Source organism: Endozoicomonas elysicola, from assembly GCF_000710775.1.
Lineage (GTDB): Bacteria > Pseudomonadota > Gammaproteobacteria > Pseudomonadales > Endozoicomonadaceae > Endozoicomonas > Endozoicomonas elysicola.
The window spans coordinates 72,501-130,171 of the sequence record NZ_JOJP01000001.1; the positions used below are offsets into that span (position 1 = coordinate 72,501).

Here is a 57,671-nt window from a genome sequence, read left to right on the forward strand (position 1 = left end):
TGGACTGTCATCCTCATCCATCGAATGCTGCAGCATTTCTCTTACTTTACTTACAACAGGCGCCTCCTCCGATAGACAAATCTCCTTGTAGCGCTCTTTATTGCCACGATTTACAGTCAAAAGCGCTTTCTCTAACACTGACAACCAAACTCTGCCTTCCGAGTTTGATGAGAAAATTTCAACATCCTTACTATCAGGATCCTTACTATATACTCTGGATTTACTGACAACTGCCTTGACCACGTGCCCATACGGGCTTCCTAATGTGACAGCTACATATCCTCCTTCTTTTTCCTCAAACATCTTTTCCACTACATGGCAGGTTTTCGGCGAGTTAAGAAAAGAGATCATTACACTATGTATTGGGCAAGTATGGCGCTCATCACTCTGGCTTATATCTCTTAGCATGGGTCCCTCTGGACCGAACAGTCTTTCAAGCCTCGCTGGGGATGATGAGAACTGTTTATAGCCAAGCGTTCTTACAAGTTGCGCATCCTCTCCAATGATATGAGCACAACCTTTTTCAGTAGGAAGGGATGCTTCTATATCTACTGTGCGAAATATGCTCGCGACATCTTCCCAACCGTCTTCACAGGATGAACAAGAAGCCGCCTCTGCTTTATCATTCAAGCCTTCCTGAATCCCCCGTCTTTCAGAATGCCCAATGGAAGCTTTAAGCTCTCTTAGCTTGTCGACAGGGTTTAGCAGGCTCGACCCGAGCCTTAGCATCCACCTTTTAGTAACAGGAGTTCGAACGCTTGTAGGTAACTGCTTTGTATCAATAGCAACATCACCTTCAAGGACAGTCACAGAATGTCCATGAAAGTCACTAACAATCTCACTTGCAATGACTTCAGCCTCGTCAACCCCAGAAAAAGCATGGCTACTCAGATCTTCATAGCTACTGCCAAGGGAAGATGACCCAGAACGAGATAGAGGGGATGCCATACTAAAGCTGACCTCGTTTAATTATAATTATCAAAAGGATCCGACTCTTTCAGACAAGTACGCTTCTAATAAGTTGCCACGTCTTTTTATGCCCTGCCAAAATCAAATGCCAGCACATCAGCAATATTACCCGTACCCAGCATCAACATGAGAAGGCGATCAATACCCATTGCCACCCCTGCACAGTCCGGCATTCCATGTGCCAACGCATTCACCATGTTCTTGTCATAGGGGTAGATGTCATACCCTCGCTCCTGACGCATTTGCTGCTCTTCTTCAAACCGCTTCTTTTGTTCCTCTGCGTCCAACAGCTCATGGTATCCATTCGCCAGCTCAACACCATTAACAAACAGCTCAAAGCGTGACGCGACCTGGTGACCATCACGGTTCGTGGATAACTTGGCCAGTGCCGACATTGTTGCCGGATAGTCATACACGAAGACCCCTTCCAGCACGTCAGCATTTGGCGATCCTAGGTTGGGCTCAACAAATTTGGAGAACAGCAAGTCCAGACAGTCGCTCCGCTCAAGCCCCTGAAGCTTTGCATCTACCCGATCACTGACGACCTGACTCAGCTCTTCATCATTAGCGGTATAAGGATTTAGTCCGAGATACTCTTTAAATAGTTCCCCATAGCTGCAGCGTCGGACTTCTTTAAAGTTACATACGCTGCTTAGCAGGCCAGCTATATCATCCATCAGCCTCCGGTCATCCATCCCAATGCGATACCATTCCAACATGGTAAATTCAGGGTTGTGGCGTCCACCCGCTTCACCATTCCTGAAAACTCGACCCAAAGAATAGATATCACCACTGCCTGCGGACAGTAGCCTTTTCATCGCAAACTCAGGGGATGTATGCAAGTAGCAGAGCTGAGACGTACCATGACCAATGGGGCTGAATTCAGTCGCAAAGCTATCAATGTAAACATCGACCGTAGCACTGCGGGACAGCATTGGAGTCTCTACTTCCATTATTCCCTGGACATCCAGATAAGCTCTGACCTTACGTAATAAAAGAGCTCGCTCTCTGAGAGCCATCATCGATGCGGACGGTCGCCAAGTTTCCGTAGTCACACAAGTCTCCAGTTCGAAGTAAATAAGGTAGTTCTGCCATAGTGATGGAGGAATGTACGAAATAGCAGACTATCAATTAATCCACTTTAATATAAACGAATGCTGAATGTATTTATCTGCCAATTCCTGCGAGATCAACTGTAGTCGTAGTTTCAGAATTGGAAGATTTTATTGGAAAGAAACTGCCGTGATATCAGCAAGAGGATTTCAGGCTTTAAGAAGGCAGGAAGAGAGTACTTCCTGCCTGATAAACATTTATTTCACACGACCAACATATTCGCCGGTACGGGTATCGATTTTCAAAACTTCGCCTTCTACGATAAATAAAGGCACTTTAACCGTTGCACCAGTGCTGAGCTTGGCTGGTTTGGAACCACCTTGAGCGGTATCACCTTTCAACCCAGGATCGGTTTCAACAACCTGCAACTCAACAAAGTTTGGAGCGGATACTGACAATGGAGAACCATTGTAAAGAGTTACAGAGTACACGCCTTGCTCTTTCAACCAATCGATAGTGTCACCTACCGCTTCTTTACTGGCAGCATGTTGCTCATAAGAGCCATCAGTCATCATGAAGTGCCAGAACTCTCCATCGGTATAGAGATATTCCATGTCCAGATCCATAACATCTGCGGCCTCCAGACTTTCACCAGATTTGAAAGTACGTTCCCAGACGCGACCAGACATAAGATTGCGGAATTTAACTCGGTTGAATGCCTGACCCTTTCCAGGTTTTACAAATTCGTTCTCAATGATCGAACAGGGATCACCTTCGAGCATTACTTTGAGACCTGAACGAAACTCATTGGTACTATAACTAGCCATTGGACCTTACCAGGAGATCAAAAAACCCTATGATAACCCGTTCCGAGCTCAGTGTGCAGACCATCAACGATTTCGGTTGCTGGCAGGAACAGCTCGCAGGCGCAGTCACCTCACCAGAGCTGTTGCTATCTATGCTGCAGCTGAGCACCAAGCTATTACCGCCGGCATTGAAAGCCTGTCAGGAGTTCCCCCTGAGAGTTCCCCATGCCTATATCAATAGAATGGAGCTCGGTAATCCCAATGATCCACTGCTTCGACAGGTACTGCCTATTGGCGAAGAGTGTGAACACATTGAGGGCTTTGGTCTGGATCCTCTTGCGGAGCAATCGCAGAATCCAACCGATGGCGTTATCCATAAATACCATGGCAGGCTTCTGCTTATTGTCGGGGGTTCATGCGCTGTAAACTGCCGCTTCTGCTTTCGTCGGCATTTTCCTTATCAGGACAATCGACTGGACCGGGACAGTTGGAACAGTGCCATGGAGTACATTCGCTCAGATACCAGCATAAAGGAAGTCATTCTCAGTGGTGGAGATCCATTAGCCTCAAATGACCGGCGATTGGAGAAAATAGTGACTGAACTGAACCATATCAGTCATGTTGAGACACTGCGAATCCATACTCGTTTGCCCGTTGTTATTCCGGATCGAGTCACGGATGATCTGATCAACTGGTTTGCCAAGAAGCGTCTGCAACCCGTGATGGTCATTCATGCCAATCATGCCAATGAGATTGATGAAAGTGTTCGTGAAGCCACGTTCCGGCTCAAACAGGCTGGCGTGACACTATTGAACCAGGCCGTTTTGCTTAAGGGAATCAATGATAGCCCTTCGGCTCTTATTCAGCTGGGCGATGCATTATTTAAGGCCGGAGTACTGCCTTATTATCTGCACCTGTTGGACCCAGTTCATGGTGCCGCTCATTTCGATGTACCAGAGGCGAAAGCTAAAAGCCTTATAAAAGAGGTTATGGATAGCAGCCCTGGCTATCTGGTTCCCAAACTGGTTCGTGAAATTCCCGGGCGACCAGGGAAAACATGGATTTCCTGACGCTTTTAACTAAAGTCAGGCATTAATTGCACCGTTAGATAATAGATATATAGTCTATTGAGGTGTTGCCAGCAGCGGCATCTCAAGAGATAAAGTACTACCATACTGGAATATTAGACTCAGCAAATTTATTATAAGAATTAACTGCCAGACAGCCATGAGCAAAAAGTGCCTCGGACCACCAGACCTTGAATAGAGGCTGTAAAGCCAGGAAGAAGGGCACTTTTATAGTAAATAGCATTGATAATGCGCAGTACCTGACAGGATGTCAGTGCCCTGATATTGGGATTAAAGAATGGAATCTACAGATACTCTTCAACTGGAGCTACCCAGTCGTAGCCTTGGATCTTTATCATTTTGCTCCAGTGGATCCGGGTCGAACGTTGACAAACTGGGGCTTTGGCTAAAAGAACTCTCTATTACTGACTATCAGAAAAATGGAGAACGTCTGTCCAGTGCTCTGGATGAACTGACACAACTGGATTGCCCTCCCAATGAGTTATACACGCTTGCAGAAGCGGTTCGCTCCCCCACACTCTCAACAGCAAACAACCTCTATCAACGATATCTAAAGCGATACATTACTTTTGAATCAGGCCAGCAAACCTGGTTTGATCTTTGCCATCGACTGCATTTTGGGCTCGCAACAGCCTATAAAGCAGTAGTTCAATCCTGTCTGGATAGTAGTGAGAATGGAGAAATACTCGCAACTGCACTGCATCGAGCCATTTCAGAGAGCGCAACAGCCTACTTATTTTACTGCCTCCTTTACCGCCCTGCGCCTGAACGCCTGTGGCTTGAACTTCATACTTTATACCAGATTGCCACAACACATAATCACCAGAGCTTCCAGCAAGAAGACCCTTATGAGAGCAAGCGCAAGCCCATGTCGGCAGAAAATCTCTATAAACGGGTATTACTACTCTCACACAGTGACACTAACAAGTTATCGCCCAATGAAATCCAACAGGTCTGGCAAATTTTAAGCGTCTGGATCAATCACTGTAAAATTCAGCCCCAATCTGGTCTGAAGACCTATTTTTCTGCGAATCTTAACAATGATGAAGGCCTTGAATATGCAGCACCAGAGCCAGATAAGGCCAGACCAGGCATGATCGGCTTGAACGTCAGAGTACTTACAGCACATCTGGACAAAATAAAAAAAGACCCAAAAGTTTCAAAAGTTCTTCCAACCGAGTTAATTGAACATCTGATGCTAAGCTGGGGACAAATTCAAAAGCGGTCCAGTCCCCGAAGATCCTCCTCAAACCATTGTGAAACTTGCTTTGGTTTCACTGGGCTTCATTATCACTTATCCGGTAAAAGGAATTTTGACGATATTATTGCAATACATTCCGATGCTGCCGGAAAAAGCAACTTTGCAGAACAGTCCGGTGATGTCTGGTCACAGGCCCATGATGCAGAGATCAGAGATGAGGATAAACAAAGCAGTCCTTCGGCCGGTGAGATAATTTCATTTAACACCGAAGAGTTTTTAGATAACAAACGCCTTTCAGCACTGAAAACCGAAATCATCAATACCAGTCATACCGGCTTCTGCCTCAAAATTAATGGAGTGCTGCCTCAACAGTTTCATGCTGGTGAATTGATTGGAATCAGGCAAAGCAAGGAGTTGCCATGGGCTCTTTACAGTGTACGCTGGTTAGGCGTTTCAGCACAAAATGAAGTGACCTTTGGCGTCAACCTCATAACAGATTCGGTAGATGCTACAGCCATATCACTAATACATAAGACTCAGGAATCAAGCCACTTCCAGAGATCTCTCCTGTTGTCTGGTTCAAAGGAAGCCTCCCTTATAGTGCCAAACTTCGCTGATAAGGAAGGTGTCAAATTCGATCTGATCCACCATGATGTTCTGCAAAAAGGACAGCTCATGAAATGTATTTATACAACCCCGACATGGTGCCAGTATCAATTCAAGCTTTTTGGCTAAGGGTTGTTGAGTAAGACCAATTGAGTTTTCTAACTACCATAATGAGTCTCAGAACAAGGTGGAGCGACGAGTAGATAGTGAGCTATTGCGAGGAGTTGCAACACAAGGCTGTTGTTCATACCACCAGGTTCTGTTGACATAAGGATCCTTTCTCAGCTCAAGCCAGAAGGGTCGTTAGAATGTTCAATTGGTGTTACTTGCAACCAAGTAACCAATGCCTGTCACAATTCAGTGAAGGCACTCTATACCTTTTAATTCCGCTTGTCGTATGATGGTGAAACAGGCTCATACAGTTGTAGGTTCTGCTGACATAAGAGCTCTTTTCTTCAAAAAACAGTGATCACCCTCGAATGGATTACCGCAGACAAACCATACGCTTGCTCGCCCTGGAAGACTCCCCTAATGATGTCGAACGCTGGGTAAAACTGTTTCGCAGTGCGGGCATGCCTCCTCGAGTCCAACATATCTCTTCTATCGAGACGATGGAGGATGCCCTGAAAGAGGACCAATGGGATGTCGTACTCAGCTCTGAAGAAACGCCCAAACTTAATGCACAACAAGTGCTTACCATCATAGAAAAACACCAGAGAGATATTCCAGTCATTGTGACCTTACCGGAATACAATCCTCAGCGAGCTTCTACCTGGCTATCTGCAGGAGCCAGAGATGCGATTCCCAGTTTCAATGAAGAACATATACTGCATGCTGTTCTCCGTGAAATCACAAATCTGGAAGACCGCAGGAATCTAAGCTGTACTCGCCGAGAGCTGGATGAGTCCAACAAGCGATGTCAACTTCTGCTGGCCAATGCATCTGAAGCAATCGCCTATATCCATGATGGTATGCATGTCGATGCCAATGCTGCCTACCTACAGCTTTCTGGATATGACTGTGCCGATGATCTGGCAGGCATACCATTAATAGACATGCTTGCTACACATCATCAAGCTGAGATGAAGCAGATGTTAAAGCGGTTTGACACTAACAAGAGCACCGACCCAATCGAGTGTGAATTGATTCATACCGATGGACACAGTACACCGGTGAGTCTCCGTTTATCTGAAGCGCAATACGATGATGAGCCTTGCATTCAGCTCACTTTACTGCCAGTTATGGTACCTGTCCTAAGCCAGCCAGTGGAGCAGGAAGCCAGTACAACGACAAAAGAGCAGTTTCTTGAAAAGGCCGAAATAACTGTCAAAGAAGCAACAGAAGCAACACTGGTCTGGATACAGCTGGATGACTTCCAACACATACGCAAGGAAGCCAGTATTGAAGGCATCCTTTCCATACAAAAAAACATCGCACAGATGATTCGGGAATTCTTTCCCAAGGCAGATACCTATCATTATTCAGACGACAGTTTTTTATTGATAGAGACGGAAGACACTCCAGATAGCATCAATACACGCCTCATCACTCTGCAAAACGCTATTGATGGCCATTTATTTGGCAGTGCAGATGAAACACTAACAGCAACAGTAACTATCGGCTTTGCTGTTAAAGAGAGAAACCAAGACCTGACAACACTCTTGAGTAATGCGGAAAGCGCCTGCCAGCTTGCTCTCAAAAACGATGAATCACGGCTTTGCCGTTACTCAAAAACGGAAGAGCTCAAAGACAAGGCCCAGGAGGGTGATGTGCAAGCCATGATCCGTCAGGCGCTGTCACAGGACTCATTTCACCTGCTCTTCCAACCTGTAATCAACATTACAGGTTCAGAAGAAAAGCAGTACGAAGCATTCCTTCGTCTTCACTCTCCCCAGGGAGAAGTGGTAGAAGCCGGCACATTTATGGAAGCTGCAGAGTCATCAAGCCTGATGCCCCATATTGATCGCTGGGTTCTTCGTCAGTGTGTACGTCAGCTGGCCCAAGTCCACAAGCAAGGACAAGCTGTTCGGTTGCTAATTCACTTGAGTCATCTGTCCATTCAGGGAACTGAGCTGGTGCAATACCTTTCTGGTTTGCTGAAAGCAACCGATCTGCCAGCAGACAGTATTGTTCTGCAAATGCCAGAGTCTATGGTTTTACAGCAATTGAAACGAGTAGTGGATTTTGCCGAAGCTATTCACAACATTGGCTGCCAGCTGGCTATCACCCGTTTCCAGGGTGATTCACGCTCGATGAAAATACTGAAACATCTTGATATTCAGTTTGTCCGACTGGATGGCAGTTTCACCAGTAAACTGGATGAAAATAACGATGAGGACATCATCAAAATGCTGGATATCCTCAAAGAACAGAATATTCGAAGTATTGTACCAAAAGTGGAAAGTACACAGACCTTGGCCCACCTGTGGCGATTAGGTGTCGACTATGCTCAGGGATATTATATTCAGGGGCCAATGGAAACTTTGGACTTCGATTTTGGCTAGGAGCCTGTTGGGACATAGCCAACTGTAGCGAGAAAAAGTTCGATTTGAGTCAGTTTTTATGCACGACGGCATGGATGCAGGAGCTAGTGCAACGCAAGGAGCAGTTGCCGTAGGTCAGTGGTAACCCCGGAAGGCTCCTAGTTCAACCTGATCACGCCGCCTTTATCCGGAATATCCTGCTCATCGTGGGTCACCATAAGAGCAGGTATCCTGCGACTCTGAACCTGTTGAAAAACGAAATGCCGAAAACTGTTTCTAAGCGTTGTATCCAATCTGGAAAAAGGTTCATCCAACAGTAAGGCTTTTGGCTCAGACAGCAAGGTTCTCATCAAGCTGATTCTTGCTTTTTGCCCACCAGACAGCATAGATGGATTTTGCCCGGAAAAACCTGACATCCCGCAGTCGACCAACGCCTGCTCAACCCTTTCCCTGCGCTCAGCTTTCCTGTAGCCACCGGGTAATGCAAAGGCCAGATTTTCACCAACAGTCATATGGGGGAACAGCAAGTGATCCTGAAACTGTAATCCAACCTGTCGTTTATGCGGAGGCAGGTGATTAAGAACCACATCCTCTAAAATAATCTGTCCTGAGTACTCAAAATTAGCTGGCAATGTGCCACAAATCAGATTTAATAAACTGCTTTTACCACAACCACTGGGGCCCAGAACTGATAACACTTCCCCGCCTTCAACGCGGCAACAGATGTTATTCAAAAGCCTCTGGCAATTAAGGCTGATGTCAATTTTATCAAGAACCAGACTCAACTATTCAGCCTCCTCACAATGCGTCCATTTCCAAGTGTCCAATGACTCAGGAAAAAAGCCATAGCATAAGCAATGAAAGGCATGGCCATCTGAACAAGCCCATAAACGCCAATCAAACGACGATTTCCCCCAGCAACCAACCCAACCGCTTCGGTTGTTACCGTCGTTACTCTTCCTGCACTGGCAAACAGTGTTGGCAGATATTGAGCAATACTGACAGCAAAGCCCAGGGCAAGACTGGCCATCAATGGCCGCCAAAGCACTCCCAGCTTTACTTGCAGAAATGTTCTCAACCAGGATCCGGATAACAGCAGTCCCTGGTGACTATGCCGCCGGTCATAATGCTGCCAGGGACCGGTCAAACTCAGAAAGCAGTATGGCAATACGAACAGCAAATGCAGACCGGCCACTGTCAACCAATGACCTTCGGCTCCCCACTGAAGCAACAGAATCTGAACACCAAACAAAAAAGTCATCTGTGGCACGAGCAGCGGAATATACATGGCGCCACTGGTGACGAGAGATAGCCACCTGCCAGCTGATTCATTTTTTTGTCGTTGATGATCGTTTAGTTCAAGCAATATGACCGAGATAATGTTGGCAATAATAGTGGCGGTTAAACCAATCACGAGTGAATTTGCAATAGGTTCACTCATGCCTCCCCAGGCTCTCTCCCAACTTCGTAAAGACCAGTCTGGCCAGAGGGAAGGAAACCGCCAGCGCCAGACAAATGACCATATCAGCAGAGCCCCTCCTCCACACAGAAACAGCATGAGTAATGCCTGCCAGGCTTTTGTGGCCAACGACAGCCAGAAAGAACTGAATCGACCACGATGACCATTGGTCAACCAGTTTCTCGTCAGCTTATTCAAGAGCCATTCTGCCAGATAAAATGCTCCGACAACCGCAACCACCAGCAGCAGTAGCAACACGCTCCCAGAAGCCGCCAGCAAACTATTGGCCAGATTCGGGTCCTGTATCCACTGAAGAATTTGCACTGCAAAGGTTGGTGGATTTGCTGGCCCAATAACCAGAGCGATATCGACAACCGAAATTGAAAACGCCAATACCGTATACACCGGCAAACGAATCATCGGGTAAAGCTGTGGCCATATCAGCTTTAACCAGGTCACTCCTGACTGGAACCCGAGACTGCTCCCAAGCCTGAGTGTGTCTGCCACAGGCAGCTGAACAATAGAAGCGGCCATCATAAAAACCAGAAAAGGTGCTTCTTTGATAACCAGCAATAATATAAGGCTTATGCCGTATGGATCCTGAACAGTCTGCCAGTCTGGAGGATAATCCCAGCCAACAAAAGCAGCAATAAGTCGAGCTAACAAGCCACTTGGCATAAGCACAAACGCAATACCAAAAGCCAGAGCTACATGAGGAACAGCCATCAGCGGTGACAACCAGTGCTGCACTTTATACCAAAGCGGTGTCCCCCATGAAAAGCAGATGACTCCGAAAGCAAGGAGCAGTGACAGCAGGGTCGATAAAATAGAGGTCTTTAGACTCAGCAATAACATCTCAGCCAAACCAGGAGTATCCAGAAGCCTTTGCCATGGTGTCAGGCTAAAAGTGTCAAAACCCAACACAGGCATATAGCTAAAGGCGGGCAACATGATGCTGCCTATCCCTGCTAATACCGGGAGCAAAAACAGTCCTGTCAGTCCCAGCGAGAAGAATGATGAGAAGGACGCTCGCCCCCTGAGAGTCTGCCTCAAAATAACTGCCCCGGTTTAAAAAAGGGAAGCGACAAAATTACGAAAGCACAAAGAAAAAAAGGCATTGGATGGCTCCAAAAACAACATGAGAACAACCAAACAAAACTTTGGGCCTTAGTGACTTTGTGGTTCATATCTTAATATTCAGTGTATGCAGAAGTTATTGATCGACTATACCCGTCACCTTTCAAGTTGCTACTTTGTTGGCTGCGTAGCAACTTGAAATCCTATGGGTATATTCCTGAAGGAGTGAACAAAACTCACTGGCGATATCTTGTCTTCCAGGCTTCCTCAAGTGCAGCAACCCAGGAGCTATGAGGCTCTGAAAGTGCTTTGCCTAAAGCTTCAGGAGACAGCGTTGCGGGGCCCAGTGGCAAACTCGAAAAACGTTTACGCTCCAGACTGTTTAACTGGCTCATACTGAGTACGGTAGGGTCTCCCCAGACATCCGGATTGGCCTTATGTGCCTGAGCTTCAGGAGATAGCAGAAAATTAATAGCCACTCGGGCTCCTTCCGTAGCGTTGCTATTAAAAGGAATGGCTAGAAAGTGTGTATTCCCAAGCGTTCCCTTATCGTGAACATAGGTTTTTACCGTTTTAGGTAATTCACCACTGGCAATGGCTGAGCTCGCATATGCGGGGTTAAACGTCATTGAAAGTAAAATTTCACCGTCGTCCAGCATGGGGGTCAGTGCCAGATTATTTGCCGGAAACGTTTCTCCCCCTCTCCACAACAGCGGGTGAATCTCATCAAGATAGCGCCATAAAGGTGATGTAACTGCTTCAAAATCAGCTTCAGAGACCGGCTTCAATAACGCACCAGGCTCTGTCGTCAATTCACTCAACAACTGCTTGAGAAATGTCGTTCCAATGAAATCTGGCGGTAAGGGATAGGTCACACGCCCTTTATGCTTTCTGGCAAACTCAAGGAGTTCAGAAGCATTAGCTGGCGGTTTATTTACTATTTCGGTGTCATAAATAAACACCAGTTGCGCCATACCCCATGGAGCCTCCAAGCCATCAACCGGCTCCCCAAAGTCCAGTATGGTGGTAGGATTCTGCTGCGGGTCTATCCCCTGAAATGAAGGTAACTCTCGAACAAAGGGCCCGTAAAGCAACCCGTTATGCTTCATGGACCGGAAGTTTTCACCATTAATCCAGATCAGGTCGACGGTACCCCTGTCTTTGCGTCCAGCCATTTTTTCAGCAAGAACACGGCTGACAACACTGGACGTATCACTGACTTTGACATGCTCCAGAGTGATACCGTAGCGTTCATCGATCTGCTCTGCAGCCCAGTCAATATAATCATTGATCTGCTCACTGCCCCCCCAGGCATTAAAGTAAACAGTTTGACCTTTTGCCTTATCGACTGTCTGTTGCCAAGTCGTGGTCTTTGCCTCGGCTTGACTTATAGCTGCAGTACTGTGTGTTAAAAGTGCCATTGCCATGACCGCAGTAGTCATCAGACTTTTGCTCCATGTCCGTATGCTTTTCATTTCGCTCCTCATTTCAAGCGTCAGACTCCGTCTTTAATTGACAGTAAAAGCTGCCCTGGTCATCGATAGAGAGCATTACAACAATGGGCCGACAGCATACCTGACAATCCTCAATGTATATCAATGATTCAGTACTGTCGTTAAGACCCGCATCCAAAAGCAATTCGATGCGCTCCCCGCAATATGGGCAATGGTCCTGCCAGCTTATCCACTCATCCATCGCAAACACCTTGTTATAGACTGCATCAGGAACTATCCCCCCAGAGAATCAAGGTCCTTCTCACTGAAACCAAGAAGATAAAGAATGCTGTCTAAGCCTAATGTAGAAATTGACTGACGGGCACTCTGCTTCACCATTGGCTTGGCCCGAAATGCAATCCCCAGCCCTGCCACGCTAAGCATAGGCAGATCATTAGCCCCATCACCCACGGCAATCACCTGATTAAGGGAGATCCCCTCTTCCGAGGCAATCTGCTGCAACAGTGTTGCTTTCCGTTCACCATTAACAATCTCACCTGTCACCTGCCCGGTAACCTTGCCATTAACAACTTCCAGCTCATTAGCATGGATATAATCTATACCCAGCTTTTCCTGAAGGTAGCGGGCAAAGTAGGTAAACCCTCCAGACAGAATGGCTGTGCGGTATCCCAGTGAACGAAGCGTCCGAATCAGCGTTTCTGCACCTTCCGTCAAAGGTAATTCTCTGGCAATACCCGCCAGAACAGATTCATCAAGACCTTTTAACATAGCCAGGCGTTCACGGAAGCTTTCATTAAAATCCAGCTCTCCCTGCATCGCCCGTTCAGTAATTTCAGCAACCTGATCACCTACACCAGCCGCTTCCGCCAACAGATCAATGACTTCAGCTTCGATCAGGGTGGAATCCATATCAAAGACAACCAGTCGGCGGTTTCGACGATAAATACTGTCTTCTTGAAATGCTACGTCTGCATCGAGGTCAGCGGTTAGATTAAGAAAGTCTGCCCGCAACTTATCAAGGTTCGGGGCCGTTCCCCTGACCGAGAATTCCAGGCAAGATGAACGGCGACTGTCATTCTCTCTATTTTGCAGGGCAGTTTTCAGTGAACGACGACCGGAAAGACGGGAAATATGATCAATATTCAAACCATGAGCCGCAGTAATACCTGATACTCTGGCAATTTGCTCCGCCGTCACATTGCGTGATAGCAACGTCAATATATAGCGATTCTTGCCTTGTTCCGACACCCAATGTTCATAATCATCTTCGGAAACCGGCTGATAACTGAACTGCAGGTCACTTTCATGGAAATGGAAAAGAAGATCTTTCAGCACCGCAGCAGAATGACCATTACCTGAAGCCAGGTCCGGAAGGCGAACAAGGATCCCCCAAGTCAAGGTATCGTGGATCACAGACTGACCAATATCCAGAATTTCCAGACCGTAGTCGGCCATGATGGAGGTGATGGATGAGGTGAGTCCCGGCTTGTCTCGGCCAGTAACATTTATCAGTATTATATCGCTCACTGGGTAATCCAATTCTCTGGTCGATGCAGGGCATCAGTTTACCACAGGGATTTTACTGAAAGCAGAAAGAGTTCTGATAGGATATAACTTCCACTTATTTTTCAGCCTGGCTCTTTCCAAAGTCGAGACGTTTCTACCCATGTATATACCCGTCGCCTTTAAAACTGCTACTACGCTGGCTTCGCTTACTTGCCACCTTGTAGCAACTCAACATCCTTTGGGTATAGTAAGAGCAATATTACATTACGATCATTGGCTTTGTGTTCAGGAGCTTAACTTTTGAAGAAGCGTATCTTCACGCCAGATCTGTTTACACGGTTCATATCCCGTTTTTCCATTCGTACCCAGCTTATGCTTCTTTTCGGGTTGCTGATGGTGACCCTGACCATAGGAATGTCACTGGTAATCAGCAATGAGATTGACTCGTCAAGTCAACACCAGGCTGACAGCATTGGCCAACTGCTAAGCGAACAGACCGCTAGTGCCGCAACTGACATGCTAGTCACAGGAGACAGACTCAGTCTCAATGTTCTGCTCAGCCAGCTTGTACAGAATCCCTATGTTGCTGAAGCCAGTATATACAGCATCGACAACCAGAGAATTGCCAAGGCCATTTCCAAAACGGCCGATGAAGACATCCGGCATCCGGTTTATTCATCCCCCATTCACTATCAAGATGTCATTGCCGGTTATGCCCGCTTATCACTCAATGAAGATCTGCTGAGCCAGAAGCCCAAAGAAGCCCTGTTCGTTATTATCGCCATTAGCCTTCTGCTGCTTCTGGCTGGGCTGATTGCTCTACAAATCTATGCATCCAGCATAGCCTCTCAGCTAAGCCTGATTGAAAGACAGTTGCGTTCTATTTTACCTCCTGGCAATCCAACGCCTCCGGTGACTGGTGAAATTGCCAGAGTTTCCGCCTTTGTGGAGCAGCAACTGCTCGAAAAGAAAATGGCCGAGCCGGAAGAAAAAGTGGAAGACAAACCGGAAACAGCGATGATCGCAGCAATCAAAGTCAAAAATCTGGGCAGACTTCAGCAGTTACTGGCTCCCAGGGACTTACAGGACATCCTTCGAACCCATAGCCAGATCATCAATGAAGCCGCAAACTATTACGACGGGGAGATTACTTATACGCCTGAAGGCAATGCCTATCTGCGCTTTTCCAGTAAAGAGAGCCAGACATTTACGTCAGATGCCTTATTTTGCTGTCTCATGATCGAAGCACTGACTGAAAAAGCCGGAGCGATCAATATTGCCAGGGCTCATATTGGTATTGGCCTCAGCGTTAGTGATCAGCAGACAGAATTCCCTGAAGAACAGCACCCAGCCTTGGGGGACAGCGCTGCCAGCCAGGCACTGACTCTGGGCAACCTCCCAGATATGGATGGTATTTATATGTACCGTTCAGAAGCCAGCTGGCTTCCATCAGACCTCCCTGACTTTGAGGCCCTGGATAGCGAAATCATCAAAATCAAGGGCATCAAAAATGAGCAGGCCAATGAGCTGAGAGGTCAGATTTATGAGATGGAGTCCATTCTGGAGTAGACCCTGTTAACGTTCGGCGACTCAGAAAAATGCCAACAGAGCCTAGGAGCCTGTCGGACTTACCACTGACCTACTGAGAAAAAGCCGAACCTGTCCATTTTTTATGCTGTTTTTCGTTGAATAGCCCCGCTATTCGCCTAAAATCAGCATAAAATCTGCCTCAAACCGGACTTTTTCTCGTTACGGTCGGCTAAGTCCGACAGGCTCCCAGGGGGCGTTCACACTTAGCCATGAGACCAGTTGACCAGTGAGTCCTCCTAAAGCCTCATCTCAATCCCCTGATTGGCCATATACTGTTTGGCTTCAGGAATAGAGTACTGACCGAAGTGAAAAATGCTGGCAGCCAGTACTGCATCCGCCTTGCCTTCCTTGATGCCATCAACGAGATGATCCAGGTTTCCGGCACCGCCGGATGCAATCACGGGAATACCCACCGACTCTGAGATAGCCCTGGTTACTCCCAGGTCGTATCCATTTTTGACGCCATCCTGATCCATACTGGTCAGCAGAATTTCTCCTGCGCCAAGCTTTTCCATCTTCAAGGCCCATTCCACAGCATCAAGGCCTGTAGGTTTCCGTCCACCGTGGGTGAAGATCTCCCAACGATCTCGCTCTCCGAATTTGCTCACCTTCTTGGCATCAATTGCCACGACAATACATTGTGAGCCAAATCGGTCAGCGGCTTCCTGAACAAATTCAGGATTAAAAACAGCGGCCGTGTTGATGCTGACTTTATCTGCACCCGCATTGAGCATGGTACGAATATCTTCCACTTTCCGAATACCACCACCAACGGTGAGAGGGATAAATACCTCACTAGCCATACGCTCAACAGTATGTACTGTTGTGTCACGATCTTCATGACTGGCCGTAATGTCCAGAAAGGTTATCTCATCAGCGCCCGCTTCATTATAGCGACGGGCGACTTCTACCGGGTCACCTGCATCACGGATATCAACAAACTGTACACCTTTTACAACCCGGCCATTTTCGACATCGAGACAGGGAATTATTCTTTTAGCCAGCCCCATTACTTCAACCTTTTTGAAATCTAATTGACCAAGCGTAGTGACATTGGATAACGATAGAACTCACCACTACCTGCTTTCATGGCAGCCCTGACCATGAAAACCAGTACTACAATGGCAATCACCGGAACCAGTGGCAATAACAACAGCCCTACCAGCATTAACTTGAGGATAACCCAGAGAGTAACCAGCAGAGTGATAGTGATCTGAAAATTCAGGGATTCTCTGGCATGATGCTCGATAAAGAGCGATTTATCCCGTTTCATCAGCCAGATCACCAGCGGTATGACAATATTCAACCCAGGAACCATAAAGCCGAACAGCGGCAGAAGGTGCGCCAGCACGGCCATATTTTTATCATCCCGATTAATAGAAGGCGTGTTCATGGGGGGAATACCAGAATCATTCATCGCAGTAGCTTTGAGCCTCGGACAAGCTAAGTGTCCCTTCATAAATGGCACGACCGGTGATCGCCCCTTCAATCCCTTCCCTGGCAACTGCTTTCAGGGCACGTATATCATCCATGTTAGTGATACCGCCTGAAGCAATCACGGGAATCGACATGCTGTTTGCCAATTGCCGGGTTGCTTCAACATTCACACCCTGCATCATGCCATCCCGGGCAATATCGGTATAGACGATGGCAGAGACACCATCCTGCTCGAACTGACGTGCAAGCGAAATGGCTTGAGTGTCGGTAACTTTGGCCCAACCATCCGTTGCTACCAAACCATCACGTGCATCAATACCTACGATCACATGACCAGAAAACTTCTGGCAGGCTTCTCTGACAAAGTCAGGGTCTGTAACCGCTTTAGTACCAATAATGACCCAGGAAACGCCGGAGTCCAGATAGGCTTCTATTGTGGAAAGATCGCGAATGCCCCCACCAATCTGCACTGGCAGGTCAGGGTACTCTGCAGTAATGCCACGAACTGCATCAGCATTCAGGGGCTTGCCGGCAAACGCGCCATTCAGATCAACCAGGTGAAGCCTGCGACAACCGGCATCAACCCACCGACTAGCCATGGCAACCGGATCATCACCAAAGACAGTGGCATCATCCATTTCCCCCTGACGCAGTCGGACACAGGCACCATCTTTCAAATCAATCGCAGGAATTATCAACATCGTTATGGCTTCCACTTCAGATAATTTTCGAGTAGCTGCAGTCCATTTGCGGCACTTTTTTCAGGGTGAAACTGCACAGCAAAGATATTTTCATGGCCAAGGGCAACATCGAAACCAAGGCCATACTCACTTCTCCCCACCACCATAGCTTCACTGGCAACATGAGCATAATAGCTGTGCACGAAATAGAACCGGGCATTGTCATCAACACCCAGCCAGAGAGGGTGCGATGGCTCAACCTGGCTGACCGGGCTCCAGCCCATATGAGGGACTTTCAACCGGGATCCTTCGCTATCACGAAGTTCTTTACCAAAAAACTTCACATCTCCAGGCAAGAGCCCAAGGCACTCAACACCACCATTCTCTTCACTGTGATCAAGCAGCACCTGCATGCCAACACAAATGCCAAGCAGTGGACGGGTAGCGACAACTTCACGAACAACCTCATCAACACCATGGCGCAAAATTTCAGCCATACAGTCACGAATTGCACCAACTCCAGGAAGCACAGCCTTATCTGCAGCCAGTATTTGCTCAGGATCGGATGTGACAATTACCCGGGTATTTGCATCTGCAACATGTTCCAGTGCTTTACTGACGGAGTGAAGGTTTCCCATACCATAATCAATGACAGCGACCGTCTTCATGGTTACAACGACCCTTTTGTAGAAGGCATCTGGCCCGCCATTCGCGGATCCAAAGCGACAGCCATCCGCAGGGCTCGACCAAAGGCTTTAAAGACAGTTTCTATCTGATGATGGGCGTTACGTCCCCGAAGGTTATCGATATGGAGGGTGACACCGGCGTGATTAACGAAGCCCTGGAAGAACTCGTAAAACAGGTCAACGTCAAAACGGCCTATCATGGCCCGGGTAAATTCGACATTAAACTCCAGGCCGGGTCGACCAGAGAAATCGATCACAACCCTGGAAAGGGCCTCATCCAGAGGAACGTAAGCATGCCCATAGCGATAGAGTCCTTTTTTATCGCCGATCGCCTGAGCAAACGCCTGCCCTAGCGTAATGCCGATATCCTCAACGGTATGGTGATCATCAATTTCATTATCTCCCACAGCCTTGATATCCAGATCAATAAGGCCATGACGGGCAATCTGATCCATCATGTGATCAAGAAAAGGCACCCCTGTATCAAAAGATGCCTTACCGGTACCATCCAGATTGATGGCCACACGAATCTGGGTTTCCAGGGTGTTTCTTTCAACACTGGCCTTGCGCTCAGCCATGAACTTCTCCGGTTGGATTGTCATCTATTTTGTTTGCCGGGATATATGGCGAGCATTATATAGAGACTGGTTCCAAGCTGCTAGGAGGCTACCCTTTATTGAGACCGGACCTGCTCATAGAGATTACCTTCGAGACTATCCAATAGCTTATCTACCCGTTGTCTCTGGATTTGTGCTGGCTTTGCTTTCAATGGGTGCAGCCGGTCATTCACCCAGTGCGACGACCAGTTCCAGGTAGTCGCCACACACTCCTGAGCGAAAGACTTCAGCTTAAAGTGCTCCGATTGCTCAATACAGCCGGTCAGGAACTCATCCACATCAGACATCAAAATAGGATAGCTGCCTGCCGGTTTGCCGCTGTACTTATTCTGGGTCTGATAAAGCCAGAACTGGCCATCCTTTGGGATTTTTTCAATATTCATCGAGTTTAATTGCCCAGAATTTACCAAAACGCGGCACATCAATTTTTGCTGACGATCGATTGATTTGATTTTATTAGGCGGCATCGAGATCAAAACACCATTAAACCGACCGCCAACTAAAGGTATGACACCCAGTTCCGTCACTTTCACATTATTATCCTGACGTGTACGGGTCAGCCAGCCTCTTCTGAATCCATCAACCCATACTGGTACTTCAGGCTCAAATCCGATATTGGTTAATTTTCTTGCCTGTTCGTAGAGCAGGCTTCCGTAACCGACAATATACTGAGGCTTAGTTTTATCAAATGGAGGAAAACAATCATTCGCCATACTCAGCGAGGAAGATATAAATAAAATTGCCAGCAGCCCTATTGCAAAAAAAATTTGGCAATTCGTTCTCAAAACAGGACTTTTCACTTTCCACATTATTTTTTCCTCAACAACCCCTAATTAAATCTGAGGGAATGAAAAAAACATTTAAAATATAAAGAACTGTATTTTTAGACAATTTAATCAAATTAAAATACAAGAGCCTATTTTTAAAGACCAAACCTCACCACTAAACAAAAATAGCCCTTATTCTCCGAAGAAAAACACGAACTCATTCAAAATAATAGCTCCCATTATGAAAACCGAAATCAAATATAAAAATATTTAATAAAAAATAAATCATTATAATGGTTGATTTAGTTTACCAGTCAGGTATTGTGTAATTTAACAGAGAAGGATCTGATTACCATGCCCGGTCAACTGTTGTTTAAGGAAAAACAACTCAGGCTTTGTATCGTGGCCGCCCTGTCGTCAATGGCTGCTCCTGTAGCAGAAGGGCTTTTGTTGCCGCCAAAACCACTGGCCTCAAACTTATCCTGGAGCTGTCAGTCAGGCATTAGCAATGACTGGCTCTGCAATAGCATTAGCAGGCAGAGTTACAAGTCCAAAGCCAACTTGCAATATGCTGAGAGATTAACATCTGAGCTGCCTGACTCAAAACAGCCATCTGTAAATTCTTATTCTGATACATATCAGCCATTACCTATTGAAGTTGGAGATTCAGAATCATTAGTGAGTTTCCTGGAAGCTCCCGGAAATCATTACGTGCTTCAATGGATGGCAGCAAAAGAACGCGGCCAGTTGGAAGCGCTAAAACAGCGTTACCCTGTATTACAAAATGCGACGATTGCTCAATACAAAAGATCCGGAAAGGTCTGGTATGTTCTTCTTGATGGCCCATACCCAAGCCGAATCGCGGCAATGGCTGAACTGGACACCCCGCCCAGATCACATATGGCTCGGGAACTTTATCCGTGGACAAGGTCACTGGCCAGTATTCAGAAGCTGGATATCATTAGACCGAAATATCCGGCTGAACAATTAGCTGAAACCTATCAGCCAGAATATCCTTCGGAGCTCCCGGTTCACGAAAGCAATAATACTCCTATTAACTACGATATTTCCTATAGCACTGAGGAAAACACTCAGCTCTCACGGTATCAACAGCAAGCTCACTACTCTCAGCAAACACGACCTGAAGCCAGTCCTGATAATAACTACCCATCTGTTCAACCTGAATATGGTAAAAGGCAATCTGTTGATGATGTAATGCCTTATGGAAGTGAATTTAGTAGCAGCACATACTCTGATTTCAACAGTGATCAAAGCTATCGAATTTTACCTGAACAAGCGAATCCTCAGGAGATGTACGTCAGTATTACACCGGCTTACCGGAGTAGAATTCCTCAGCAACATCTCCAAAAGGATGTTGATTACAATGTTCAGGATATTCCAGTATCAGCTCCATCCGAATACAGAGAGCAACGGGTTTATGAAGAGCCTGAATTACCCCGGCCTTCAATCAATGTTCTAACTGCCAACCCAAAGAGCTATACCATTGAATGGATGAATGCCAGCAGGAAAGCATCACTGGAAAGAGCAAGACTTCGCTACAGTGAATTGCAAAATACTCAGATCATCCATTACAAGAGGAGTAACAGGAATCGCTATGCCTTAGTCAGCATGCTTTTCGTGAACCGCTCAGATGCCCTGGACGCACTGTTAACGCCCTCATTATCCAGAGTATCTGCCCGATTTTCTCCTAAGGTGAGACAAGTGGCCTGGTTGCAGTCTTTGGTAGGTTCAATCCCACAGGCTACCCATGCATGGGCCAAGCCTAGAGTGGAGCCCTCTATTCATAAACGTCAGTGGATTGGGCAAGAGGATCCAGGGGAGAAAACCTATATTGTCAGCCGAACAGGCTTGAACCAGCGACCAATAGACACAAGGTTAGTAGACTCTTACAAAGTAGACACACCTACGGTGCACCAACAAATGGTTACCCATGAGAGCCCCAACGGAGACCAGACTCCCAGGACTGGCGGAGCTTATCAGCCAGACAACACCTATGAGCAGTCTGACAGCCACAAACAAATTAATACACTACTGAACAGTCCTGAGAACAGTTATACGATTCAGTGGTTCTCATCCAGTAACCGCCAGTCGATAGAAAAGCTGAAACAGCGCTTCCCCGAACTTGCTTCAGCTGTGACAGTTCATATACAGCGGAACCAGAAGGACTGGTATGTTCTGGTTCAGGGACAATACAGAAGCAGTCAGGACGCTATAATGGCTTTGAAGTCACCCGCTATGAAAAATATTGCCATGGTACTTCATCCATGGACACGCCCACTGCAATCACTGAAAAAGATGCAAATCGCCAGCCTGTGATTCTGACCTCCTTCCTACAATAAACCTGTTTTACCCTTGATGACATTAAGTATCAGGGTAAGATAGGTGCCTGTTACTATAACTCTTCCAAACTTCAGATCCTGAGGCTTCCCATGAACCGCATTCTCAAGTTCATTGCCGTTCTGCTGGCGGCGGTGGTTTTGCTGGGTGTTATCGCTGCGGCACTCCTGCCACGCTTTATCGATCCAAACCAGTATCGCGATGAAATCACCCAGCTTGTCTATGACCAGTCGGGACTGAAAGTCAGTATTAACGGGCCTATTGACTGGTCAATATTCCCATGGGTTGGTCTTTCTCTTGAGGATGTATCTATAGAAGGAGCGAATAGCTCCCAGCTAGCTCAACTGGGCTCTGCTGGCGTCAGCGTCAAGTTGATTCCTTTGTTAAGCAAACGCATTGAAATGCAAACCCTTGAACTGACAGGGCTTGAATTAACACTGGTAAAGAATGCCAAAGGCAAGGGAAACTGGCAGGTCAGTGCTCCAAAACCCTCTGAACAACAGACTTCCCGAGGGCAGGAGCCATCCTCTACTTCAACTCCCGAGTCAGCAACAGCCTCGTCTCCTCTTAAACTGGATATTGCCAGTGTCAATGTCAGTGGGTTACTGATCAGCTACGATGACCAAGTATCCAAACAGAAATACATTATCGATCAGGCCAGTTTAACCACCGGTGCTATCCGCAATCAGCAGCCTTTTGATTTTAAATTAAAGGCCCACATCACAATTCCAGATCTCGTCATAAATTCACTGATCAGTGGAGAGGTGACGTTTAACCTGGAAGCTGGTCGTTATGACATTCAAAACCTGAAAGTCAGTGCTACACCTGATGTAAACAAAGGTGAAAGCCTGAGCATTGTGGGTAATGTTCAATATCAGCAAACCCCAATGCTGGTTAAAGGCAACCTGGGAGTGGCAGAGTTCAATCTTGCCAACCTGTTAAACCAGATAAAGATACAGCTTCCTCCCATGGCCGACCCAAAAGCCTTAAACAAGCTATCTTTTGACAGTCACTTTAGTACCGATGGTGAAAGCCTGACCGCCGATAAGCTGCAGCTCCAGCTGGATAGCTTTACCCTTGATGGTAATTTCAGGATGAGCAGCATTGACCGCGGTGATATGCAGTTCAGCTTTACCGGCAATGATCTCAATCTGGATAACTATCTCCCCCCTGCCACTGATAATGCAGAAGCTCCTGACGAAGAGCAGTCAACTCAATCGGGCTCAGAAAAACCATCATCAGGCAAAGAGCACCCTCTGATTCCGGAAGAAATGCTTCGCGGCCTGGATCTTGATGGCTCAATGAAGCTGGCCTCTCTCACCGTTGCCAAATTCATTTTTGAACAGCCGTCTGTGGATATAAAGGCAGCCCAGGGTAAGCAGGAAGTAAAAATTGGTTCCCGCTTTTATCAGGGCACTATTGATATGACGTCTAACCTGGATGTACGTCAGTCAGGTAATCCAAAAATGGCAGCCTCCGCAGTGCTGAAGAATATAAGCCTTGAAGCTCTGTCAAAGCCCATTCCTGACCTCGCGTCACTGCAGGGCGACGTGAATGCCGGTATGAAGGTTCATACACATGGTCAATACGCCAGTGTTCTTACCAAAAATCTGAATGGCAACATCGAATTCAAAATTGATAAAGGCGTATTCACTGATGCCAATTTTGACAAAATGGTGTGTGAAGGCGTTGCCAAAATACGTAAGAAAGAGCTGAGAGCAACCGATTGGGGCTCATCAACCGAGTTTACTGACCTGAGCGGCACTTTCGTAATCAAAAATGGTATTGCTTCCAACGATAACCTGATCGCAGCTCTCGCTTATATGAACCTGAAAGGTGATGGATACGTAAATCTTGTTGATCGTCAACTGGACTATCATATGGGCCTCAACATTCGTGGAGAAGAAGCTCCTGACAGTGATCCTGCATGCCAGATCAACAAGGAGTATGTCAACGTCACCTGGCCTGTTCGTTGCCATGGTGATCTTGGTGACCTGAAATGTGGCATTGATGTTAAACGGCTTACTGAAACGATTGCGGAGATTGCAGAAAACCGCCTTAAGAAGAAGATAGAAGACAAAGTACAGGGGCCTGTTAAAGACCTACTCAAAGGCTTCTTCAAATAGCTTTTCTGCTCACAGCTACTTTACTGCGGTCAGCCAACAGGCTGATCGCAAACCTGATTTTGTAATTTAATGACTCAAAAAGACGCATATACAGACAATAGCTTCAGCCAGAGACTCTTGAAATGGTTCGATGCCCATGGTCGCAAGCATTTGCCATGGCAGCAAAATAAAACACCTTATCGCGTCTGGATCAGCGAGATCATGCTGCAACAGACTCAGGTAACGACCGTCATTCCTTACTACCAGAAGTTTATGGAGCGATTTCCAGAAGTCACTGACCTTGCCGTAGCGAGTGAAGATGAAGTACTCCATTTCTGGAGTGGACTCGGTTATTACAGTCGCGCAAGAAACCTGCATAAAGCCGCAAAAAAAGTTGTGAGTGAGTTCTCAGGAACATTTCCCCGCTCAGTTGAACAACTTATGGCGCTTCCGGGAATTGGTCGATCCACAGCTGGAGCCATTGCATCCATTAGCATGGGGATCAGGGCTCCAATTATGGATGGTAATGTAAAAAGAGTACTTACCCGGTACTTTGCTATCCATGGTTGGCCCGGACAGACACGTGTCGCCAATGATCTATGGGAGATTGCTGAAAAACTCACACCTGAAAGTCGAACAGGAGATTACACTCAGGTGATGATGGATCTGGGGGCTACTGTTTGCAAAAGAAGTAAACCGACCTGTCAGGCTTGTCCGCTTGAAGACAGCTGTATAGCCCACAAACTTGGGCAGGAGAGATTATTTCCTGAATCAAAGCCTAAAAAAGACAAACCGGAAAAATCTACGATTATGCTTATGGTAGTCAACCAGAACGGTGAGATTCTCCTTGAAAAACGCCCGCCATCTGGTATTTGGGGAGGTCTCTGGAGTTTTCCTGAAATTTCAGATCCTGAACAGATTACGGAAGAGGCTCAGGATAAAACAGGTCTGATGTTAAGGGACTATGACATCTGGCAGCCTTTTCGCCATACATTCAGCCACTACCATCTGGACATTACTCCGGCACTTACCTTTGTTGAATATCCAGAAGAAAATACGAATTGTGTGATAAAAGACAGTGACGCCTATTGCTGGTTTGCACTGACTCGACCTCCTGAATTAGGACTGGCAGCTCCGGTAAAGAAACTTTTACAAAAGGTAGAGCGTACACTGTAATTCTGCTTACCTGGCAACCATATTTGTTACCAGGTATTAGCTTCATATACGGAGAGAAGATTAATTCCTCTGCTCGCCTACAATCACTTAAGCAAAAGGCGCGGTAGAATTTAAGTCACTAATACTATTTCACCTTAAACGATGCTTTTTATAAAAAAACAAAACAAAAAACTCAGTTTTAAAGCAGAAACAATATTTTGTAAGAAAAAGCCTTTTCCATACCATTCATATTTCAAATGACCATTGGCCTGACTTTCATACACCTCCCAACCTTCTCCAAATAAGTACAATCAGAGTTCAAAAGAACTCTGAAGCTATTTTTATAAGTACCCGATTATATAGAATCAAATATTTCTGACACATTGGGCAGTCAGAATGAAATAAAGCGGCAGCCCAACAAATCAGACAATATTATTTTATATATTCTGGTACTTAAATACGGTTAGGAGTTTCAGCCCTATGGTATAACCCATTGGTTGAGGTATCTGTAGAATGAGTTGTTTCGACATTGAGACATTCCATAAAAAAATACTTGCGATCGCCATTACTTCAGCAATTACGACATTGATTCAAAGTAGCTATGCAGCAATTGAAAAAGATGACTCTGGTAATACCTCCACGGTTAATGCTGAATTTCAGAAAAGGCCACTCACTCAGCCTGAAAGTTCAGACAAAGATCAAGCTAACGTAAACTTCACTCAATACCACTGGCCACCTGAACAAACGAAAACGATCGGTACAGGCAATACTGAGACGATTCCCAAACAGGTTACCATCACACCAACAAGCAAAGACGGAGCCTTACACAATATTCAATTGAGTTCAGGCAGTACATCTCAGCCAACAATACTAAGAAACCATGGCGCTATTCGAGGTGACTTCTCGAAGTCAACTCAAAGGCAAGATACCCTTATAAAGGCTTCTGGTGATCATATTGAGGTGCATAATGAAACCACTGGAGAAATTCATACCACCTCATCATCCGACCAGCCAGGGCTTCATACTGGAATACATATAAAAGGTGACAACAGCCGTTTTCTCAACAAGGGTTCAATTTATTTACTGGGTGCAACGCAAGAAATAATCGATAATTCTGCAGGTATAAGAGCTGAGTCAAATGCCTCTGTAATTAATGTTGATTCCGGCACGATCTTTGTCTCAACAGAAGGCGTTACGGCAATAGAGGCTCAGGGAGGTACAGCATTAAATAATGGCAATATCGAGGTTAATGCTCCAGCTACAGGCATCAGAGCTACTGCAGGACTTCATGAAACGGATAACAAAACGACAGCAACCAACCATGGCATCATTCTTCTAAACCATCCCGAAAGCACAGGAATGGTCAGCAATGGGCAAAATATTGAGTGGTTCGGGACAGGCAAGGATTGGGATGAGCACAGTAATGACTATAAGTCAGGAGCCATTAACGATACGCATGGTGCGATTAAAGGACAGGGAACCGGAATGCTGTCCTATAACAGCGGTCTCATCAAAAACCACGGCAACATTCAGATATCGGGCTCGTACTCAACCGGAGCCAGAGCGCAATCCAATGATCCAGATAATGTAGATGTCGGTGCCGGTCTTATGGCGAATACCGGCACAATAACCGCTATTGATGGGGCAACGGGCATCCACCTCCATAAAGGTGGACTTAAAAACTCGGGCACAGTTATCAGTGATAATGCCGCTATCCGCGGATCAGGCCCTTTTAATATCGCTATTTTAACGCCCGGCAGCTATATCAAAGGTAAACATGCTTCGGTACTTCTTGAAGGTTCCGGTAATGATATGAACCTGATTGAACTTCGCGGAGGGACTCTGCAGGGAAACCTGATTGGTAACAGCCCCATGGATATCCTGAGGATCAATCCTGCGGATACCCTGACCGAAGAGATCAACCAGAAAATTTCAGTTAATGGAGAAATCAGAGATTTTGAACTCATATATATTGCTGGTGATAAGTGGGCAGCCTCCCGGCCAGCCATCAACCCAAAATCCCTCATTGCCGGAGGAACCGTAAATTTTACGTTAAGTGATATAAGTGAAGACCAGGAACAAACTTTACAGCTGAGCTTTACCGACAAATTCCCGCCTGCCAACGGCTTTGATATCAAAGTTAACGAAGCAGGAATTACCAATATTGATTTATCCGATACCAATAACCGTCCTGCCGCCAGAATATCCCTGGAAGGGGGAAGCATGAGCCAGATGACGGGTCACCTGAAAGGCAATGATGAGTTGTCTCTGGAAAACGGGATAATCAACATTATTGAGGATGTGCATCGAATCAGAGCCCAAACCGATGGCGACTGGCAGGTAAAAGCGCCTGTCCGAGGCGTAAAACATCTGGTCACTGAAGTAGGTGGTGACTCAGATATGCCTGCGCTTGAACAGACCTCACTTATTCTCAGGGACTCTGCTTTTTCATCAGAAGATGGTCCCACAGCAAAAGCAAATACCCTTGTTGTAGCAACACCTTCAGAGTCCGAGATTAAAATAGGTCAGCCTATTCCAGAGTTTGATGGTTCAGAGGGGAAAGCTGAAGTCACTATTGCCAATGGCGCCCGTTTTGGCCAGCTGGTCTCTCCGGAAAAACTGACCGTCACCGCCTCTGCTGAGCAACCGTTCCACGCTTACGGCCCAGTTCGTGATGCAAAACACATTGAAGTGTCACCTTCTGCGCATGTACAAGGGCTTACACTCGGAACATCTGCTACCAGGCACGAAGGTAACCTCGGGCTTCTCTTCAGCGAGACAGAATCTGACGAACCAATAAGAATCATCAATAACGGTACAATCACTGCGGTTGATGCCTCTCATGGCAACCAGAGACCAACCCTAAACTACATTCACAATAGTGATACGCCGGTGGATCTCAGGGGAAACAAAGACAGAAAAGATGAACTGACGCTTAAAGGGGGATCTCCAGAAACCGTTCAGGCAGTTACCAGTTCCGCTCTGCAGAATGGCGTTTCTAATCTTAACCTCGACGGTGTAGCAGCCCCGGTTGAACTCCCTGCTGACCTTGAATCATTGACGCTGAGCAGCACTCTGCCCATTGGGCATGTTTATGCTGTCAGTGTTGATGATCTGGAAAAAGAAAAGGTCGATAAGGCACATGAGACACCTAATCCTACCTTCATGCCATTCTCCGACAGAATGCCAGAAAAAACGATTCTGAAAACTGATGTCGTGACTCCGGGGCTTAATTTCAGTCTTAAAGAACGACCCGATATGCGGTTTGAGATTATTGATGGCGAAATAGGTGCACTGACTGGCAACCCTGAAAAAGGTGACCAGCTGGTCATCCACGGAGGTCAGTTGAAAGGTGATATTGATAACCTTCAATCCGTTGCCGTGGCAGGTAAAGACTGGGGAGCTCATGGTGAGTTCAGTAACACCAGAGAAATACTCGTTGATGAAAACGGGATTTTAACATTGTTACAGATTTATGGGCCTCAGGAACCTCCACATACAACAGAGAATGACCTTACCCTTCAGGTAAAAACCACTGCCGGACAGAGAATGCCTGTTAATGTTGCAAAAGGTGGAGCATTGGGCCTGTTAGAGGTACACGACCAAGCCAGCCTTGGAGACCTATCACTGCAAGGTGGTGTTGTGCATATAATGCCCAATGATAACGAAGCTCTGGAACTGGGCCGAATAATTAATGCCGATGGAGTCTACGCCCCAGAAACCGAATTTGGCTATGTATTGGTTGGGAACAACCCACAACTCTGCCCACTGGGAAATAACCTGGTGCTCGGTACACCTGAACATAAATCAGTCAGCGTATTCAGCAAAAAAATTGATAGTCTGCAGCTAACAGAAGGCGCAAAGCTTAAAGGTGAAACACCAGCGGTGGAGCAACTGTTGGTACATACCTCTGATTTCTCATCTGAAGGCTGGATCAGCGCCCGTGATTTAACCGCCGACGCCCCTATTGCCGAAGTCAATGTTTCCGATAACTCCCAAAGCAAGCCAACCTCAGACACATCAGATACCCCCTCGAAGCTGAATATCCAGACATCGCCAGATCGTCCACTGAATATCAAAAGTAATCAGCCAAAACCTCAAGTACAACTGGTCAACATAAACGACGGAGCCAATCTGGGCTACGTTGACTCTGTAAAAAATATCTGGATTCATGGTACTGACTGGCACAATTGGGGACTGGTTAACAACCCGGAAACACTCACCATTGCCCCCGATGGATCAACAGACCTTATTATTGCTGACGGTGCACTACCAAGCGAGCAAGATGCAAATAGACATCAGGCACTCCATCTGTATTTTTCTGATGATTCACCCTATGACCAGAAAAAAGCATTTGTTGTGACCAACCTTGGTGAAACCGGTGCCGATGAATTCCTCGACAATCGGGGTGAGTTAAACGCTCTGGATTTCTCAGCAGATACCCAACGCCCTTCTCTGTACTTTATTCAACACGGTGGTAATACGGGTGAAGTAAAAGGCCGTCAAGATAAACAGGACACTCTGGCCCTGGTAAATGGGCGACTCAAAAAAGCCTCAGGATTTGCCAATATCGATATTTTCGGCTCTGACTGGAACAGTGTTCAATTAACTAACCCGAAAAACATCAACATTCATGAAGGTGCCAGCGCTGCTAACATTCTATTCTCTGGCATGACACCCGAAGGCAAAGGTGTGCTGGCTACTGACTTCACTGACGACCATGACAGAGTATATGTAAACTCCAAAGGAACACTTGGAGAGATTAACCTCCTTCCTGCTCATAGCCGGCCAGCATTCACGATAGAACAGACTGGCGGCACAATTGGCTCAATTAAAGGAGCCAACGGGAAAGACGACCTCTTCATTGCCACCGATACAAGAGTGACAGAGCAGTTATCCGATATCGATAATGTCACCTTCAATGGCACGAATAGCTATGAAGGAAACCTGCTTCAGTCCAATGGTCTTGTTGGCGTCAATGGCAACCTGCATTTTCTGGCCGACCGTATGGCAATCGTTTCCAGCCCATCAGCCAGCAGGGAGGCGGTACAACCTGAGTCATCTCCCACATTTCATATTCGACAGGGAGCCACCGTTACGACGCCTTCAGAAATAACGATTGATGGTAACTATCAACATGATGGTCGTCTGGTGCTGACCGAGCACGACCCCGAATCGGCAAGGCTTCAACCGCTGGTAGATGGTACAACACAGCAGGCACCAATAGTCAGTGCCAATACTATTGGCGTTGGCCCTACTGCTGATTTTATTTTTGATAGCTCTATCATTAAAGATCCAGCAATCGGCAAACAATATCTTCTGATGGAGGCAACGGAGTCCAATATTAACCGACCTGTCAACGTCGATGCTGAAAATGAGCTGTATGTTCATTACGACGCAATAGTTGACCCACACAATGCGAAGAGAATGTTGCTTACCAGCACCAACCAGGCTGACCACCGTGCAAACCAGGTACCTGGCCGATTTCGGTCTATGATGCTGGCAGCCACTAAGCCCGCTGATAAAGAAGAGACTGAGCACCCAAAAGCTGACAGCAACAGCGCAAAATTAACCCAGCATGTTGTTCAAAACGTAAAAGCTGGTAAGGACAGTGCAAAAGCTGCAGAACTTGCTCCTGCTATGTCTCCTCATGCTGTCCACAATGCCAACCTCGCACTGAAAGCCGCAGGCAAAACCCTTGATGATCGGATGTCCGGCAAACGGACAGGCATCAGTACCGGAGATATATTTTCTAGTGGCGGAGCCTGGATTCAATACTCTTACAGCAAGGCAACACAAGACCTTAAGGACAATGTTCCAGGGTACCATGCCAAAACTAATGGATTCTCGATCGGTGCAGACAATCCTCTCGAGGAAGATCAGGACATTGAAGTGGGTATTGCTTACACCTATGCAAAAGGGAAAGTGGAAGGAAAAGATGGCTCAAGAAACAAAATCGATACTGATACTCATATCTTCAGTCTTTACTCATCATACATAGAAGATGACTTCTTTTTTGATGGCCGAATGAGTTACTCCTTCGGCAAGAACAAAGGACACCGCTACGTTGGTGGAAACCTGCATGATGCAAAGTACGATACCCAAAGCTGGGGAGTAGGCATGATAGCAGGGTACACATACCCTCTGGGCTATGAGTGGAGCTGGCAGCCTCAGGTAGCCTTTAATTATTACACCATCAAAACTGATGACTATACCGAGTCTGCCAGAGATCCTGCCCAGACATTTTTATCTTATGACCAGGTCAACAATGGAAAATATGACATCATGGAGCTGGGAGCTGGTCTGAAACTGATCGGAGATATCAATACCGATTCAATGGTCATCAAACCAGAACTTGGGTTGATGGGCTTTCATGATTTCAAAAAGGATCCGGTTGCCATCACTGCTCACTTTGTTGCAGGCGGTGAAAACTTTCTGATCAATGGTGCTGACAGGGATGCCAACCGCTATCAATTTGATGCAACGATTAATATGGAGCTTCAGAACAATACCACGATTACTTTCAGCTACTCACACCACTGGGCAGACAACTTCAAGGTTGATGGGTTCATCGCAAGAGTTCGTTATGAGTTTTAATTAGTCTAACCGCGCTGCAGACAACACGACTCTAACATCCAAAGAAAGCCTCTATATATGGGGCTTTCTTACCCGAAAACTGCAAGTAATTTTTTAATACAACTCTTTTAACAGCTCAGCTGAAAAAGGTTTTATAGCGTCATAATTCCCTTGTCTGACTTTATGCGCCCATTCAGGGTCAGCAATGAGTGCGCGTCCTATTGCGCAGAGATCAAAGTCTTTGTTATCCAAAGCACCTACAAGGCGGTTCAAATCAGACTCAACACCAGCTTGCATAAATTGCCCAGCCTGATCCTTACTGAATGGACGGCTCAAGCCAATACTACCAACCGCAATGACAGGCTTACCAGATACCTTTTTAACTAATGTAGCCAATGTCTCAGGCCCATCATTAAAAGCGGGTTCCCAGAAACGGCGAGTGCTGACATGAAATATATCCACTCCGGCTTTTGCCAGAGCACGCAAAATAATAGTCAGCTCCTGACAGTTCCAAGCAATATGTGCGGAATAGTCAAAAACCTTCCATTGAGACAGTCGAAAGATAACCGGGAAATCTTTGCTGACCGCCTGCCTTACAGCACTCACCACTTCAACCGCGAATTTCAACCGATTTTCAAGCATTCCACCATACTCATCGGTGCGTAGATTGGTGTGATGCCATAGAAACTGGTCAATAAGAAAACCATGAGCACCATGCAATTCTACGGCATCACAACCAATGGCTTCTGCATCGCAAGCGGCCTGAGCATAAGCAGAAATAATCTCTTTAATTTCCGGCTTTTTCAGTGCTCGTACAACATGTATTCCATTTTCGTATATATCCATTGGCCCAACCCCGGGCTCAGATGGAACAGGCCCCATACCAGGCCTTCGGTGTGAACCCACATGCCATATCTGCGGTGCAAAGTGTCCACCAGCCTTGTGTATTGCTTCAGCTACCTTTTTCCATCGACTTAAAGCATCTTCTCCATAAAACCTTGGCACCCTCTCAAAGCCATTACTGGCCTTATGATTTATGGTTGCCCCACCACAGATTACCAGTCCAACCCCACCTTCTGCTCTCCTCCGGTAATAGGCCTCAAGAGCCTCTGTCGGCAGCCAGTGGTCTGCGAAGTTACGTGTCATGGGTGACATGACAATTCGATTAGGTAAATGTAGTTTTCCACAGGTAAAAGGGCTAAACAAAGCATGCGTATCATGAGACATAACGACAACCAGTCACTTCATGAAAGTGTATGACACGACATAAGCATAGTAAGACTGCCAGCTTTTCTTAATACAACTCGTTTAATAACTCTGCAGAAAAAGGCCTTAATGATTCAAAATCGCATTGCCAAACTTTATTTGCCCAATCAGGATTGGCAACCAGTGATCGCCCAATCGCACAGAGATCAAACTCTTCATTTTGCATCGAACTAAGAAGAGGCTCCAGATTACATGTCGTCTCCGCCCCGATAAATTGCCCTGAAGGGGCAAGAATCAACGGACGGTTCAAACTAATGCTTCCGACTGCAATCACCGGTTTTCCAGATAACTTTTTAAATAAGTGTGCCAGTGTTTCAGGGCCATCGTTAAAAGCAGGCTCCCAAAACCGACGTGTACTGACATGAAAGATATCAACACCCGCCTCACTCAATGCCCGAATGATTACAGCCAAGTCACCTCTGGTTAAGGCCGTATGGGCAGAGTAGTCATCAACCTTCCACTGTGAAAACCGGAAAATAACCGGAAACATTTCACTCACCGAATTTCTGATAGCTCTGACAACCTCCACTGCAAGCTTCAGACGGTTGATCAACTCCCCACCATATTCATCTGAGCGTTGATTTGAACGGTGCCACAAAAACTTATCAATCAGGTAGCCATGGGCACCATGAATCTCTACTGCATCACAACCAATAGATTCAGCATCATGAGCCGCCTGAGCAAAACTATCGATAATCTCCTGGATTTCAGCTTTTTCCAAACCTCGAACAACCCGTTCTCCCTCCTCAAAAACATCAACAGGTCCAACGCCAAGTTCCCCATATGCTGGGCCAATGTTTGACCTGCGTTCAGGTCCTGAATGCCAGATCTGTGCCGCAAACTTACCCCCTGCTACGTGAACCTGATCAACTATTTTCTTCCACTGTTCAAGCGCCGCCTGCCCATAAAAGATGGGCACACCTTCATAAGCATTGCTGGCGCGGTGATTTATCGCTGTACACTCACTGATGATAAAGCCCGTGCCTCCTTCGGCCCTGCGACGGTAATATTCTCCCATTTCTACTGTCGGCAGCCAGTTGTCAGCAAAATTGCGAGTCATTGGCGCCATGACAATTCGATTCGGCAGTTGTAGTTTTCCACAGGCAAAAGGGGTGAACAGAACGCTTGTATCATAGGCCATGACAACAAATAGTCCCTTCAAGAGAATGTATGACACATAGAAACATAGTAAAATAGTCAACTTTGAGAGATCTTGGGAGTACAGGGATGAATAGCCTTGAAGACAAGAATTTTAATAACACCTACTCACGCTTGTCAGAATGTTTTTATACAAGGCTTAATCCAACGCCTCTGGAGAACCCGAAACTCGTTGCCTACAGTTCATCAGCCGGACAGCTTCTGAACCTGGAAGACTCAGCAGAAAATAGGGAAACACTGACCCAGATCTGCTCTGGAAATACTGCGTGGCCGGGTTCAGAACCTCTGGCCATGATTTATTCCGGACATCAGTTTGGCTCTTACAATCCTCAGTTAGGTGATGGCAGAGGGCTGTTACTGGGGGAGCTGGTTAACGCTGAGGGAGAAAAGTGGGATCTTCATCTGAAAGGAGGCGGACAGACACCCTACTCCCGATTCGGTGATGGTAGGGCTGTACTCCGCTCGTGTATCCGGGAATTTCTCGCCTCAGAAGCACTTCACCACCTTGGTATTCCTACCACTCGAGCCCTGTGTGTGGTGACCAGTGACACCCCTGTTTACCGGGAAAAGACTGAAGCAGGCTCAACATTGTTGAGACTGGCCAGAAGCCATATCCGCTTTGGTCACTTTGAATATTTCTTTTACACCAAACGGTACGAAGCCCTGAAAGAGCTGGCAGATTACACCATTGAGCAGAACTTCCATGACCTTGAAGGTATGAAAGTGCTATCAGGAAGTGATCAGGGCTATCAACGCTTCTATTCAGAAGTTATCCGTCGTACAGCAACATTGATTGCTCAATGGCAGGCTTCAGGTTTTGCTCATGGCGTCATGAATACCGATAACATGAGCATCATTGGAGACACCTTCGATTATGGCCCTTACGGCTTTATCGATGACTTCAACTGGCATTATATCTGCAATCATTCCGATCATTCTGGTCGTTATGCCTTCAGCCAACAGCCAGAGATCGGCTACTGGAACCTCGGTAGACTCGGGCAGGCCCTTACGCCTCTTTTTGAGGATGGAGAACTGATTCAGACAGCCCTGGATCAATACCCTCAGCTTTATAGTGAAACCTATACTCGTCTGATGCTTGATAAACTGGGGCTGGTTGAAGAAGAAGAGGAAGATACAGACCTGATCCGCGATCTACTCCAGCTATTACATGACAGTCGTTGCGACTACACACTGTTCTTCCGAACACTTTGTAACTTTCCTTCAGACCATGCCAGTCAAAGACTTCATCAACTGGTTAATCATCCATCGTTAGCAGCATGGCTGGATAGATACAGCCAACGAATAAAAAGAGACCTGACGGGTAACGAAGATCGACAAAGACGCATGAAGCGAGTCAATCCCAAGTTTATTCTCAGGAACTATCTTGCCCAACAGGCCATCGAACTGGCCGAGCAGGGCAACTATCAGGAAGTAGAAAACCTGATGACCGTACTTGGGGCCCCTTTTGATGAGCACCCTGACTTTGAGCACTATGCAGCAGAACCTCCGGAATGGGGAAAAAAGCTGGAAGTCAGTTGCTCTTCCTAGAATGGATTTCTATCCAGCACCGTTATCGCTAAGATACCCTCAATCCACATTAACTGACGCAGTGAGAAAACAATGGCCAGAATGGTTCAATGTGTAAAACTGAAAAAAGAAGCTGAAGGCCTGATGGTGCCACCATTACCCGGTCCAAAAGGACAGTGGGTCTTTGACAATGTGTCTCAGGAAGCATGGACCGAATGGCAGTCTCACCAGACTCGCCTGATCAACGAAAAACACCTGAATCTGCTGAAGCCTGAGGCTCGTCAATACCTGATGGAACAGATGGATAAGTATTTCTCCGGTGAAGATATTGATGCCGCTGAAGGCTACGTACCTGAAGATAAATAATCATATCAAGCCTGTCTCATTGGCTATTCTCTATTCGCTCAGCGTATAACGAGAATAGCCAATGCCTTTCCCTAGAAATACCCCAATCCTCAGATATGCTCTTATTACTTTATTCTCTTCTCTGGTCTGGATGTATATGAGCATCACCAGTAGTGCCAACGGCTCAACCTTTGTTATGCCAAACCTTGCAGAAATGATCAGACTGGTTCTTGAATTCGGTGATATTGAAGCCATTGTCGGACAACGCCACTACACTGGAGCACCTGTCCTGCAATGGGACCGACACTTTTCTGCCAGTCATGAAATACCCGTTTTCCATGCTTATGGTTTTGGCGGTTCAGGTCTTACCCTTGCTCCATCGGTAGCCGAATACATTGCAAGCCAGGTTGGAGAGCAGGTTTTATCTGATCACAGCCCGCTAACCGACTCATCAGAGATCGTCATTCTCGGCGCTGGCTACATTGGTATCTTTACAGCCCTTGAAATCAGACGATTTTTTAACCGGAACAATAAACCACATATACCCGTTCGGCTCGTTGCCCAAGCCTACCCCAAAGGCATCACTGATATTATGTCGGATAAATCAGAACCCACCAGGGCGGATAATTACTCAAGCATGACTGCCGGAGGCTGGGTAATGCCTGTTTCTATTGAGCCTCTGGCAAACAATACGCTCTGGTGCAGCCTGATTCAACGTGCTCAGGAGCTATGGCTTAACTGGTCTCAGACGCCACCTTTAAATACAGCAACCCATATTACCCGAAGTCTGGTGTTTTATGACCAGCCCCTAAATGAAACAACCATGGAAGATAAATCAGGTATCCGAACCATCAACCAGTTATGTCCATTAAACCTCTACCCGGAGCATCCGTTTCAAGGCTCGTTCTATAGCTTAAGTTACAGTGGGAGCGCTATAAGCCCTCTGCACTTTGATCAGGTCGTTGCTTTTGACAACGTCATTCAAACAGACACCGTCTCTGTTCTGCAACACATGACCAAAAGGCTATCTGAAGAAGGGGTAGAGCTGGTTCAGACTGAAGCGCTGATGGATAGTTTTGAACAACTCAGCCAGCACTTTAATACTGGCAGCAAGACGATTGTGATTAATGCCAGCGGACATGGTGCCTGCTCTATCTTCGGCTGCAAACCTTCATCACCGATCCGTGGCGATCTTGTTTTATTAAAAATCCCTACCAAGCAGCTAACCGAACAAGTGAAGGAGATCAGCCGGTATGGGTTCTGGGCCGGAGGATCCAATTATGTGTTTCTACGCTATACGCTGGATGGCCAATGGATGGAAGTGGTACTGGGCGGTAGTTTTATAAAAGGCGACCATGATCTTTCAATCAGACCCAAGACCATTCGCCGTATTGTCAGCTTCTGGCTGGACTTCTTCCATAAAGCCCCTGAAAACAAAGGTGACAGCATTCAGAAAGATGCACTCATAAAGAGTGTATTAAAAAGAGCGCTGTCTCAACAGTGAGGATAAATAACTTTATTCCATCTTTATCGAGGGAATAACTATAAACTAAAGAGCCGCCCTGACTGATTCACTCATAGGCGTAGTTGCCCGTCCAATAAGCATACTCAGTGTGTGGCTGTCATTCGCTAACCAGCCATTTCCCGCCTGCATTTCAGCATCAGCCAGAAAAACAGCATACTCTTCAGGAATTCCTGCCTGCTTCAAGAAGTCGGTATACTCCTGACAACTCATATCTTGATACACAATATTCCTGCCAGACTGTCTGGAAATTTCTGCAGCATACTGTTCAAGGGTAAACCCCTGATCACCAGCCAGCTCATATACCTTGCCAATCTGGCTCTCTGACGACACCAACACAACGGATGCTGCCTCTGCATAATCCTCACGGGCAGCAGCAAAGACTTTCCCATTACCTGCAGCCCCATAAACAACACCGGTACTTAATACAGAATTCAAACTCCGGGTATAGTTTTCGGTATACCAGCCATTGCGCAAAATCACTGCAGGCAGGCCAGCCGCCTTAATTGCCTCTTCTGTCAGTTTATGCTCTTCAGCCATCGCCATTGCTGAATGGTCAGCCTTCAAAAGACTTGTATAAGCAAATAGTTCTACACCGACCTCTTTTGCTGCTGTAACCACTGCCTTATGTTGAGCAACACGATGACCGAGATCATTCCCTGAAATCAGCAGTAATTTCTCAACACCTGACAATGCCGGAATCAGTGTCTCCGGGATATTGTAATCAGCTTTACGAACGTGCACGCCAGACGTTTTCAGATTCAGTGCATTTTCAGGTTCTCGGACCAGAGCAACAATATTACCGGCATCTGTTTTGCTCAGCAGACTACTGATAACAAGACTTCCGAGCTGACCATTTGCACCTGTAACCGCTATCATAACCTGCCCTCTTATCTCAGCGTTTTTATTCCGGAATAAAAGCAAGACATCCGTCGTTAAGTTATAAATTAATACAGATAATTCAAAATAAAGAGTTCGAGATATTTATATCTGCTTATCGCTCACCAAATACCATGAGTATTTGAGAGCTCATCAGTACATTTTCTTACCCAATTGTAGTCAAGACATAGTGAGAGCTCCGAAAGCTTCACTATTCAACAACCATAATCCTCTATTTGTAACCCTATCAAGCTATTCACAGTGGCTCATTTATCCTCCTATGCAATGAATCAAAAATACCTTAATTCTGCGTTAAGTTTGCTCAGTTACGCTGCTGAGACTGATGGATAAAACCATCACTCCAATTTCTGATGACAACTTCAATTACAGGCTCAGCAGGCTTATGTCTTGTCAACTATGCAACAGCGATGTTCTGGAACTGATATCCAGTAAGGATGCAAAAAGCTCTGAACCACTGAACATTTCCATCTGTAATACCTGCGGGCTTATCCAGCAGACCAGCATTCCTGATGAGGAAGAACTGAACCGGTATTACCATCATGAATACCGGCAGGATTACAAAGGTGTTTATACGCCAAAAGCAAAGCATGTCTATCGAGCAGGAAAAACGGCATTACAACGTCTGAATTTTCTGAAAAGTGCCGGTGTAAAAAGTGGTCGTATGCTGGATGTAGGCGCTGGAGGGGGTGAGTTTACCTACCTTGCGGACAGAACCGGTTTTGCCGCCAGAGGCGTAGAGCCGAACAAGGGCTATTCAGAATATGCCCGGAACGAATATCAGTGCAATATCAGCACCGGCAACCTGGATCGTATAACCGGACAGTATGATGTGATCACGCTGTTCCATGTACTGGAACACCTGCCTTCACCACAGAGCGCTTTTCAGCAGCTCTACCAATTGCTGAGTGAAGAAGGATACCTTCTGATTGAAGTACCGTGGATTGAGGCTCGGGATGCATCACCCCATAATATTTATTTTAAAGCCCACCTCTACTATTTCAGTATTGATACGCTGACGGCAGCAGCCAGTCAGTATTTTGATGCCATTATGATAGACACAGCGTCTAATCTGAAAATTCTGTTCCGGGCTAAACAGGCACCTTCAAGACTCAGGCTTCCAGAGACAACATCTGTCGTAAATATCAGGCAACGCCTGAGCCAGAAAGGCTGGCTTGAATATCTGTTTCAAGGGCGTGGACTGGTTAAGCCATTCAGAAAGCTGGCAGAACGAATGAAGGAGCGTAAAGCAAGAAATTTTCGTCCCAAAGAGATTCTGGATCAATTCTTGCCAGCTCAGATGGGTAGTACAACACTGCCCCGATTAAATGAGCTGAAAGTACCGTTAACCCAGAACGGATAAAATGGTAGCAAAGCCTCAAGCGACATTTCTTAACCATAAAGGTCATTAGCTATGAACATTCTTCTGATTGAAGATGATGACTTACTGGCCCGTGGTATTCAGAGTGCCCTTGCGGATGATAACTGTTCAGTCACTTTGGCTACGCTTGCACGACAGGCTTTACAGATAATTCGTAACCCGGATTCTCGACCAGACCTGGTTATTCTTGACCTCGGATTGCCCGATATGGATGGTGTCGACCTGCTTCAGCTGATCAAGGGGAAACAGAGTGACACGGCTACACTGCCTGTTCTGGTACTCACCGCCAGAGATACCATTGGCGACAAAGTGCTCGGACTGGACAGTGGTGCAGATGATTACCTGACCAAGCCCTTTGATGTTGAAGAGTTGCAGGCACGCTTGAGAGTACTTGAACGCCGGCTGAAACCAGTCTCCTCTGACATCATGACTGTTGGCTCTGTGTCCCTGGATACCACACGCTACTCCGTGTCCGTTAGCAATAAAACTTATTCCCTGCCAAGGCGCGAATTTGCCTTGCTACGCACATTGATGAACAGTCCTGGCCGGGTATTCTCACGTGAACAGCTTATAGACCAGATGTATGAGTGGGACGAAGAAATCACCAGCAATTCAGTGGATGTTCACATCCATAACATTCGTAAAAAAACAGGCTCTGACTTCATTCGCTCTATTCGCGGCGTTGGCTGGCTGGTTGTGAAATAGCGTGTTGTTTATCCCTCTCATGGCTGTCCTTATACCCAAAGGATTTGGAGTTGCTACGCGGCGGCAAGTGAACGAAGCACCAGGAGCCTAGACACACTAAGTGACAGGGCCGGGCTGGCGCTCCAGTGAGCGAATGCAGCCAACAAAGTAGCAACTTCAAAGGCGACGGGTATATGAAGCAAAATTCGATTCGCAGATTCCTGATTGTGGGCCTTCTGTCTACGATGGCACTGGCTCAGCTGGTCACGATGACCTGGAGTTACCATAAAAGCTATCTAGAGGCAGAAGAGTTGCAGGATGCCCAGCTGGTTCAATATGCCCGGGCACTGAGTCTACTGCTCGCAGGAGACCTCAAGGAAAAGAAAGTTATTACGGTTCCGATCCAGACTCAGCCTGAAGACTGGCAAGGTGCAGCCGCAGGGACCAGCGGACACAAATATGAGGGAAAACTGTTCTTCAAAATCTTCACAGAAAATAAGCAGCTGCTGGCTCATTCGGAAAATACGCCAGATTTTTGGGAGTTCCCTCTGACTGAAGGTTTTCGCAACATCACCACCGATGGACATGACTGGCGAGTTTTTACCCTGCACATCACCAGCAAAAACAGCTGGATCATTACCGCTCAACGAGGAGACATTCGTGGTGAAATGGGTGGAATCATTGCCCTGAAAAGCATTCTCCCATTCCTGTTCACACTGCCTGTTGTTTTTCTAATGATCGGCTGGCTGGTCAGCAAAGGCTTGCAACCTATCACGGTTTTAGCAAATGAACTGAAACGTCGAGAGGCCAATGACCTTCACCCGGTTCCCATCAATAATCCGGTGAAAGAGCTGGTTCCCTTAATCAGCTCGATCAATCAGCTGCTTAAAAGACTTTCCGATGCGTTCAATAGAGAGCGACGATTTGTAGGCTATGCAGCCCATGAACTGAGGACACCACTGGCCGGTTTAGGGGTGCATTTGCAAAATGCCCAACGCAAGCAAGGGCATGAAAGAGAAGAAGCCATTGCACTGTCCCTGAAAGGGCACCATCGCATGGTTCATTTGGTAGAACAACTGCTCGTCCTGGCCAGAACCACACCGGATGCTTACTTTGCCAGTTTTCAGGAGTCCGACCTTTATAAAATTTGCCAGAAAGTAATCGCCGATAATATTCAACCGGTTCTGGATAAACGACAGACGATAATGCTAGAAGGTGATGAACCAGCGGTCACTCAGGGTGATGCCTCAGGGCTTTCAATTATGATCAGCAACCTTGTCAGAAACGCGATCCTCTACACACCGGAAGAGGGCACGATCAAACTGATGATTACCAGCCACAGTGAACAGGTTACCCTGAGCATCAGTGACTCTGGCCCAGGAATTCCAGAAAAGCTGCGACAAAGAGTGTTTGATCGCTTTTACCGTGCCGATACCGACAGACACACTTCCGGCGTGGAGGGCGCTGGTCTTGGGTTATCGATTGTTGCCCATATTATTGAGCTTCACAGCGCGAGCATTGAACTTGGTACTTCAAGACTGCTGGGTGGGCTGGAGGTTATCGTGAAGTTTAATACTTACCCAGCCAAGAGCCAGTGAGCGTTTGTTAGGTAGCCTGTTTACACAAACTCTTTTCGTTAGAAAACATAGACAATCACACAACGAAAAAAGCCTCAAAGCAAAAATGCTTGAGGCTTTACTCTTTTTCAGTTCATGGCTGTAATATGGTGCCTAGAGACGGAATCGAACCATCGACACGCGGATTTTCAATCCGCTGCTCTACCAACTGAGCTATCCAGGCAAAATTTGCACGTAAATCTTATCAAACTTGAGAATAATGGTGCCTAGAGACGGAATCGAACCATCGACACGCGGATTTTCAATCCGCTGCTCTACCAACTGAGCTATCCAGGCACAAACTGCAAAACGATGTGCGAGGCGTATTAAACGGATTTCATCTGGATGAGTCAAGTCATATATAAACTTTTATGGTCATCCGAAGGGGAGAGAGGGAAGCAAAAACACCAGATAATCCTAGGTCACTTCCGAGCAAGCAGCTCCCCTGAACTCTAAATACCGCTCTCGCAAGGTAGCACGTATCTGTTTCAAAGAGTCCAAAAACTGATGTTGAGCTTGCTCATCAAAAACACATTTAATTCTGTTTGCCAGAGTCCCTTCCCTACCTACAAGACTTATTTCACGCTGCATATACATGTAAACAACCTCAGCCTCAGAAAAATGCCTTTGGGTGGTTACAAAAGAGCGATCAACAGCATCATCTAAATCAACTCCGATGGGGGGAAGCTCAACCAAAGGGTAGGACTCTACTGTTTTTGCCTTCACATAACTTAGAAACTGCTGCGTATCCTTTGATTCAATGCTTGTCAGACTTAGTTTCTGGGTCGCTGGTATCAAAGATTGTATTAAAAAACCGTAATCCCATAAGCGAGCATGGAACTTTAATTTGGACTTAAGTTGAACGCTGTATTGATCAATACCGGCTAGCGCCTCACACCTTCTAAATGAATCGTCATGAGGCTGTTGATACTGCTCCAAGAAATAACTTACATAACCATTTGGTTGTCCTTTCGCTATTTTGGAGACAACAGCCTGCCTGGCACGAAGAACTAAAGCATTTCCCTCTACACAAAAGGAAGGAGCAGAAACATGGGTACTGATTTGTTGCTGATTGATCGATAGTCTTCCGGCTGAAGTTACCCCATGAACACGACGAGATGCCCAATCAGTGCCAGCAGCACAATAAGAAGCAGCAGTATCCCGAGAAGAAGTCCCTGATAATGGTGTAAGTGTTACGGTTGTATCTAGTGCAGAAGGCATTTACTGACAACCCGAATATTTTTCTAATTAATCACTGATCTATTCGTAAAATTTGCGATATCCCTAACGAAAGAAGCTCTTTGCACGTAAAATGCAAAACATAGTATAGAAGAAATAGGACTGCATGCTACCAACAAGCAAGCACTCAATAGCTTTCGCGAAGATACATTCCGGGAGACTTCTGCAACCCACATATCCGGTTCAATCCTGTAACTTATCCCAAACTTCCTGATCCCGATCTGCAGTCCATATTCTTGGCCAGTCGATACCATCAAATTCATCCCAGAGGCGCTGAACGTCAAATGGCAGGCAGTGCTCAAAAATGGGCCAGCCACCATACTGAGGAGCCAGACTTCTATGAGAGGCAGCAAACGCTTCTTTTAACGTCCCCTTGTTGCTATAAACCGCTCCTACCTGATCAATCATGGTCTTGAGAAAAGTACGGCTTTGTTCGATAGCGGCATCAACACGATCCCGGCCATGAACAACCGCTCCACGGCCACCGACCAAGGTCTCTGCACCGTAGGCTTTTACCTTATCCAGGGTGGTTGTGGACCAGTCAAAATGAAAAGCATCGCCGGTATAGAGTGCAGCCTGTGCTTCAACAAGGTCACCGGTAAACAGAATGTTATGCTGAGGCAACCAGGCACAAATGTCTCCGGCCGTATGGCCTCGCCCACAGTATTCAAGCACCAGACTTCCCCGAAGCCCACCCAGCAGGATTTCCAATCGATCGTTAAAGACAATATCAGGGTGGGTCAGCCCCGGAATTCCCTCAGGCTCCCGGAACAGTCTGGGCATACGGCGAAACTCACTTTCCCAGTCATCCATACCTCGCTCGTCAATCAGGAATCTGGTGTTCTCGTGGGTAATAATCGATTCAGCTGAAAAGGCGGACGCACCCAACACCCTGACCGCATGATAATGAGACAAAACCAGGTACTTAATAGGTTTGGTCGTATGCTTTCTGAGTTCATTCAGCCAGTCAGACGCAGCTCTTGGCGTTGCCCGAGCCTCAAACGCAATGAGAAAGTCTTCCGCCTCAATGGCCCCGACATTGGGATCACCTTCGGCGGTAAAGGCATAAACGCCATCCGCCAGCACTTCCAGTGTCTCTTTTTTTTGTTCAAGGTCTCCTGAAGATGCAAATGCTTTTTTCGTCATTAGAAATTGCCTTTCTGAGATGGAAGCTTTTATTACCCAGCTCAATATAGCCCAGCCAGTTTGATCATGAGGCAGTGGTAAAAAAGGCACCATCAATAGTGCCTTTTTTATAATCAAAGCATCTCGAGTCAGAAACCAAACTTACCGTTGTTGTTTTTCCACTCTGACTCCGGCGGTATCGTTTCTATCACTCCCCAGTGTTCTACTATCTTATTGTCCTCAAGACGAAGCAGGTCATAATACGCCACATGATTGCCTGCGAACTCTCCCTCGCTGACACTCAATGCAAAATTACCTTCACCCAGCACTTTATGGTTTTTCTTATACTCCATGGTAACCCCCTGCTCTGCCATGTGCTCTATTGCAGCCTGTAAACCCTCAACTCCATCGGTAATGAATGGGCTGTGCTGAATGTAATGAGTGGTTCCGGGGGTAATGTACTCGCTGATCTTATCGAACTGCCCTTCCATCAAAACGTTTTTTACAAAGCTTGCTGCCCGTGCTTTGTTTTCTGACGTTCTGTCCCGATCAGTAATCTCTGTTGAACCATCCGTCTGGGTGTGACCACTGGCATTGGGAGAAGTCGCTTTTTCCATTAGGTTATCCCAGTGTTCAACAATCAAACCATCTTCCATCTTAAGAATATCAAAGCCTACCTTAGGCCCAAAAAAGTCATAATCCATGTGGGTAAAGACATAATCTCCATCTTCGAAGACCCGCTTCACATCCACTTTTGTACTGCCCTTCGGAAGGTCAGACATCAATGCCTTGAATCCATCAAAACCGTTCGCAACACCAAGGTTATGCTGCACATACTTCTGGGGATTTATATATGTATACGCACTGGTGTCTCCTGTTTCCAGCCCCTTCAGCAGTTGTACCACTTTTTCTTTGTTGGTCAGCGTCATCTGTACCTCCTGTGCCATCAACAGGCAATGGTTTTTAAGGAAATCCATCAACACATCAAAAGAGGAAAATGATGACCATCAGCTCATCTGATGGTGAAATCATTCATATAGAGAGAAAAATAGAATAAATAGTATGAACAAAGGCTAGACGAAGCAGAGAGAAACTCAAACCAAACGCTTGATCAAGGTGAGTCGAACACCAATGATTTCAGCTTGGTCTCAGCATAGGCTTTGTTCCAAGATACCTTGCCCAAGCGTGGCTAGACAGTGGAGTACTGGTTGAGAAAGCCTGTTCACGGCCTCAACCAAACCACAATCATGTCCCAGGACAAAAACAGTGGATATGGAATCAGCGCCCAGCCCCCTCTGGTAAGATACCCAATGACACCCAGGCACACCTCAAAAACTGCCCAAATATTGATCCAGGTTAATTTTCTGATTTCTGGAAAACTGACTTTCGTCAACTGAGCTTTTCAACCCCTGTATTAATGTTCAACCTTGAAATTTCGAGCCCAACCATTTTCCGGGAGTATGGCAAGTGCTGATTGGCAAGGTAACTGGCAACATCTGGGCCACCCGCAAACAGGATGGTCTCAGTGGCTTCAAATTAATGATCGTCGAGCTGATCAACCCCAGCGAACAGGAAACCGGTCAGTCACTGGTTGCCGTTGATACCGTTGGCGCCGGCATTGGTGACATTGTTCTAGTCGCCCGAGGTGGTGCTGCCCGAAGAGCCATACGCCCTTCTGAAGGCCCGGTTGATGAAGCCATTGTTGGTATTGTGGACAACATGGAGGTGAGCCGATGAGCCGCCTCATCACCCGCAACAATCTTCACGACTTCGTTTCTGATGGTTGCCTCATCCTTGAAAAAGGCATGCTGCTTTCTCCTGGAGCCGATGATCTGGCAAAAATTCAGGGCATTCAGGTTATCCGAAGCTCCCAGTCCAGCTCAGTAGAAGTATTGAAAAAGCGCATTCATCAGCTCCTTATCGGGGAATTCCATATCTCTTCCCCAGAGCATATCGAACAAGTTCAGCAGGAAGTATTAAAGCGCCTGCTCAAATAATCCTGTTTTTCACATCGTATTCAAGAGATTGACCATGAATCAGATTACCCCGGAAGCACTGGAACAAATCATCCGTAAAGTGGTGGCTGAACAGCTGACCAAGCAGGCCGCTGCCCCTGAGTTTGAGAAGCACGCCGATCCTTCCGGTGTTGCGGTGATCAAGGCCCCAACCGTCAAGTGCAAACCTTTTGACACAGGCAACCCTGGTGACAAAGTGTTTATCACCGACATCCTTGATCTGGATGAAAGCCCTCGTCTGGGCTGCGGCATGATGGAAATCCACCAGACCACATTTGAGTGGACTCTGGAGTACGACGAAGTGGATTACATCGTAGAAGGTACGTTGAAAATTATTATTGACGGCCGTGAAGTGGTTGGCCATGCCGGCGATGTGATGTTTATTCCAAAGGGATCAACGATCCAGTTCAGCGCCCCGGACTTCGCCCGCTTTATGTTTGTCGCTTACCCTGCTAACTGGGAAGAGATTGCACGCCAGAAGCAACAGTAATGAATCGTATATGGCTGGCGTTTCGTCAGCCATATCAATTGCAAGAAAAGAGTCGTAAATAATCATGAGTGGCAACTTCCAGGAAAACCTTCTCGACAAGAAAGAGCGCATCATTCAGGAGTACGTACCGGGTAAACAGGTCACTCTGGCGCATCTGATTGCTCACCCTCAGGAAGACCTGGTCATCAAACTGGGCCTTGATGCTGAAACCATCAGCGCTATCGGCATTATGACCATCACCCCCAGCGAAGCCTCAATGATTGCAGCAGATGTTGCAACCAAAGCGGCTGGTGTTGAAATCGGTTTTCTGGATCGTTTCTCTGGCTGCCTGGTGATTACTGGCGATGTAGGCAGTGTTGAAGCTGGACTGAATGCAGCCATGGATATGCTCAGGGACAACCTGAAGTTCTCCCCTACGCAGGTTACCCGCTCCTGATGAAAAAGATGATGTTGGTGGGCTCGACCACCTCAGGCAAAACCACATTAACTCAGGCTCTCTATGGGCAGGAGTTGAAGTACAAAAAAACCCAGGCCATGGAGTACAGCGATTTCATACTCGATACACCTGGGGAGTTTATTGAAAACCGTCGTTTTTATGCCGCACTGATGTCATCGTCTGTTGACTACGAACTGATTGCTGTCATTCATGATTGCTCAAGAAAGCAGAACCTGATCCCTCCAGGCTTTGCCAGTATGTTCAATCGTGAAGTAATTGGCATTATTACCAAGATCGACAGTGAAAAAGCCGATCCGGAATTCTCTCGAAAAGCACTGACAGCGGCGGGTATCAAAACCCTGTTCGAGATCAGCTCTGTGACGGGAGACGGTATGGATGCCTTAAAAGCCTTTCTCCAGGCCAATACATGAATTTACTCATGCAGTGGTTTTTAAACAGCTGACTTCACTCTAGAATCACAACCCTCAATGTTTAAAACATCAGGGAGGGTGATGTGAGCAGTGAAACCCGTTTGACTCCCAGACAGGCTCGATCAATAAAAACCGTCGAAGCAATTCTGGATGCTGCAAAGAAAATACTGGCGGAAAAATCCTATGAAGGGTTGAACACCAATGCCATTGCAGAAGTAGCTTCAGTCAATATCTCAACGCTGTACCGCTATTTCCCCAACAAGAATGTCATCATTCAAGAACTGCTACAGCAATACAACCAGCAGCAGCTTGATCAGATACAACCATTACTATCCGCCCACTCCGATAAAAACAAGCGGGTTGAGCTGATCATTGATGCTCAGGTTATGCAGCTGGTCAAAGCCCCCTGGATGATTGCACTGAAAGATGCGCTCCGATCCGTCCCGGTATTAAAAGCGGTTAAAGCCGGTGCGGACCAACATCTGATTGATCTGGTGGTGCACTCCATTCCTCAGAAAGCAGCGGGCCCAAAAGTCAATGGCAAGCATCAGCAGGCCGTGATGCAGGTTCTGGTGGAACTGTTCAGTAATTCTGTGCAAATGATCGTTAAAGCCCCTGCCTCCATGCGCAGCCTTTTAAAAGCTGAAAGCACACTCCTGATCAACAGCTACCTCAATAACTACCGCTGAATACGTCTGGCAGGGTTCAGAAACTGACTTGTTTTTGATGGAACACACGAATACCCTTAAAACCAAGCATTTACTTGGATAATAAGAATAAGGTTGTTTTATGGGATATATTCGGCTTTTCCTGCGCAGTACTCTATGGTTTCTGGCACTTGCCACCCTGCTGGCACTGTCACTATTGCTGTGGTTTACCCGCAACGTTGAGGGGCCAATTCCTGAAGACCCGGTTACGGATATCGCCAGCACTGTTCCAACGTTTATCGGACAGCCCCATCAACCAAAACCGATTACGGCACCCGCTGTTCCACAACACCCTTTTCTTGCCAGGCAGGGGTTAAACAGCATGCACAACGACAGCCACCAAAGTGATAGCTATCCGTGGGGTGGCCCTCAGGGACACAACACCCAGATTGATTCCGAACAGTTCCACCCGATGGTGGGTAACTGTGTCTCTTCGGTAATGGATGACCATGGCCGATTACTGTCCACCTGCGTAACCCCCTTTGGAGTTACCCTGGTTGCAAGAGATCCGGAAACCCTGTCGATTATTGCCCGTAAAAAAATCACCCACTGGCTGCCTTTGGGCAAAAAATTTGGAGGTGGCGTTTATTTCCATGTCGACCACCAGAACCGGGTTCTACTGGCCAGCAACAGCCCCGCTATCGAAATCTGGTCACTTCAGGGAGAAAGTGGCCTGCTTCAATGGCACAAGGAAAGCAGCATTGATTTGGGAGGAGCTCTCAATACCGTACGCAGGGAAGATCATCGCGTTATCGATCTGATGCCCGACTGGGATGGCAACTACTGGTTTATTACACGTACAGGTTTGGTGGGGGTCAGTGATCGCAATGGTCAGCAGATCAACGTCATCGAACTGAACAAGGAACATATTGATAATGCGATGGCGGTTGGCCCCAATGGGGTATTCATTGCATCAGACCATGCTATGTACCGTTTCACCCTTAACCAGAAAGGAGAACCTTCCATTCTATGGCGTAAGGCTTATGATCGTGGTTCTGCCCCCAAACCGGGCACCATGGGTCATGGCACAGGCACAACCCCTACCCTGATAGGTAATGAGTATGTTGCCATCACCGATAATGCCGATGGTCAGATCAATGTCATGGTTTATAAACAAACGACTGATAATGATCAGTCAGTCGAGCTCTGTAAGGTTCCGGTTTTTAAGGCCAATCTGGGCACCAGTGAGAACTCCATGGTCGCCATGGGTAATAGTCTGATCGTAGAGAACAACTATGGCTATGAAGGGCCATTTGAAAATTTCAGCGCCGAACCCGGCATTGCCCGGGTTGATATTGATCCTGAGTCCGGTACCTGCTCAAAAGCCTGGGAAAATCTTGAGATCAGCTCACCTTCCGCCGTACCCAAAGTCTCTCTGGCCAATGGGTTGATCTATCTCTATACACGTGACGAAAAGAATCCGGACAATATGCATGCCTGGTACTTCACCGCAGTAGACGCCCATACCGGCCAGCTGGTTTATAAGGTATTGACCGGGATTGGCAAGGGCTATAACAATCACTACGGAAGTATTTCACTAATGCCCGATGGCACTGCCTATGTAGGCACCATTGCTGGCATAGTGAAAGTCTGGGATAAGCATTAAATACACGGGCCAGGGCTGGCTTAATGAACCGTGGCGCCCTGCCTCCCGTAAACAATAAAAAAGTTTTAAGCCTGAATATCATCAGGTTTAAAAAACATAAAGCATGATGAGGTAATCCCATGTCTGAGAAATCGTTTGATTCTAAGAAGCGTGGACCCACACGACGTCGGTTTTTACAACTGGCTGCGGCTTCTGCGCTTATCCCCCTTCTCAACATTCCCAGTCGACAGGCCCGTGCTGATGCACTTCCTGCCTTAGACGAGTCAAACCCTACTGCAATGGGGCTTTCCTATAAGAAAACACAGGAAGCCGCCAAATCGATAGACGGTTATCAGGAAGGCCGGAAGTGTGAGAACTGCGCGCTCTATACCCCTGACAACAAAGGATGCAGGCTTTTCCCGGCAAATTCCGTAGAACCTGCCGGCTGGTGTAAGGCCTGGGTTCCAAAGCCGGCATAGGTTCTTTCCGACAAAGTAGAACAATGTGGAGTATCAACAATTCATTGGCGATACTCTTCATTGCAACACCCCCTTAAAGGCTGTTCAGATTATTAACGCACCACTTCGCTCGTTTTAGAATGGCATTCCTGTCCGCCAACATTTTTTTATCCCATCCCTTGTACACCAGTGCAGTCCTAGGGTTCTTATGCAATAACTCCCGGTGCTTTTCCATAAAGTGCCAGTAGAGACTGTTTAAGGGACAGGCGCTTTCTCCCTCTTTTTCCTTCACGTTGTAAACACAGCCTCCACAATAGTCACTCATCTTATGCACATAATTGCCACTGCCAGCATACGGTTTCGATGCCACCATACCACCGTCCGCATACTGTGACATGCCCCGGGTATTGGGCAGCTCTACCCACTGAATCGCATCAATGTAAATGCCCAGGTACCACTGATCGACCTGATCAGGATCAATACCCGCAAGCAGGCAGAAGTTACCGGTGATCATCAACCGCTGAATATGATGGGCATAGGCATACTGCAATGATTGAGTGATGGCATGGTGCATACAGCTCATCTGTGTCTGCCCGGTCCAGAACCACTCAGGCAAATCCTTTTCCGCTTTCAGGAAGTTCAGGGATTCGTAGTCTGGCATATTGCTCCAGTAAACCCCCCGGATATATTCACGCCACCCCAGAATCTGACGGACAAAGCCCTCTATTTGCGCCAGAGAAATAGCATCAGGATTTTCCTGCCAGGCTTTGATGGCCTTATCAATCACCTGTTTCGGGTGGAGCATTTTGGTATTCAGGGCAAAAGAGATCCTGGAATGGTAGAGGCTCCACTGATGATCACTGTTTGCAGTCATCGCATCCTGAAACTGACCAAATCGTGGCAGGCAATGGGTACAAAAATAATTAAGTAACTTCAATGACTGCTGACGTGTAATTGGCCATAGCAAATGAGTACCGATCTCTCCAAAACTTTGTACATTATGGCGTTTTAATCGCTCCAGTACTGACGAGGTTGAACTGGCAAAAACTAACGGTTCTGGAATCTTCTCAAGGTCTGCAGCTTTGAGCTTGGCGCGATTTTCAGCATCATAATTCCATTGCCCTCCTTCCGGCTGGTCATCACACATCAGGACATTGTGCTGTTGCCGCATCTTTCGGTAGAAGGTTTCCATCCTGCCAGGCTTACCGGGCTTGAACCGTTTGGCAAGCTCATCAAATGGGACCAGAAAATGTTCGGTATCCCACTCTTTTTTAGAGATGGTTTTCTTAAATGATTTATCGACTTCAAAGTCTCTTAACTGTTCCAGCAAACGGTATTCATCAGGCCGCTGATATTCAAAACAAATTATTGAATATTGCTGGCAGAGATGGGTGATCAGTGAAGGCAGGTCTTTAAAGTCTCTGGTTTCATCCAGCGTTAGGTGAAGCACCTGATGACCCGCTTTCTGCAGCGCCATAGCAAACTGTTCCATGGCGAGAAAAAAGCCGCAGATCTTCTGCACATGGTGCTTTACGTAACCTGTCTCCTGAAGCAGCTCAGCAATCACATAAACACACTCATCGTCTTGTTTGCTAAACCAGCTATGGCGGGCATTGAGCTGGTCTCCAAGAATGAGCCTAAGGGTAGAGTAGTGTTTATTTTTCTTCATCCATCACCCGATTTCGTTGAGATCGGCAACGCCTTGAACAGTAGCGAACCTCTTCCCAGCAGCGTTCCCATTTTTTTCGCCAGGAAAAAGGGCGACAGCATACAGCACACTGCTTTTGTACAGATCGATCAGTCTTATTGTCGGCATTTCTTGGTTTTTGAGAGTACTTCATGCCCTTTTTACGTCAAATAACTTCAACTGGCTCTGCAGAACCTACAATGGAGACTGCGCAAACTGTCATCCCAATGGATATATCGCCGTATGCCGGTTATCCCGAAAATCTGGTAGATTCCGCCGCCCCTTCAAAAAGGCACGACTTCCATCTATCTCAGGGCTTTCAGACCTCATGCTGAGCTATCAACACCACTACCACGCGGGCAATCATGCCGATGTACTCAAGCACTGGCTGTTGCTGGCCTGCGTGCGTCATATGCAGAAGAAAGATAAGCCTTTTGATTACATTGACACCCATGCTGGTGCTGGTCTCTACCGGCTAGACTCAGCAATGGCCCGCAAGACGGCGGAGAGTGATGAGGGTGTCCTTAAGCTGGACTGGAAAAAACTGAAAGGTCTGAAGGACTACCACGGCCAGATTGCCGACGATATCCGTTCGAAACGTTACCCCGGCTCTCCATTGCTGGTAAAGCGGCTGTTAAGACCCGGTGACAAAGCCTGGCTCTATGAAATGCATCCGCAAACCGTTAATGAATTACGCGAGCATTGTGAACATCGACGCCTGTGTCATGTTCGTCAGGAAGACGGTTTTAAGGCACTCCCTGCCATTCTACCCACTGCCAGCCGCCGTGCTCTGGTATTGATTGACCCCTCTTATGAGATCAAGTCAGACTATCAGACCGTGGTTAAGGTTATGGAAGCCGCTTATCTGAAAATGCCTCAGGCAATGCTGCTGTTGTGGTATCCCGTGGTGGATCTGCACCAGATTCGACAGATGGAAAAAGGGTTTGCCAAAAGCAAGATGCGCAATGTTCACCTGTTTGAAATGGGTATTGCCGAGAACAGTGAGCCCGGAATGACCGCGTCAGGCATGGTGGTAGTGAACCCACCCTGGACACTCGCTGATGACTTTATCCGAACGATGCCAGACGTTTCGGCCCATCTGGCAAAAGACCATAAACCCCGCTGGCGTCACCAACTATTGGTAGCAGAGTAATACCAATAATCTAAGGCATGATAGGCCAGTCGGCGGCATCGACACTGTCGAGAGGGTAAGTTTTATTACCCTCCCAACGTTTTACATAACTGCCATCAGGGTCAAACTGCCGGGTCTGCTTATCCAGATCAAAATGGCGACATCCTTGCGGATCCGCACCAACACCCGCCAGATACTGCCAGTTGCCCCAGTTACTGCCCACATCGTAATCCACCAGTTGCTGCTCAAACCAGGCTGCGCCGTAACGCCAGTCCATTCCCAGTTCATGGATAAAACAGCTGGCCACTATCTGCCGCCCACGGTTTGACAGGTAGCCGGTTGCCTGCAGCTCTTTCATACAGGCATTCACGATTGGCCAGGGGGTATTACCGGCGCACCACTTCTGAAACCGCTCCGGATAAAAGCAAGACAATTTGCATTTATCCTTGATGCCTCTGGATGAAAACAACCGTACGCCATGCTTCAGGGCATACCATTGAAAATATTCACGCCACAACAATTCAAATTGAATCCAGTAGGTGGACTCATTGGCCATGATCATGGATTCAAAATGCCTCAGTGCCTGGGCAATCTGTCGAGACGAGAGGCAGCCATGAGCCAGCCAAGGGGAAAATTTCGTAGTGGTTTCCCAACCCTGCAGGGCATTACGCGTCTCTTTATAGGTGGTTGGCTGCATCGTTGAGAAATATTGCTTTAGATGCCCTGCTCCAGCTGTTTCACCACCTTTAAAAGGACTGCCAGTTTTGCCGGTTGCTGGTAGCCAGTCAGAACGGTAATTCAACCCAGGCATTGGCCTTGGAATAATATCCGGCGCAGTGACTGCCTCTGAGATGTGCAGATTTTCTATCTGCTTTCGAAACTGGGTAAATGTTGCCGGTAGATCTTTAAGCTCAAATGGGAGTTCCTCCTGCTGAAACAAGGAGTACGTTGCCACTTCTTTAAAGGTCACTGAAGGAAAAAGCTGCTTCAGAGTTTGCCAATACTTAACCTCCTGGTACCCCATATTCTGACTGCGATAGACGGTATCAATTTCATGAGCTTTCAAGAGCCGCCCGACAGCCTGTAGCGGGTTATGCAAACGAATCAGTAGTTTCTGCCGTCGCTGTTCAAGCTGTGATTCAAGACTTTCAATGCTCTCCCTCAGGAAACGCCAGCGATGATCCCCCATCACCTTTGACTGATAACGGCCGGGCTTGAACCATGCAGGGTCAACGCAATAGACGCACACCAGATTCTTGCAGCTACCAGCTGCTTCCATAAAGGCCCGGTTATCACTCAGCCTCAAATCATTTGTAAACAGAAACAGTGTTGTTCCCTGCAAGAGCAATACCCTCCAAACCTACTAGCCCTACCACTCATTTATACGTTAGTTTTCCCAAACCAAGACAAACAACATCCAACAACCGATAACTCTATGTAATTTATAAAAATTTATTGTTTTATTATTAAATACATCAAATCTATTTTGGTTTTATGCCCTCTCAGGTAAAGTAGCCTTCACCGCAAAATGATTCTTGTATTCCTCCCAGCCATAGACCGAAATGTTCAGACACTTTACCGGTAATCAGTCTGTAATGATGATTGGCCTCGACTTTGGTTCTACCACCAGTCGCGCCATGATTGCCTCTGCACACCTTGAACGTAATCCGATGACTGAGCGGATGGAGCTGGGAGAGCCTGAGCTGATTTATCGCTCTGACGCCATACTGACGCCCTTCGAAAATGGTGAACTCTGCACGGAAACCATTAATACCTGTCTTGAGCAATGGCTGGAAGAAAGCGGGATTGATTGTGACCAGCTCTTTTCAGGTGGGGTCATTATCACTGGCCTGGCGGCAGAAAAGCAAAATGCCCAAGCCATCGCCCGCTCCGTTCGGGAAAAAGTGAATCAGGCCATTGTTGCTACTGCAGACGACCCATGCATGGAATCCTGGCTCGCCTTTATGGGCAACAGTCTTGAGCTTTCACGGGCAACGCCGGAAATCCCCTTCATCAATCTGGATATTGGCGGGGGAACCACCAATCCAGCGCTGGGAATAGACGGTAACATCACAGAGTCTGGATGCTACTACATTGGTGCCCGACACTTTCAGTTTGAACCAGGCACCTACCGGTTACTGGAAGTATCCAACCATGGCCAACAACTTCTGGTACAACTGGGTCTACAGTTAACCATCGGTGAAGAATGCAGCCAGAACAGTATCGACAAGATCGTCAGTTTCTATGTCCAGGGGCTCGAAGCCATGGTCACGGGCGATCATAGCTGGTTCGACCAGAGTGATGGACAGCAGCTTTGTCAGGTAGCCTTTCAACCGAATGCCCAAGCCCTGCAACAGGCTGCAATTACCTTTTCCGGCGGAGTCGGCGAACTGCTTTATCAGTACACAGCGACAGGCAAACTGCCAGATACCACGGCCTTTGGTGATCTTGGCATTGACCTGTGCAAAGCAATTGCAAACTCTAAAACTCTCTGCCGCAGTCTTAGCCAATATATTCCCGAGTATAAGGGACGCGCGACCGTTTATGGTCTGGCATTGCACAGTGCCGAACTGTCCGGTAACACCCTGTTTATGCCAAAGCCTGAACAGCTGCCGGTTAATGACCTTCCCATTGTTGCCCGCCTGGCGCTTAATGCCGATGGGAACCGAATCAAGCGGGCCATCGAACTGGCCAGAAAGACCCATAATGGCGGTTGCATACGTATAACGCTTAAGGATGATAATTATCCGGGCTTTAAAGAGTTAAAAAGCTTTGGTGAGAAGCTGGCCGAGACAATTGAACTGTCCGGTTTTCCTTCAGAGTTACCTCTGCTTCTACTGGTACCCAAGGACTTTGGCAAAGTGATTGGCAGCTACGCCAGCCGCTGGGGAAAGCTGCCAGTCAACCTGATGGCAGTGGATGAAGTTCCCGATCGTAAAGCAGGGTTCGTTAGCTTGGGCAAAGTGAAGAACTTTGTCATACCCGTTTACTTCTATGGGATGCATTAAAATAAGGATAAAGCGCTTTGAAAGCTTTTAAAATTCTGTCACTGATAGCACTGCTTTCTGGTTGTACTGGAATACCTGAAGGCGTTACACCAGTAAAACCATTCGAAGTACATCGCTATGTTGGAAAATGGTATGAGATAGCCCGACTGGATCATCGATTTGAACGGGGCCTCTCCCATGTCACTGCAGAATACTCAAGTAACCCTGATGGCAGTCTCCGCGTAATCAACTCAGGATATTCTGTGGAGGCCGATGAGCGTAAGCAGGCCGAAGGCAAGGCAAAGTTTGTCAGAGGGCATGACGAAGGCTATCTCAAAGTTTCTTTTTTTGGCCCCTTCTACGGTTCATACATCATTTTTGAGCTGGACCAGAAAGGCTATGAATTCGCCTTTATCTCAGGAAATGACAGAAACTATCTCTGGCTGCTGGCCAGAACCCCTACCGTCACTGACAAGGTTAAATCGGACTTTATAAACAAAGCCAAAGCACTTGGTTTTGATACCAAACAGTTGATCTTTGTTGATCAGAGCAATCCTATCCAATAGCATCTCTCCACCATTTCGTACGTAAACAGTGTATATCTACGGAATGCAATCCCTCTCTTTTTGTAGTCATATAGCCCAGTCTGTAAGCCTCTAACACAGACGATCACTGAGGTGAGTCAATACCCCAGCAAGCAACATTCTATACCATGCCGGATTTTGTGTTCGGCGGAGTGAGAGCCATGCCCAAACCACTGATGACCCCACTGGACCAGATACCGGTTCCTGCACCAAAAGCGGATGAAATTTACCGCACCCGGGTCATTGGGCAAAGCTTCAGTTTTATCGGACTCAAAGCCCTGCTGGGGGCTGCGGGCTTCCATACCAGTGGCGATCAGGTTGCCGGCCTGGCTGCAGACGATGAAGTCAGCCGAGAGGCAGCCAGGGCAATACTGTCCGACCTGACGCTGCAACATATTTACGATCACCCCCTGACCAACGACCGTGGCGAGATTGATGACATCATGCGGGTCAACTATGACATTGACCTGAGCATTTTTGATGATATGGCCATGATGACCATCGGTGAGCTTAAAGACTGGATTCAAAAAGCCTCAGGAGCCCAGATCAAGCGGGCAGGCAAAGGGCTGACTGGCGTCATGATATCCGCAGTCACCAAGCTGATGAGTGTACACGACATGGTGTACAACACTCGCAAGATCGAATGCCCGACACAGGCTCGTACTCACCTTGGCCTTGCTGGTTCTCTCTCTACCCGGATTCAACCCAACCATCCTACCGATGACC

The 57,671-nt window shown here is 47.0% G+C and carries 49 protein-coding genes and 2 tRNA genes (2 of these 51 cut by a window edge); 26 read left to right on the forward strand and 25 right to left on the reverse strand.

The genetic code is table 11. From position 1 onward, the window contains the following. From GV64_RS00320 to efp, 3 genes are all read right to left on the reverse strand, one after another. Positions 1-948: the 5' portion of a hypothetical protein gene (locus GV64_RS00320; protein WP_020582649.1), read on the reverse strand. The gene continues 492 nt to the left of window position 1, outside the view; 948 of the gene's 1,440 nt are visible here — the first part of the coding sequence; its start codon is at positions 946-948; its stop codon lies beyond the left edge, outside the window. An 86-nt stretch (positions 949-1,034) separates the two neighbouring features. Continuing rightward, positions 1,035-2,024: an EF-P lysine aminoacylase EpmA gene (gene epmA / locus GV64_RS00325; protein WP_026258272.1), complete on the reverse strand. Its 990-nt coding sequence runs from the start codon at positions 2,022-2,024 to the stop codon at positions 1,035-1,037. A gap of 255 nt (positions 2,025-2,279) precedes the next feature. Next, on the reverse strand, positions 2,280-2,849 hold the full coding sequence (efp, locus tag GV64_RS00330) for an elongation factor P (protein ID WP_020582651.1): 570 nt from the start codon (positions 2,847-2,849) through the stop codon (positions 2,280-2,282). Between the two features lie 29 nt (positions 2,850-2,878). Between efp and epmB the strand changes: the two genes are divergently transcribed. The 3 genes from epmB (at position 2,879) to GV64_RS00345 (ending at position 8,227) form a co-directional block, all read left to right on the forward strand. Then, positions 2,879-3,898, forward strand: a complete 1,020-nt coding sequence (gene epmB, locus GV64_RS00335; protein WP_020582652.1) for an EF-P beta-lysylation protein EpmB — start codon at positions 2,879-2,881, stop codon at positions 3,896-3,898. Between the two features lie 295 nt (positions 3,899-4,193). Beyond that, positions 4,194-5,852, forward strand: coding sequence for a hypothetical protein (locus tag GV64_RS00340; RefSeq protein WP_020582653.1), 1,659 nt, complete (start codon positions 4,194-4,196; stop codon positions 5,850-5,852). Positions 5,853-6,202: 350 nt separating this feature from the next. Beyond that, on the forward strand, positions 6,203-8,227 hold the full coding sequence (locus GV64_RS00345) for an EAL domain-containing response regulator (RefSeq protein ID WP_020582654.1): 2,025 nt from the start codon (positions 6,203-6,205) through the stop codon (positions 8,225-8,227). Between the two features lie 137 nt (positions 8,228-8,364). On the opposite strand, the gene GV64_RS00350 is transcribed toward GV64_RS00345, so the two are convergent. The 5 genes from GV64_RS00350 to serB all read right to left on the reverse strand — a co-directional run bounded on the left by GV64_RS00350 (position 8,365) and on the right by serB (position 13,723). Further along, on the reverse strand, positions 8,365-8,991 hold the full coding sequence (locus GV64_RS00350; RefSeq protein ID WP_020582655.1) for an ATP-binding cassette domain-containing protein: 627 nt from the start codon (positions 8,989-8,991) through the stop codon (positions 8,365-8,367). Next, on the reverse strand, positions 8,988-10,616 hold the full coding sequence (locus GV64_RS00355; protein WP_020582656.1) for an ABC transporter permease: 1,629 nt from the start codon (positions 10,614-10,616) through the stop codon (positions 8,988-8,990). The genes GV64_RS00350 and GV64_RS00355 overlap by 4 nt, the downstream gene beginning before the upstream one ends. A 362-nt stretch (positions 10,617-10,978) precedes the next feature. Next, positions 10,979-12,184, reverse strand: coding sequence for an ABC transporter substrate-binding protein (locus GV64_RS00360; protein ID WP_020582658.1), 1,206 nt, complete (start codon positions 12,182-12,184; stop codon positions 10,979-10,981). A gap of 46 nt (positions 12,185-12,230) precedes the next feature. Continuing rightward, the gene (locus GV64_RS00365) at positions 12,231-12,437 is read right to left on the reverse strand and encodes a CPXCG motif-containing cysteine-rich protein (RefSeq protein WP_034843858.1); all 207 of its coding nucleotides are present in this window, start codon (positions 12,435-12,437) and stop codon (positions 12,231-12,233) included. Between the two features lie 32 nt (positions 12,438-12,469). Beyond that, positions 12,470-13,723, reverse strand: coding sequence for a phosphoserine phosphatase SerB (gene serB / locus GV64_RS00370; RefSeq protein ID WP_020582659.1), 1,254 nt, complete (start codon positions 13,721-13,723; stop codon positions 12,470-12,472). 279 nt (positions 13,724-14,002) lie between these two features. Between serB and GV64_RS00375 the strand changes: the two genes are divergently transcribed. Next, positions 14,003-15,271: an AhpA/YtjB family protein gene (locus tag GV64_RS00375; protein WP_020582660.1), complete on the forward strand. Its 1,269-nt coding sequence runs from the start codon at positions 14,003-14,005 to the stop codon at positions 15,269-15,271. Between the two features lie 257 nt (positions 15,272-15,528). Here the strand turns inward: GV64_RS00375 and hisF are convergent, their stop codons facing one another. From hisF to GV64_RS00405, 6 genes are all read right to left on the reverse strand, one after another. After that, the gene (hisF, locus tag GV64_RS00380) at positions 15,529-16,302 is read right to left on the reverse strand and encodes an imidazole glycerol phosphate synthase subunit HisF (RefSeq protein WP_020582661.1); all 774 of its coding nucleotides are present in this window, start codon (positions 16,300-16,302) and stop codon (positions 15,529-15,531) included. Between the two features lie 20 nt (positions 16,303-16,322). Further along, positions 16,323-16,709: a DUF4870 domain-containing protein gene (locus GV64_RS00385; protein WP_051700866.1), complete on the reverse strand. Its 387-nt coding sequence runs from the start codon at positions 16,707-16,709 to the stop codon at positions 16,323-16,325. After that, a complete protein-coding gene (gene hisA / locus GV64_RS00390) occupies positions 16,702-17,430 on the reverse strand; it encodes a 1-(5-phosphoribosyl)-5-[(5-phosphoribosylamino)methylideneamino]imidazole-4-carboxamide isomerase (protein ID WP_020582663.1) in 729 nt (242 codons plus the stop codon). The genes GV64_RS00385 and hisA overlap by 8 nt, the downstream gene beginning before the upstream one ends. A 2-nt stretch (positions 17,431-17,432) precedes the next feature. Continuing rightward, positions 17,433-18,077, reverse strand: coding sequence for an imidazole glycerol phosphate synthase subunit HisH (gene hisH / locus GV64_RS00395; protein WP_020582664.1), 645 nt, complete (start codon positions 18,075-18,077; stop codon positions 17,433-17,435). 2 nt (positions 18,078-18,079) lie between these two features. Then, complete coding sequence (gene hisB / locus GV64_RS00400) at positions 18,080-18,673, reverse strand: imidazoleglycerol-phosphate dehydratase HisB (RefSeq protein ID WP_020582665.1); 594 nt, start codon at positions 18,671-18,673, stop codon at positions 18,080-18,082. A gap of 95 nt (positions 18,674-18,768) precedes the next feature. Further along, positions 18,769-19,521: a hypothetical protein gene (locus GV64_RS00405; RefSeq protein ID WP_020582666.1), complete on the reverse strand. Its 753-nt coding sequence runs from the start codon at positions 19,519-19,521 to the stop codon at positions 18,769-18,771. Positions 19,522-19,833: 312 nt separating this feature from the next. Between GV64_RS00405 and GV64_RS00410 the strand changes: the two genes are divergently transcribed. The 4 genes from GV64_RS00410 to GV64_RS00425 all read left to right on the forward strand — a co-directional run bounded on the left by GV64_RS00410 (position 19,834) and on the right by GV64_RS00425 (position 31,694). Further along, entirely contained in the window at positions 19,834-21,816 is a 1,983-nt protein-coding gene (locus tag GV64_RS00410; RefSeq protein WP_034843861.1) for an SPOR domain-containing protein, read from the forward strand. Between the two features lie 113 nt (positions 21,817-21,929). Next, positions 21,930-23,963, forward strand: a complete 2,034-nt coding sequence (locus GV64_RS00415; protein WP_020582668.1) for an AsmA family protein — start codon at positions 21,930-21,932, stop codon at positions 23,961-23,963. A gap of 69 nt (positions 23,964-24,032) precedes the next feature. After that, positions 24,033-25,118: an A/G-specific adenine glycosylase gene (mutY, locus tag GV64_RS00420; RefSeq protein ID WP_020582669.1), complete on the forward strand. Its 1,086-nt coding sequence runs from the start codon at positions 24,033-24,035 to the stop codon at positions 25,116-25,118. Between the two features lie 492 nt (positions 25,119-25,610). After that, entirely contained in the window at positions 25,611-31,694 is a 6,084-nt protein-coding gene (locus GV64_RS00425; RefSeq protein WP_020582670.1) for an autotransporter outer membrane beta-barrel domain-containing protein, read from the forward strand. 93 nt (positions 31,695-31,787) lie between these two features. Here the strand turns inward: GV64_RS00425 and GV64_RS00430 are convergent, their stop codons facing one another. Further along, the gene (locus GV64_RS00430) at positions 31,788-32,900 is read right to left on the reverse strand and encodes an oxidoreductase (RefSeq protein WP_020582671.1); all 1,113 of its coding nucleotides are present in this window, start codon (positions 32,898-32,900) and stop codon (positions 31,788-31,790) included. Positions 32,901-32,967: 67 nt separating this feature from the next. Continuing rightward, positions 32,968-34,080, reverse strand: coding sequence for an oxidoreductase (locus GV64_RS00435; protein WP_020582672.1), 1,113 nt, complete (start codon positions 34,078-34,080; stop codon positions 32,968-32,970). An 86-nt stretch (positions 34,081-34,166) separates the two neighbouring features. On the opposite strand from GV64_RS00435, the gene GV64_RS00440 reads away from it, so the two are divergent. From GV64_RS00440 to GV64_RS00450, 3 genes are all read left to right on the forward strand, one after another. Then, positions 34,167-35,645 carry a protein adenylyltransferase SelO gene (locus tag GV64_RS00440; RefSeq protein ID WP_020582673.1) on the forward strand — a complete coding sequence of 493 codons (1,479 nt, stop codon included), beginning with the start codon at positions 34,167-34,169 and terminating at the stop codon, positions 35,643-35,645. Positions 35,646-35,717: 72 nt separating this feature from the next. Further along, positions 35,718-35,990 (forward strand): oxidative damage protection protein, encoded by a 273-nt coding sequence (locus GV64_RS00445; protein WP_020582674.1) that lies wholly within the window; start codon positions 35,718-35,720, stop codon positions 35,988-35,990. A gap of 136 nt (positions 35,991-36,126) precedes the next feature. Then, positions 36,127-37,473: an FAD-dependent oxidoreductase gene (locus GV64_RS00450; RefSeq protein ID WP_020582675.1), complete on the forward strand. Its 1,347-nt coding sequence runs from the start codon at positions 36,127-36,129 to the stop codon at positions 37,471-37,473. A gap of 45 nt (positions 37,474-37,518) precedes the next feature. On the opposite strand, the gene GV64_RS00455 is transcribed toward GV64_RS00450, so the two are convergent. Further along, entirely contained in the window at positions 37,519-38,370 is an 852-nt protein-coding gene (locus GV64_RS00455) for an SDR family oxidoreductase (protein ID WP_020582676.1), read from the reverse strand. A gap of 403 nt (positions 38,371-38,773) precedes the next feature. On the opposite strand from GV64_RS00455, the gene GV64_RS23475 reads away from it, so the two are divergent. The 3 genes from GV64_RS23475 (at position 38,774) to GV64_RS00470 (ending at position 42,051) form a co-directional block, all read left to right on the forward strand. After that, entirely contained in the window at positions 38,774-39,751 is a 978-nt protein-coding gene (locus tag GV64_RS23475) for a class I SAM-dependent methyltransferase (RefSeq protein ID WP_157237001.1), read from the forward strand. Positions 39,752-39,802: 51 nt separating this feature from the next. After that, positions 39,803-40,474 carry a response regulator gene (locus GV64_RS00465; RefSeq protein WP_020582678.1) on the forward strand — a complete coding sequence of 224 codons (672 nt, stop codon included), beginning with the start codon at positions 39,803-39,805 and terminating at the stop codon, positions 40,472-40,474. Between the two features lie 173 nt (positions 40,475-40,647). Further along, positions 40,648-42,051 (forward strand): ATP-binding protein, encoded by a 1,404-nt coding sequence (locus tag GV64_RS00470; protein ID WP_020582679.1) that lies wholly within the window; start codon positions 40,648-40,650, stop codon positions 42,049-42,051. Between the two features lie 126 nt (positions 42,052-42,177). Here the strand turns inward: GV64_RS00470 and GV64_RS00475 are convergent. The 5 genes from GV64_RS00475 to GV64_RS00495 form a co-directional block, all read right to left on the reverse strand. After that, positions 42,178-42,253, reverse strand: a tRNA-Phe gene (locus GV64_RS00475). A gap of 37 nt (positions 42,254-42,290) precedes the next feature. Further along, a tRNA-Phe gene (locus GV64_RS00480) sits at positions 42,291-42,366 on the reverse strand. Positions 42,367-42,486: 120 nt separating this feature from the next. Continuing rightward, positions 42,487-43,290 carry a hypothetical protein gene (locus GV64_RS24610; RefSeq protein ID WP_152553879.1) on the reverse strand — a complete coding sequence of 268 codons (804 nt, stop codon included), beginning with the start codon at positions 43,288-43,290 and terminating at the stop codon, positions 42,487-42,489. A gap of 201 nt (positions 43,291-43,491) precedes the next feature. After that, complete coding sequence (locus GV64_RS00490) at positions 43,492-44,454, reverse strand: MBL fold metallo-hydrolase (RefSeq protein ID WP_026258246.1); 963 nt, start codon at positions 44,452-44,454, stop codon at positions 43,492-43,494. A 128-nt stretch (positions 44,455-44,582) separates the two neighbouring features. Then, positions 44,583-45,362, reverse strand: coding sequence for a nuclear transport factor 2 family protein (locus tag GV64_RS00495; RefSeq protein ID WP_020582489.1), 780 nt, complete (start codon positions 45,360-45,362; stop codon positions 44,583-44,585). Positions 45,363-45,900: 538 nt separating this feature from the next. Between GV64_RS00495 and GV64_RS00500 the strand changes: the two genes are divergently transcribed. From GV64_RS00500 to GV64_RS00535, 8 genes are all read left to right on the forward strand, one after another. Further along, positions 45,901-46,170 (forward strand): EutN/CcmL family microcompartment protein, encoded by a 270-nt coding sequence (locus GV64_RS00500; protein WP_020582491.1) that lies wholly within the window; start codon positions 45,901-45,903, stop codon positions 46,168-46,170. Beyond that, positions 46,167-46,430, forward strand: a complete 264-nt coding sequence (locus tag GV64_RS00505; RefSeq protein WP_020582492.1) for a hypothetical protein — start codon at positions 46,167-46,169, stop codon at positions 46,428-46,430. Before GV64_RS00500 ends, GV64_RS00505 begins: the two co-directional genes overlap by 4 nt. A 34-nt stretch (positions 46,431-46,464) precedes the next feature. Then, positions 46,465-46,938: a cupin domain-containing protein gene (locus GV64_RS00510; RefSeq protein ID WP_020582493.1), complete on the forward strand. Its 474-nt coding sequence runs from the start codon at positions 46,465-46,467 to the stop codon at positions 46,936-46,938. A 64-nt stretch (positions 46,939-47,002) separates the two neighbouring features. Then, complete coding sequence (gene eutS / locus GV64_RS00515; RefSeq protein ID WP_020582494.1) at positions 47,003-47,374, forward strand: ethanolamine utilization microcompartment protein EutS; 372 nt, start codon at positions 47,003-47,005, stop codon at positions 47,372-47,374. Beyond that, entirely contained in the window at positions 47,374-47,805 is a 432-nt protein-coding gene (locus tag GV64_RS00520) for a EutP/PduV family microcompartment system protein (RefSeq protein ID WP_020582495.1), read from the forward strand. Before eutS ends, GV64_RS00520 begins: the two co-directional genes overlap by 1 nt. Before the next feature lie 83 nt (positions 47,806-47,888). Continuing rightward, the gene (locus GV64_RS23480) at positions 47,889-48,494 is read left to right on the forward strand and encodes a TetR/AcrR family transcriptional regulator (protein ID WP_020582496.1); all 606 of its coding nucleotides are present in this window, start codon (positions 47,889-47,891) and stop codon (positions 48,492-48,494) included. 100 nt (positions 48,495-48,594) lie between these two features. Beyond that, positions 48,595-50,118: a hypothetical protein gene (locus GV64_RS00530; RefSeq protein ID WP_034843865.1), complete on the forward strand. Its 1,524-nt coding sequence runs from the start codon at positions 48,595-48,597 to the stop codon at positions 50,116-50,118. A 119-nt stretch (positions 50,119-50,237) separates the two neighbouring features. Next, positions 50,238-50,576 carry a high-potential iron-sulfur protein gene (locus GV64_RS00535; RefSeq protein ID WP_020582498.1) on the forward strand — a complete coding sequence of 113 codons (339 nt, stop codon included), beginning with the start codon at positions 50,238-50,240 and terminating at the stop codon, positions 50,574-50,576. A 73-nt stretch (positions 50,577-50,649) separates the two neighbouring features. Here the strand turns inward: GV64_RS00535 and GV64_RS00540 are convergent, their stop codons facing one another. Further along, positions 50,650-52,224 carry a cryptochrome/photolyase family protein gene (locus GV64_RS00540; RefSeq protein ID WP_020582499.1) on the reverse strand — a complete coding sequence of 525 codons (1,575 nt, stop codon included), beginning with the start codon at positions 52,222-52,224 and terminating at the stop codon, positions 50,650-50,652. Continuing rightward, a complete protein-coding gene (locus GV64_RS24090) occupies positions 52,211-52,396 on the reverse strand; it encodes a DUF2256 domain-containing protein (protein ID WP_081622127.1) in 186 nt (61 codons plus the stop codon). The genes GV64_RS00540 and GV64_RS24090 overlap by 14 nt, the downstream gene beginning before the upstream one ends. A gap of 174 nt (positions 52,397-52,570) precedes the next feature. Between GV64_RS24090 and GV64_RS00545 the strand changes: the two genes are divergently transcribed. Next, complete coding sequence (locus GV64_RS00545) at positions 52,571-53,395, forward strand: 23S rRNA (adenine(2030)-N(6))-methyltransferase RlmJ (RefSeq protein WP_020582501.1); 825 nt, start codon at positions 52,571-52,573, stop codon at positions 53,393-53,395. A gap of 10 nt (positions 53,396-53,405) precedes the next feature. Here the strand turns inward: GV64_RS00545 and GV64_RS00550 are convergent, their stop codons facing one another. Continuing rightward, positions 53,406-54,716, reverse strand: a complete 1,311-nt coding sequence (locus GV64_RS00550) for a DASH family cryptochrome (protein ID WP_020582502.1) — start codon at positions 54,714-54,716, stop codon at positions 53,406-53,408. Positions 54,717-54,936: 220 nt separating this feature from the next. Here GV64_RS00550 and GV64_RS00555 point away from each other — a divergent pair, with 220 nt between their 5' ends. The 3 genes from GV64_RS00555 to eutB all read left to right on the forward strand — a co-directional run. After that, on the forward strand, positions 54,937-56,382 hold the full coding sequence (locus GV64_RS00555) for an ethanolamine ammonia-lyase reactivating factor EutA (protein ID WP_020582503.1): 1,446 nt from the start codon (positions 54,937-54,939) through the stop codon (positions 56,380-56,382). A 17-nt stretch (positions 56,383-56,399) separates the two neighbouring features. After that, entirely contained in the window at positions 56,400-56,927 is a 528-nt protein-coding gene (locus GV64_RS00560; RefSeq protein WP_020582504.1) for a lipocalin family protein, read from the forward strand. Positions 56,928-57,106: 179 nt separating this feature from the next. Continuing rightward, positions 57,107-57,671: the beginning of an ethanolamine ammonia-lyase subunit EutB gene (gene eutB / locus GV64_RS23485; protein ID WP_201772450.1), read on the forward strand. 1,856 nt of this gene lie beyond the right edge of the window; only the first 565 of its 2,421 coding nucleotides appear in the window; it begins with the start codon at positions 57,107-57,109; the stop codon falls past the right edge of the window.

Coding starts and splice junctions, on each gene's coding strand:
- efp (WP_020582651.1), bottom strand. CDS start 2,849: ATGGCTAGTTATAGTACCAATGAGTTTCGTTCAGGTCTCAAAGTAATG.
- epmB (WP_020582652.1), top strand. CDS start 2,879: ATGATAACCCGTTCCGAGCTCAGTGTGCAGACCATCAACGATTTCGGT.
- GV64_RS00340 (WP_020582653.1), top strand. CDS start 4,194: ATGGAATCTACAGATACTCTTCAACTGGAGCTACCCAGTCGTAGCCTT.
- GV64_RS00345 (WP_020582654.1), top strand. CDS start 6,203: ATGGATTACCGCAGACAAACCATACGCTTGCTCGCCCTGGAAGACTCC.
- GV64_RS00355 (WP_020582656.1), bottom strand. CDS start 10,616: ATGTTGCCCGCCTTTAGCTATATGCCTGTGTTGGGTTTTGACACTTTT.
- GV64_RS00360 (WP_020582658.1), bottom strand. CDS start 12,184: ATGACTACTGCGGTCATGGCAATGGCACTTTTAACACACAGTACTGCA.
- GV64_RS00365 (WP_034843858.1), bottom strand. CDS start 12,437: ATGGATGAGTGGATAAGCTGGCAGGACCATTGCCCATATTGCGGGGAG.
- hisF (WP_020582661.1), bottom strand. CDS start 16,302: ATGGGGCTGGCTAAAAGAATAATTCCCTGTCTCGATGTCGAAAATGGC.
- GV64_RS00385 (WP_051700866.1), bottom strand. CDS start 16,709: ATGAATGATTCTGGTATTCCCCCCATGAACACGCCTTCTATTAATCGG.
- hisA (WP_020582663.1), bottom strand. CDS start 17,430: ATGTTGATAATTCCTGCGATTGATTTGAAAGATGGTGCCTGTGTCCGA.
- hisH (WP_020582664.1), bottom strand. CDS start 18,077: ATGAAGACGGTCGCTGTCATTGATTATGGTATGGGAAACCTTCACTCC.
- hisB (WP_020582665.1), bottom strand. CDS start 18,673: ATGGCTGAGCGCAAGGCCAGTGTTGAAAGAAACACCCTGGAAACCCAG.
- GV64_RS00405 (WP_020582666.1), bottom strand. CDS start 19,521: ATGTGGAAAGTGAAAAGTCCTGTTTTGAGAACGAATTGCCAAATTTTT.
- GV64_RS00410 (WP_034843861.1), top strand. CDS start 19,834: ATGCCCGGTCAACTGTTGTTTAAGGAAAAACAACTCAGGCTTTGTATC.
- GV64_RS00415 (WP_020582668.1), top strand. CDS start 21,930: ATGAACCGCATTCTCAAGTTCATTGCCGTTCTGCTGGCGGCGGTGGTT.
- mutY (WP_020582669.1), top strand. CDS start 24,033: ATGACTCAAAAAGACGCATATACAGACAATAGCTTCAGCCAGAGACTC.
- GV64_RS00425 (WP_020582670.1), top strand. CDS start 25,611: ATGAGTTGTTTCGACATTGAGACATTCCATAAAAAAATACTTGCGATC.
- GV64_RS00430 (WP_020582671.1), bottom strand. CDS start 32,900: ATGTCTCATGATACGCATGCTTTGTTTAGCCCTTTTACCTGTGGAAAA.
- GV64_RS00435 (WP_020582672.1), bottom strand. CDS start 34,080: ATGGCCTATGATACAAGCGTTCTGTTCACCCCTTTTGCCTGTGGAAAA.
- GV64_RS00440 (WP_020582673.1), top strand. CDS start 34,167: ATGAATAGCCTTGAAGACAAGAATTTTAATAACACCTACTCACGCTTG.
- GV64_RS00445 (WP_020582674.1), top strand. CDS start 35,718: ATGGCCAGAATGGTTCAATGTGTAAAACTGAAAAAAGAAGCTGAAGGC.
- GV64_RS00450 (WP_020582675.1), top strand. CDS start 36,127: ATGAGCATCACCAGTAGTGCCAACGGCTCAACCTTTGTTATGCCAAAC.
- GV64_RS00455 (WP_020582676.1), bottom strand. CDS start 38,370: ATGATAGCGGTTACAGGTGCAAATGGTCAGCTCGGAAGTCTTGTTATC.
- GV64_RS23475 (WP_157237001.1), top strand. CDS start 38,774: ATGTCTTGTCAACTATGCAACAGCGATGTTCTGGAACTGATATCCAGT.
- GV64_RS00465 (WP_020582678.1), top strand. CDS start 39,803: ATGAACATTCTTCTGATTGAAGATGATGACTTACTGGCCCGTGGTATT.
- GV64_RS00470 (WP_020582679.1), top strand. CDS start 40,648: ATGAAGCAAAATTCGATTCGCAGATTCCTGATTGTGGGCCTTCTGTCT.
- GV64_RS24610 (WP_152553879.1), bottom strand. CDS start 43,290: ATGCCTTCTGCACTAGATACAACCGTAACACTTACACCATTATCAGGG.
- GV64_RS00490 (WP_026258246.1), bottom strand. CDS start 44,454: ATGACGAAAAAAGCATTTGCATCTTCAGGAGACCTTGAACAAAAAAAA.
- GV64_RS00495 (WP_020582489.1), bottom strand. CDS start 45,362: ATGACGCTGACCAACAAAGAAAAAGTGGTACAACTGCTGAAGGGGCTG.
- GV64_RS00505 (WP_020582492.1), top strand. CDS start 46,167: ATGAGCCGCCTCATCACCCGCAACAATCTTCACGACTTCGTTTCTGAT.
- GV64_RS00510 (WP_020582493.1), top strand. CDS start 46,465: ATGAATCAGATTACCCCGGAAGCACTGGAACAAATCATCCGTAAAGTG.
- eutS (WP_020582494.1), top strand. CDS start 47,003: ATGAGTGGCAACTTCCAGGAAAACCTTCTCGACAAGAAAGAGCGCATC.
- GV64_RS00520 (WP_020582495.1), top strand. CDS start 47,374: ATGAAAAAGATGATGTTGGTGGGCTCGACCACCTCAGGCAAAACCACA.
- GV64_RS00530 (WP_034843865.1), top strand. CDS start 48,595: ATGGGATATATTCGGCTTTTCCTGCGCAGTACTCTATGGTTTCTGGCA.
- GV64_RS00535 (WP_020582498.1), top strand. CDS start 50,238: ATGTCTGAGAAATCGTTTGATTCTAAGAAGCGTGGACCCACACGACGT.
- GV64_RS00540 (WP_020582499.1), bottom strand. CDS start 52,224: ATGAAGAAAAATAAACACTACTCTACCCTTAGGCTCATTCTTGGAGAC.
- GV64_RS24090 (WP_081622127.1), bottom strand. CDS start 52,396: ATGAAGTACTCTCAAAAACCAAGAAATGCCGACAATAAGACTGATCGA.
- GV64_RS00545 (WP_020582501.1), top strand. CDS start 52,571: ATGCTGAGCTATCAACACCACTACCACGCGGGCAATCATGCCGATGTA.
- GV64_RS00555 (WP_020582503.1), top strand. CDS start 54,937: ATGTTCAGACACTTTACCGGTAATCAGTCTGTAATGATGATTGGCCTC.